The sequence below is a fragment of the Desulfoluna spongiiphila genome (genome assembly GCF_900101345.1).
GTDB classification, from domain to species: domain Bacteria; phylum Desulfobacterota; class Desulfobacteria; order Desulfobacterales; family Desulfolunaceae; genus Desulfoluna; species Desulfoluna spongiiphila.
The window spans coordinates 492,581-549,745 of the sequence record NZ_FMUX01000001.1 but is presented as its reverse complement, the minus strand read 5'-3'; the positions used below and the strand labels follow the sequence as shown (position 1 = coordinate 549,745).

At 60.1% G+C, this 57,165-nt stretch carries 50 protein-coding genes; 24 read left to right on the top strand and 26 right to left on the bottom strand.

Annotation, left to right across the window (positions count from 1 at the left end; all coding sequences use genetic code 11):
- Positions 1-57: 57 nt before the first annotated feature.
- The 3 genes from BLQ12_RS02340 to BLQ12_RS02330 all read right to left on the bottom strand — a co-directional run bounded on the left by BLQ12_RS02340 (position 58) and on the right by BLQ12_RS02330 (position 4,233).
- Positions 58-1,566, bottom strand: coding sequence for a BCCT family transporter (locus BLQ12_RS02340; protein WP_092207797.1), 1,509 nt, complete (start codon positions 1,564-1,566; stop codon positions 58-60).
- Positions 1,567-1,974: 408 nt separating this feature from the next.
- Positions 1,975-3,462 (bottom strand): sigma-54 interaction domain-containing protein, encoded by a 1,488-nt coding sequence (locus BLQ12_RS02335; RefSeq protein ID WP_092207795.1) that lies wholly within the window; start codon positions 3,460-3,462, stop codon positions 1,975-1,977.
- A gap of 162 nt (positions 3,463-3,624) precedes the next feature.
- Positions 3,625-4,233 (bottom strand): LysE/ArgO family amino acid transporter, encoded by a 609-nt coding sequence (locus BLQ12_RS02330; RefSeq protein WP_092207793.1) that lies wholly within the window; start codon positions 4,231-4,233, stop codon positions 3,625-3,627.
- A 240-nt stretch (positions 4,234-4,473) separates the two neighbouring features.
- Here BLQ12_RS02330 and BLQ12_RS02325 point away from each other — a divergent pair, with 240 nt between their 5' ends.
- Positions 4,474-5,385, top strand: coding sequence for a LysR family transcriptional regulator ArgP (locus tag BLQ12_RS02325; protein WP_092207791.1), 912 nt, complete (start codon positions 4,474-4,476; stop codon positions 5,383-5,385).
- A gap of 386 nt (positions 5,386-5,771) precedes the next feature.
- Positions 5,772-8,402, top strand: a complete 2,631-nt coding sequence (locus BLQ12_RS02320) for a response regulator (RefSeq protein WP_092207789.1) — start codon at positions 5,772-5,774, stop codon at positions 8,400-8,402.
- A gap of 210 nt (positions 8,403-8,612) precedes the next feature.
- Here the strand turns inward: BLQ12_RS02320 and BLQ12_RS02315 are convergent, their stop codons facing one another.
- Both BLQ12_RS02315 and BLQ12_RS02310 read right to left on the bottom strand, forming a co-directional pair.
- Positions 8,613-9,707 (bottom strand): NADH:flavin oxidoreductase, encoded by a 1,095-nt coding sequence (locus BLQ12_RS02315; RefSeq protein ID WP_092207787.1) that lies wholly within the window; start codon positions 9,705-9,707, stop codon positions 8,613-8,615.
- 109 nt (positions 9,708-9,816) lie between these two features.
- Complete coding sequence (locus BLQ12_RS02310) at positions 9,817-10,689, bottom strand: PhzF family phenazine biosynthesis protein (protein WP_092207785.1); 873 nt, start codon at positions 10,687-10,689, stop codon at positions 9,817-9,819.
- Between the two features lie 7 nt (positions 10,690-10,696).
- Between BLQ12_RS02310 and BLQ12_RS02305 the strand changes: the two genes are divergently transcribed.
- From BLQ12_RS02305 to BLQ12_RS02295, 3 genes are all read left to right on the top strand, one after another.
- Positions 10,697-11,083: a hypothetical protein gene (locus BLQ12_RS02305; protein ID WP_092207783.1), complete on the top strand. Its 387-nt coding sequence runs from the start codon at positions 10,697-10,699 to the stop codon at positions 11,081-11,083.
- Between the two features lie 250 nt (positions 11,084-11,333).
- On the top strand, positions 11,334-13,127 hold the full coding sequence (locus tag BLQ12_RS02300) for a VTT domain-containing protein (RefSeq protein WP_175469441.1): 1,794 nt from the start codon (positions 11,334-11,336) through the stop codon (positions 13,125-13,127).
- Between the two features lie 67 nt (positions 13,128-13,194).
- Positions 13,195-14,394, top strand: coding sequence for a lipoprotein intramolecular transacylase Lit (locus BLQ12_RS02295; protein WP_092207779.1), 1,200 nt, complete (start codon positions 13,195-13,197; stop codon positions 14,392-14,394).
- A gap of 52 nt (positions 14,395-14,446) precedes the next feature.
- On the opposite strand, the gene BLQ12_RS02290 is transcribed toward BLQ12_RS02295, so the two are convergent.
- The 5 genes from BLQ12_RS02290 to BLQ12_RS27260 all read right to left on the bottom strand — a co-directional run bounded on the left by BLQ12_RS02290 (position 14,447) and on the right by BLQ12_RS27260 (position 19,680).
- Positions 14,447-15,712, bottom strand: a complete 1,266-nt coding sequence (locus tag BLQ12_RS02290; RefSeq protein ID WP_175469440.1) for a pectin acetylesterase-family hydrolase — start codon at positions 15,710-15,712, stop codon at positions 14,447-14,449.
- Between the two features lie 264 nt (positions 15,713-15,976).
- A complete protein-coding gene (locus BLQ12_RS02285) occupies positions 15,977-16,735 on the bottom strand; it encodes a class I SAM-dependent methyltransferase (protein ID WP_092207775.1) in 759 nt (252 codons plus the stop codon).
- Between the two features lie 203 nt (positions 16,736-16,938).
- Positions 16,939-17,958 (bottom strand): cytochrome d ubiquinol oxidase subunit II, encoded by a 1,020-nt coding sequence (gene cydB, locus BLQ12_RS02280; RefSeq protein ID WP_092207773.1) that lies wholly within the window; start codon positions 17,956-17,958, stop codon positions 16,939-16,941.
- A gap of 59 nt (positions 17,959-18,017) precedes the next feature.
- Positions 18,018-19,340, bottom strand: a complete 1,323-nt coding sequence (locus BLQ12_RS02275; protein ID WP_092207771.1) for a cytochrome ubiquinol oxidase subunit I — start codon at positions 19,338-19,340, stop codon at positions 18,018-18,020.
- A 166-nt stretch (positions 19,341-19,506) separates the two neighbouring features.
- A complete protein-coding gene (locus BLQ12_RS27260; protein WP_175469439.1) occupies positions 19,507-19,680 on the bottom strand; it encodes a hypothetical protein in 174 nt (57 codons plus the stop codon).
- A 971-nt stretch (positions 19,681-20,651) separates the two neighbouring features.
- Here BLQ12_RS27260 and BLQ12_RS02270 point away from each other — a divergent pair.
- From BLQ12_RS02270 to BLQ12_RS02260, 3 genes are all read left to right on the top strand, one after another.
- Positions 20,652-21,128, top strand: coding sequence for a ferritin-like domain-containing protein (locus BLQ12_RS02270; RefSeq protein WP_092207769.1), 477 nt, complete (start codon positions 20,652-20,654; stop codon positions 21,126-21,128).
- A gap of 483 nt (positions 21,129-21,611) precedes the next feature.
- Positions 21,612-22,184 carry a cytochrome c3 family protein gene (locus tag BLQ12_RS02265; RefSeq protein ID WP_092207767.1) on the top strand — a complete coding sequence of 191 codons (573 nt, stop codon included), beginning with the start codon at positions 21,612-21,614 and terminating at the stop codon, positions 22,182-22,184.
- A 177-nt stretch (positions 22,185-22,361) separates the two neighbouring features.
- Positions 22,362-23,711: a multiheme c-type cytochrome gene (locus BLQ12_RS02260; protein ID WP_092207765.1), complete on the top strand. Its 1,350-nt coding sequence runs from the start codon at positions 22,362-22,364 to the stop codon at positions 23,709-23,711.
- 102 nt (positions 23,712-23,813) lie between these two features.
- Here BLQ12_RS02260 and BLQ12_RS02255 read toward each other — a convergent pair whose 3' ends face one another.
- Positions 23,814-24,500: a Crp/Fnr family transcriptional regulator gene (locus BLQ12_RS02255; RefSeq protein ID WP_092207763.1), complete on the bottom strand. Its 687-nt coding sequence runs from the start codon at positions 24,498-24,500 to the stop codon at positions 23,814-23,816.
- A gap of 262 nt (positions 24,501-24,762) precedes the next feature.
- Between BLQ12_RS02255 and hcp the strand changes: the two genes are divergently transcribed.
- From hcp to BLQ12_RS02195, 12 genes are all read left to right on the top strand, one after another.
- Positions 24,763-26,376 carry a hydroxylamine reductase gene (gene hcp / locus BLQ12_RS02250; protein WP_092207761.1) on the top strand — a complete coding sequence of 538 codons (1,614 nt, stop codon included), beginning with the start codon at positions 24,763-24,765 and terminating at the stop codon, positions 26,374-26,376.
- 123 nt (positions 26,377-26,499) lie between these two features.
- Positions 26,500-27,171, top strand: a complete 672-nt coding sequence (locus BLQ12_RS02245; RefSeq protein ID WP_092207759.1) for a hypothetical protein — start codon at positions 26,500-26,502, stop codon at positions 27,169-27,171.
- Between the two features lie 81 nt (positions 27,172-27,252).
- Positions 27,253-27,999 (top strand): ATP-binding protein, encoded by a 747-nt coding sequence (locus tag BLQ12_RS02240; RefSeq protein ID WP_092207757.1) that lies wholly within the window; start codon positions 27,253-27,255, stop codon positions 27,997-27,999.
- Positions 28,000-28,436: 437 nt separating this feature from the next.
- A complete protein-coding gene (gene cooS, locus BLQ12_RS02235; RefSeq protein ID WP_092207755.1) occupies positions 28,437-30,401 on the top strand; it encodes an anaerobic carbon-monoxide dehydrogenase catalytic subunit in 1,965 nt (654 codons plus the stop codon).
- Between the two features lie 159 nt (positions 30,402-30,560).
- The gene (locus tag BLQ12_RS02230) at positions 30,561-30,983 is read left to right on the top strand and encodes a hypothetical protein (protein ID WP_092207753.1); all 423 of its coding nucleotides are present in this window, start codon (positions 30,561-30,563) and stop codon (positions 30,981-30,983) included.
- A 26-nt stretch (positions 30,984-31,009) separates the two neighbouring features.
- A complete protein-coding gene (locus BLQ12_RS02225; protein ID WP_092207751.1) occupies positions 31,010-31,369 on the top strand; it encodes a cupin domain-containing protein in 360 nt (119 codons plus the stop codon).
- 28 nt (positions 31,370-31,397) lie between these two features.
- A complete protein-coding gene (locus tag BLQ12_RS02220; protein WP_092207749.1) occupies positions 31,398-32,231 on the top strand; it encodes a 4Fe-4S dicluster domain-containing protein in 834 nt (277 codons plus the stop codon).
- Between the two features lie 10 nt (positions 32,232-32,241).
- Positions 32,242-32,454, top strand: coding sequence for a heavy-metal-associated domain-containing protein (locus BLQ12_RS02215; protein ID WP_092207747.1), 213 nt, complete (start codon positions 32,242-32,244; stop codon positions 32,452-32,454).
- A 117-nt stretch (positions 32,455-32,571) separates the two neighbouring features.
- Positions 32,572-33,903 carry a sigma-54 interaction domain-containing protein gene (locus BLQ12_RS02210; protein WP_226860021.1) on the top strand — a complete coding sequence of 444 codons (1,332 nt, stop codon included), beginning with the start codon at positions 32,572-32,574 and terminating at the stop codon, positions 33,901-33,903.
- Between the two features lie 351 nt (positions 33,904-34,254).
- Positions 34,255-34,992: a DUF1638 domain-containing protein gene (locus tag BLQ12_RS02205; RefSeq protein ID WP_092207743.1), complete on the top strand. Its 738-nt coding sequence runs from the start codon at positions 34,255-34,257 to the stop codon at positions 34,990-34,992.
- Between the two features lie 282 nt (positions 34,993-35,274).
- Positions 35,275-37,755 (top strand): pyruvate formate lyase family protein, encoded by a 2,481-nt coding sequence (locus tag BLQ12_RS02200; protein WP_092207741.1) that lies wholly within the window; start codon positions 35,275-35,277, stop codon positions 37,753-37,755.
- A complete protein-coding gene (locus BLQ12_RS02195) occupies positions 37,742-38,176 on the top strand; it encodes a hypothetical protein (protein ID WP_092207739.1) in 435 nt (144 codons plus the stop codon). The genes BLQ12_RS02200 and BLQ12_RS02195 overlap by 14 nt, the downstream gene beginning before the upstream one ends.
- Positions 38,177-38,273: 97 nt before the next feature.
- Here BLQ12_RS02195 and BLQ12_RS02190 read toward each other — a convergent pair whose 3' ends face one another.
- Positions 38,274-40,712 (bottom strand): response regulator, encoded by a 2,439-nt coding sequence (locus tag BLQ12_RS02190; protein WP_092207737.1) that lies wholly within the window; start codon positions 40,710-40,712, stop codon positions 38,274-38,276.
- A gap of 463 nt (positions 40,713-41,175) precedes the next feature.
- Between BLQ12_RS02190 and BLQ12_RS02185 the strand changes: the two genes are divergently transcribed.
- Genes BLQ12_RS02185 through BLQ12_RS02175 form a run of 3 tightly spaced genes read left to right on the top strand, consistent with a single transcriptional unit; the run spans position 41,176 to position 44,898 of the window.
- The gene (locus tag BLQ12_RS02185; RefSeq protein WP_092207735.1) at positions 41,176-42,192 is read left to right on the top strand and encodes a thiamine ABC transporter substrate-binding protein; all 1,017 of its coding nucleotides are present in this window, start codon (positions 41,176-41,178) and stop codon (positions 42,190-42,192) included.
- Positions 42,189-43,865, top strand: a complete 1,677-nt coding sequence (locus BLQ12_RS02180; protein WP_092207733.1) for an ABC transporter permease — start codon at positions 42,189-42,191, stop codon at positions 43,863-43,865. The genes BLQ12_RS02185 and BLQ12_RS02180 overlap by 4 nt, the downstream gene beginning before the upstream one ends.
- Entirely contained in the window at positions 43,846-44,898 is a 1,053-nt protein-coding gene (locus tag BLQ12_RS02175) for an ABC transporter ATP-binding protein (protein ID WP_217640219.1), read from the top strand. The genes BLQ12_RS02180 and BLQ12_RS02175 overlap by 20 nt, the downstream gene beginning before the upstream one ends.
- Here BLQ12_RS02175 and BLQ12_RS02170 read toward each other — a convergent pair.
- The 5 genes from BLQ12_RS02170 to BLQ12_RS27250 form a co-directional block, all read right to left on the bottom strand.
- Entirely contained in the window at positions 44,873-45,286 is a 414-nt protein-coding gene (locus BLQ12_RS02170; RefSeq protein ID WP_092207729.1) for a bacteriohemerythrin, read from the bottom strand. The two genes, BLQ12_RS02175 and BLQ12_RS02170, sit on opposite strands and share 26 nt — an antisense overlap.
- A 92-nt stretch (positions 45,287-45,378) precedes the next feature.
- Positions 45,379-45,780 (bottom strand): bacteriohemerythrin, encoded by a 402-nt coding sequence (locus BLQ12_RS02165; protein ID WP_092207728.1) that lies wholly within the window; start codon positions 45,778-45,780, stop codon positions 45,379-45,381.
- A gap of 197 nt (positions 45,781-45,977) precedes the next feature.
- Positions 45,978-46,640, bottom strand: a complete 663-nt coding sequence (locus tag BLQ12_RS02160) for a superoxide dismutase (RefSeq protein ID WP_217640218.1) — start codon at positions 46,638-46,640, stop codon at positions 45,978-45,980.
- Positions 46,641-47,060: 420 nt separating this feature from the next.
- Positions 47,061-48,257: an MFS transporter gene (locus BLQ12_RS27255; protein WP_175469438.1), complete on the bottom strand. Its 1,197-nt coding sequence runs from the start codon at positions 48,255-48,257 to the stop codon at positions 47,061-47,063.
- Entirely contained in the window at positions 48,254-49,294 is a 1,041-nt protein-coding gene (locus BLQ12_RS27250) for a phosphagen kinase (protein WP_175469437.1), read from the bottom strand. The genes BLQ12_RS27255 and BLQ12_RS27250 overlap by 4 nt, the downstream gene beginning before the upstream one ends.
- Positions 49,295-49,511: 217 nt before the next feature.
- On the opposite strand from BLQ12_RS27250, the gene BLQ12_RS02145 reads away from it, so the two are divergent.
- On the top strand, positions 49,512-50,654 hold the full coding sequence (locus BLQ12_RS02145; protein WP_092207726.1) for a pyridoxal phosphate-dependent aminotransferase: 1,143 nt from the start codon (positions 49,512-49,514) through the stop codon (positions 50,652-50,654).
- A gap of 144 nt (positions 50,655-50,798) precedes the next feature.
- Here the strand turns inward: BLQ12_RS02145 and BLQ12_RS02140 are convergent, their stop codons facing one another.
- The 9 genes from BLQ12_RS02140 to BLQ12_RS02100 all read right to left on the bottom strand — a co-directional run bounded on the left by BLQ12_RS02140 (position 50,799) and on the right by BLQ12_RS02100 (position 56,653).
- Positions 50,799-51,326: a GNAT family N-acetyltransferase gene (locus BLQ12_RS02140; protein WP_175469436.1), complete on the bottom strand. Its 528-nt coding sequence runs from the start codon at positions 51,324-51,326 to the stop codon at positions 50,799-50,801.
- Positions 51,327-51,334: 8 nt separating this feature from the next.
- The gene (gene rsgA / locus BLQ12_RS02135) at positions 51,335-52,381 is read right to left on the bottom strand and encodes a ribosome small subunit-dependent GTPase A (RefSeq protein WP_254781953.1); all 1,047 of its coding nucleotides are present in this window, start codon (positions 52,379-52,381) and stop codon (positions 51,335-51,337) included.
- Positions 52,382-52,858: 477 nt separating this feature from the next.
- Positions 52,859-53,293, bottom strand: coding sequence for a VOC family protein (locus tag BLQ12_RS02130; protein WP_092207725.1), 435 nt, complete (start codon positions 53,291-53,293; stop codon positions 52,859-52,861).
- A gap of 9 nt (positions 53,294-53,302) precedes the next feature.
- On the bottom strand, positions 53,303-53,737 hold the full coding sequence (locus BLQ12_RS02125; RefSeq protein WP_092207724.1) for a GNAT family acetyltransferase: 435 nt from the start codon (positions 53,735-53,737) through the stop codon (positions 53,303-53,305).
- 54 nt (positions 53,738-53,791) lie between these two features.
- Positions 53,792-54,121 carry a hypothetical protein gene (locus BLQ12_RS02120; RefSeq protein ID WP_092207723.1) on the bottom strand — a complete coding sequence of 110 codons (330 nt, stop codon included), beginning with the start codon at positions 54,119-54,121 and terminating at the stop codon, positions 53,792-53,794.
- A gap of 14 nt (positions 54,122-54,135) precedes the next feature.
- Positions 54,136-54,492 carry a nuclear transport factor 2 family protein gene (locus BLQ12_RS02115; protein ID WP_092207722.1) on the bottom strand — a complete coding sequence of 119 codons (357 nt, stop codon included), beginning with the start codon at positions 54,490-54,492 and terminating at the stop codon, positions 54,136-54,138.
- 478 nt (positions 54,493-54,970) lie between these two features.
- Complete coding sequence (locus tag BLQ12_RS02110; RefSeq protein WP_092207721.1) at positions 54,971-55,240, bottom strand: hypothetical protein; 270 nt, start codon at positions 55,238-55,240, stop codon at positions 54,971-54,973.
- Between the two features lie 263 nt (positions 55,241-55,503).
- A complete protein-coding gene (locus tag BLQ12_RS02105; protein WP_217640217.1) occupies positions 55,504-56,127 on the bottom strand; it encodes an alpha/beta fold hydrolase in 624 nt (207 codons plus the stop codon).
- Positions 56,128-56,191: 64 nt separating this feature from the next.
- Positions 56,192-56,653, bottom strand: coding sequence for a GNAT family N-acetyltransferase (locus tag BLQ12_RS02100; RefSeq protein WP_092207719.1), 462 nt, complete (start codon positions 56,651-56,653; stop codon positions 56,192-56,194).
- Positions 56,654-57,165 lie beyond the last annotated feature (512 nt).

Below are 57,165 nucleotides of genomic sequence, written 5' to 3'. Positions count from 1 at the left end.
CCGGCGAGGGCCGGTGCGCCGGTTCCCCGGGGCGGGAGTCGGTGCCCCTTACATCGTTTATGCGTCGGGGTTCTCCTTTATGTGTCTGTTCAGCCCCCGGAAGGTTCCCCAGAGGCAGATAAGCAGGAGAAAGATCATGGGAAAGGCCGTGGCAATGGAGGCGGTCTGGATGGCCTTGAGCTTTCCTGTACCGGCCAGGACCGCGGCCACGGCGCCTAAGGCGATGCCCCAGAAGGCCCGCAGGTTGCGCCCCGGGTTCTCCTTGCCGGAGACGAAACAGGCCAGGGAAAGGGCGGCGGAGTTGGCGCTGGTGACGAAAAAGGTGGTGATGAGGAAAATAAGGAAGATGGCCAGGATGCCGGTTAAGGGCAGGTGCTGGGCGATGGCGAAGATGGCGCTTTCCACACCGTGCTCCTTAAGGATTGCAGTGACATCAAAGCTGATGCCCGAGCCCCCCACCACGCCGTACCAGAGGAAGTTCCCCAGGGTGGGAAGGATCAGGACGGCGGCGATGGTTTCCCGGATGGAGCGGCCCTTGGAGATGCGGGCGATGAAGACCGAGACAAAGGGTGCCCAGCTCATCCACCACGCCCAGTAAAAGACGGTCCAGCCTCCGAGCCAGTTGCCCTCGACCCCCGGGGCCGTGTAGAGGCTCATGGGCAGGAAGTGGAGGAGGTACTGCCCGAAGGAGTTGGCCGTGAGGTTGATGAGAAAGATGGTGGGCCCGAAGACGAGGATAAAGAACCAGACCCCGATGAAGACCCACATGTTGACGTCGCCGACGATCTTGATCCCTTTTTCCACCCCGGTATAAACGGCGATGGTGAAGATCACGGTGAGCACGGCGATGATGATGTAGATGGCGTTTGTGCCCAGCTCCAGGCCGTATTGGTACTTCAGGCCGCTGGAGAGCTGAAGGGCCACGAGGCCCGTGGTGGTGGCCAGCCCCCCCAGGGTGGCGAAGACGGCGAAGATGTCGATGACTTTTCCCCAGATGCCGTAGATGCGGTCACCGATGGCGTAGTAAAAGGCGCTGGAGAAATTTAAGGGGAGGTTTTTGGTGTAACAGGCGTGGGCCAGGGCGATGGTGAGGATGGCGTAGATGGCCCAGGCAGAGAGCCCCCAGTGGAAAAAGGAGTAGGTCATGGCGTTGGCGCCGGTTTCCGGGGTGAGGGCCTCACCGCCGAAGTACGGGGGAGGGCTCATGTAGTGGTAGGCCGGTTCCGCCGGGCCCCAGAACACGATGCCCGCGGCAATGGCCGATCCGAAGAGCATGGCGAACCAGGAAAAATTGGAAAACTCGGGTTTGTCCCCCGGGAGCCCGAGTTTCAGTCGGCCGTAGCTTCCCCCCATGAGGACGAGGCAGCCCACCACAAGCATGAACGCCGTCAGGAGGTAGAGCCACCCCCACTTCTGGGTGGTCCATCCGAAGACGGCGTTGATGGTGGTGTTCATGTTCTCCGGGAAGATGATCGACCACAGGATAAACAGCACGGTGACGGATGCCGAAACCCAGAAGATGATCGGATCGAAGGGCCTTGCGTTTTGCTGATCGGTCTGAAGCATGTGTAACCCCTTTATTAAACATGATGTTGCATTCGTGCCCGGGGGTCGGTGGCCCGGGACGGATTGGAAACCTCATTGCCGAGTTAAAGAGCAAATGATGTGCCAGAAAGGGATCTTTGCCGTAACATCCAAGGGTTAAAACGTGAGAACGTGCGTGATTGCGGTGGATGGTGCTGAACGCTGTTTGGCGTCAAGGGGCGGGGGAAGAGGCAGGTGGGGTGAAAGGATTTTTTCACTTTTTCGGTTTTGTCAAAAAAACTTTCTAATTTAGCAAAATAATTTTCACCTTACCCTGGGGGGTATATGCCCGGGATAAGGTGAGGTAACGCTCTTGACTTGTGTTGTCGGAAGGTGTTGCCGGAAAGGGCAGTTTGACTGAATTTTGAAACGGCGGCTTGCACGCCTCTGTCACGGGGCGGGTGGGTCTGAAAAGGCCTTGCGGTTGAGCTTGTGTTTTTTCATCTTGTAGTGAAGGAGCTGTCGGGAGATGCCCAGGATCTTCGACGCCCTGGAGACATTGCCGAAGGCGTCGGTCAGGGCGTGGGCGATGGTCTGCCGCTCGGTTGCTTTCTGGGATTCCGATAAATTGCTGGTGGTGGAGAGGGGTAAGGCGGCCGGCGTGAGCCGGTGAAAGGATCCCGCATTCGTCGATTCCCAGGCGCCCTCGTCGTTTCCCAGGACATTTAAGGTCTCAAAGGCGGAGGTGAAGTGCCGGAGGCCGATGATTTTGTTCTGGCCCGCGCTGTTCATGGCCCCTTCAATGAGGTGCTCCAGCTCCCGGACGTTGCCGGGCCAGCGGTACCCTTTAAAGAGGTCTAAGACCCTGGGGGAGACTCCTTTTACGTGGGTGCCGAAGGCGTGGTTGAGGGTGAGGATGAAATGGCTGATGAGGTTCTCCAGGTCATCGAGCCGGTTACGAAGGGGGGGGATCTGCACGATGACCACACCGAGGCGATAGAAGAGGTCGGTGCGAAGCTGGCCGTTTTTTACGGCCTCCCTTGGGGAGCCGTTCATGGCGCTGATCACCTTGAGCTCCACCTCCACCTCTTTGTGGGAGCCGATGCGCCGGAACTTTTTCTCCTGCAGGACCCTTAAGAGCTTGGCCTGCAGGGTGGTGGGCATGGCCAGGAGTTCGTCGAGAAAAAGGGTGCCCCCGTTGCCCATCTCCAGAAGGCCCGGTTTGTCCAGGGCCCCGGTGAAGGCTCCCTTGACGGTGCCGAAGAGGACCCCTTCCAGAAGGTTTTCGGGAATGGCCGCGCAGTTGAGGGCGGTGTAGGCTTTGTTTTTTCGGGCGCTGTGGTTGTGGATGGACTGGGCAAAGAGCTCTTTGCCCGTGCCGGTTTCACCGATGAGCATGATGGGCGAGGACGAGGAGGCCGCCTCCCGGGCGGTGACCATGGCCCGCTGGAGGTCGTAGCTGTCTCCGATGATGTCACCGAAGGTGTAGCGGGTGCCGTTTCCCTGGTTTTTGTTGAAACTGGGCACGGCGATCATGGGGGTGCTTTTCTGGAGGATGTTGTAGTCTTTGACAAAGCAGATGGCCCCGGTGACCCGGGTGCCTTCAAGGAGGGGGAAGATGGAGTGAATGGTGTGGGCTACCTTGCCTTTTCGGGTGCGGTAAAAAAAGGTGCGGTTCCGGATGGCACGCTTTTTTTCCATGCACTTGGCAATCATGCTGGTTTCGTCGGAAAGCTCGTAGACCTCGGTGACATGCTTGCCGATGATTTCCTCGGGGGTGGTCCCGTCGATCTGGGCCTGGGTGTCGTTGTAGTAAACGATGACCCCTTGATGATCGGTGATGATAATGCCTTCGTCAAGCTGGTCCAGGACGCTGAGAAAGTTGATGCGGGTGACATCGAACAGCGAGTCGGACCGTGACTTCCTGTGTTGACCCATGAGACAGACTCCACGTATGACTGGGGTTAATACGGTGTTGCCTGGGGCACCGCCCGGGTGGCACCGGCCGAGGGCAGTCGGCCGGCGGTGCCGTTGGGTTGAGCGGTGTCCGATAGGTGTACCTTGAACGATCTCACCGTGGATGTCAATCTTGACGGGGCGTTAGGCCATATTGATGAGCAGGGAAAATGCGATGCCCCACATGATAAGGCCCACCAGGGAGTCCAGAATGCGCCAGGCCGCCTGTTTTTTGAAGAAAGGGGCCAGCAGGTTTCCGCCCAGGCTCAGGAGAAAGAACCAGGCAAAGGAGGCCGTGGCCGCTCCCAGGCCGAACCAGGGGCGCTGCTCCAGGGGGTACTGGCCGCTGATTCCTCCCATGAGGACCAGGGTGTCCAGATAGACGTGGGGGTTGAGCAGGGTGACGGCCAGGGTGGCCAGTATCGCCGTTTTAAGGGGGGTGCGCCCCGCGTCCTCCGTTTCCAGGTTTCCCCCCCGAAGGGCTGATCGAAAAGCACAGGCTCCGTACCAGAAGAGAAAGGCGGCGCCTCCCCAGGCGGCGATTCGTGTGAGCAGGGGGTGGGAGGCCACGGCCGTGCCCACTCCGAGGATTCCCACGGTGATCAAAAGGGCGTCAAAGAAACTGCAGATGAGGGGGATGACCAGGTGGTGGTTTCGCCTGACCCCCTGGCTGAGTACAAAGGCATTCTGGGCGCCGATGGCGATGATGAGCCCCGCGCTGGTGCCGAAGCCTTTTAAAAATGGAAAGAGCATGGTGTCGTGTCCGTCGTGTATGAAAGTCAGTGCAGCCTGAAAGCTGCAGGCAAAGATGTCGGTGCGCCACAGGGTGGGCGGCGCCCGCCCCCATGGCGTCACCACTATGTAGTGGGATCCGATTGTAAAAGTAAAATTAATTATATATATACATCATAAGTAAATTTAATGCCTCGGAGGCCTCGATCCACCGCTGTGGGCCGGGAGGGCAGGTGGTCCTTAAGGAACTCGGAGGATTCCATGCACGATTACAAACTGATAGAGGCCATGGCCCGGGTGGTGCTGGAAGGGGGCTTTGAGAAGGCGGCCAGGGTGCTCAACATCTCCCAGTCCGCCGTGTCCCAGCGGGTGAAATTGCTGGAGGAGCAGGCAGGCCAGGTGCTCTTGAGCCGGACGGCTCCTCCGTCCCCCACACGGGCCGGGGAGATCTTTCTGGCCCACTACTTCAAGGTGGCCCACCTGGAAACAGACCTGGCCGGGACCCTTGCCCCTTCCGCGGATGAGGGGTTCCACACCCTGGCCGTGGGGGTCAACGCCGACAGCCTGGAGACCTGGCTTCTTCCCGGCTTGGCGGCGTTTCTCCGGGAAGAGCGGCTCCTCCTTGATTTCTGCGTGGATGATCAGGACGAGACCCTGCGGTTTCTGAAGAGCGGGGAGACGGTGGGGTGTATCACCTCCAGCCCGGAGCCCGTACAGGGGTGCAGGGTGGCGTACCTGGGCGCCATGGCCTACCGCATGGTGGCCTCCCCTGCCTTTGCAGAACGCTGGTTTTCCGGCGGGTTCGGGGCCGAGTCTGCGGTACGGGCCCCTGCAGTGCTTTTCAACCGGAAGGATGAACTCCATGAGCGGTTTTTGAGGACCTGGCTTACGGATCCCCCCGGGGCCTTTCCCCGGCATTTCATCCCATCCTCAGCAAGCGTTGTGATCACCATTGTGCAGGGGATGGGCTACGGCCTTGTGCCCATGCAGCAGGCATCGCCCCTGCTTGCCACGGGGGCGCTCACGGATGTGGCCCCGGGCATGGAGATTCTGGTTCCCTTGTACTGGCATGCCTGGAATGTGAAGTCCGCGCTTTTGGAACGCTTTTCCCGGCAGCTGGTGGAAGGCGCCCGGCGAACGCTTCTCCAACCCGTGCCCGGCGAATCGCGGTGAGGGCATCGCGACGGGGCGATTTTATAAAACATATGGTGGCGGCTCAAGACCTTGCCATGCACGGCATTTGAGCTGTGGCCCTATTCGCGACATCCTTTAGTGGTACGGGAAAGGTGGTTTTTTCGTCACCTGAGAATAAAGGTTTTGTCAACTGTGACGAAAAGTACTGTAAGGAAAGGCTTGGTGGGGACGTCAGGGTTCGGGGGAAACATTTCACACGGTTGCATCATGTGGGCCGCCTCTCGTTGTTTCGTATCAGCCTGAAATACATTGGGATTGCCCATCGCTCCATGGGCTTTGGGATCGCGCCACAGATGGGTGCGTGAGCCCCGCCCGACCCATGGGGGGCTTGCGGTGCTTTTACGAAACACGCAGGGGAAATGTGAATGATCAATTTCTCATCATCAACGATGCGCCGGCAGTGGTCACCATGTGTGGGGGCTGCACGCTGGTATGCCCTTTGTTACCTGTGCCTTGTTCCGGGCGTGCTTTGCCTTCTTTTTTCCCTTTCGGCCTTCGCTGCGGCCCCTTCGGCGTCGGATCCCCTCACCGCCGCGCAGCGCAAATGGCTCGATGCCCGCAAAGGGAAACTCTCCCTGGCCTTTGAGCCGGACTGGCCACCGGCCTCTTTTTTCAGCGACGAGGGGCTGGTGCAAGGCATCACCCCTGAATACATCTCTCTTATCGAGAAAAAACTGGGCTTTAAGTTCAAACGGGCGCATTACGACACCTGGGCCGACATCCTCCAGGCCGGGTACCGGGGGGAGGTGGATGTGATCCCCACCATGGCACGGCTCCCTGAGCGGGAGGTGCGCCTTCACTTTACACGCACCTATTTCCAGGTGCCCACCACCATTGTGACGGGCCCTGAAACGCCGGGAGTCCTGAGCCTTGAGGACATGGTGGGCAAGCGGGTGTGTGTGTTGAGGGGGAGCGCGGATTATGAGATCCTGTCCAAAAAGTACCCGGGCATTGAACTGGTCCCCGTGGATTTTACCCTGGACGGTCTCAACAGGGTCGACCGCCGGGAGGCCGACGGCATGGTGGCCGATGTGGCCTCCATCGCCTACCTTATGGAGAGGCACGGGCTGAACCGGCTCCAGAGCTCGGGGTACACCCACTACAGCTACGAGATCTGCATGGGCATCTCAAGGGCTCAGCCCATGCTGGTGGAGATTATGAACCGCGGCCTGACGCTGATCTCGCCGGAGGAGAAGCGGGAGATCTTCAAGAAGTGGCTCTATCTGAAAACCCGCCCCGTCTACAGGGATCCTGCTTTCCGGGCCTATGCCATCGTTTTGATGGTGTCGCTTCTGATGGCCGTCCTCGGTGGTTTTTTTATCTGGAACCGGAGCCTTCGGCACGCGGTGGACCGGGCCACCCGGGTGGGCCGCAGGGCGGAAGAGTCCCTTCGGGCCCAGGCCGCAGAGCTGGAAGGGGCACGCCAGCGGGTGGCCCGCGCCAACCTTGAGCTGACCCAGGTGTTCAACGCCTCTATCCCCATGCTGATCATCGACAGGCGGTTTCGCCTGCTGCGGATGAACAGCACCTTCAGCGAACTTTTCGGGGTGGATGCCTCCCTGATGGTGGGCAAGCACTGCTACGAGGTGATTCGCAGCGACATGTGCCGCACCGAGGACTGCCCCCTGACCCAGGCCCTCTCCGGAATTGTCCCCAAACGCAGCGAGAGCCTTTTTTCCACGGCGAGTCGCGAGGGCATCCCCTGCATGGTGGCCGTGAACCCGCTTACGGACAAAAACGGGCGGTTTCTGGGCATTGTGGACAGCTTTATCGACATCTCCCGCCTTTTTCAGGCCGAAGAGGAGAAGGAGCAGCTCAGGGCGCAGCTCCGGCACTCCCAGAAGATGGAGGCCTTAGGGACCCTTGCGGGGGGCATCGCCCACGATTTCAACAACATTCTTTCCCCCATCATCGGGTACGCGGAGATGACCCAGCTCTCCCTGCCGGCGGAGAGCCGGGAGGCGGAGAACATGACAGGGATCCTCAAGGCGTCCCAGCGGGCACGGGACCTGGTTCGCAGGATTTTGACCCTTTCGAGGCGCCATCAGTCCGAGCTGCAGCCGGTCCATGCCCAGGCCGTGGTAGAGGAAGCCATGACCCTGCTTCGATCCACCCTGCCCAGTACCATCCTGATCCGAGAGACACTCCATGCCAAGGGCCGCATGATCTTCGGGGATCCCACCCATGTGCACCAGGTCATCATGAACCTGGGGACCAACGCCTACCACGCCATGGAGGGGCAGGGCGGCGGGACCCTTGAGGTGGCCCTGGAAGCGGTGGCCATGGACGAGGGGGAGACGTCGTTTCCGGGGGACCCGGTGGGGGCCTGCCTGAGACTCCGGGTGCGGGACACGGGGGTGGGCATGGATGCCGCCAGCCGCGACAGGATCTTTGACCCCTATTTTACGACCAAAGGGGAGGGCAAGGGCACCGGCCTGGGGCTCTCTGTCGTCCACGGGATTGTCCGGGAGTGCGGGGGCACCATCACCGTGGAGAGCGAGCCCGGGATGGGCAGCACCTTTACCCTGTGGTTTCCCGAGGTGGAAGGGGAGGAGGTGGTGCCTGAGCCGGTGACGACCGGGGCACTTCCCAGGGGACGCGAGACGGTTCTGGTGGTGGACGATGACGAGGAACTCGCCTTTTTGTTGAAGCGAATGCTGCGGCGGGCCGGATACCGGGTCACGGTGTTTACCGAGAGCAAAAAGGCCCTGTCCCACTACCGGTCCAGTGTCGGAAACTACGATATCGTGGTGAGCGACATGACCATGCCGGGCATGACGGGCATGGCCCTGACCCGGGAGATCAAGGCCATGACCCCCGGCATCCCGGTGATCCTCTGCACCGGCTACAACGACCGCATGGCCCGCCAGGCAGCTGAAACCATCGGTGTTCGAACGTTTTTGATGAAACCCGTGGAGATGCACACCCTGCTCACAGCCGTGCGGCAGGAGCTGGATGCCGACGATGACACGTGGAAACCCTCCAAGTCGGGTTAAGCCCGATGCGCAGCGGGCGCAACGCAAAAGCTATGCCTCCGGCGGCAAGGTGAGCCACCTTGAAAGCACGTTGCGAATGCGTTTTCCCCTTCATTCCTCAGGGAAAATCACATTCGCCATTGATTCAGATTAAACTGAATCTGGTTTTTAAACCTGTTTATCAAACTTTTCAAAGGTTTGGCCCCCGGCAGGGCCGCCGGAGGCCTGTATTTATCCTTTTTTCCTTGCCATGCAGCGGATGCCGTCGCCCCGGCGTGCGGGGACAAAGCACCGGCAGCAGGAGTTGCAGGTGGCAGGGGCGGTATCTCCCTGTTCCCATCGGGCGATGAGGTTGGGTTCCCGGATGAGGGGACGCGAGAGGCTGATGAGGTCGGCCCGGCCCTCTTTGTGGAGGGTGTCGGCGGTCTCAAAGGATCGGATGCCGCCCACGAGCATCACGGGCACATGGACCGACTCCTTGATGGCTTTGCCGGCGTCACGGAAGTAGGCTTCCTTTTCAGGGGCGTCGATGCGGGGTCGTATGGGGGACAGCTCTCCGCTTTCCGGGGTGCCGCCGCTCACCTCGATGGCGTCGATGCCCTCGTGGGCCAGGCGAACGGCCACGGCACAGGCTTCGTCCAGGGTAAAGCCGCCCTTCACGTGATCGGCGCTGTTGAGCTTGATGAGGACGGGGTAATCGGGGCCCACGGCGTCGCGGATGGCGGTGGTGACCTCCAGGAGAAGGCGCATGCGGTGCTCCACGGAGCCGCCGTACCAGTCGCTGCGACGGTTTTCAAGGGGCGAGAGGGACTGGCTGAGGAGGTAGCCGTGGGCGCTGTGGATCTGTACCCCGTCGAAGCCGGCTGCCTTGGCCCTGAGGGCCGCCTCGGCAAAGGCGGTGACCACCACCTTGAAATCGCAGGGGCCCATCTCTTTTACCGGGGGCTCTTCGGAGCCGGTGATGGAGATGATGCGGGGGGGCTGACCCGACTCCTGGGTGTTGGCGCGCCTGCCGGCATGGGCCAGCTGGGCCACGATGTGCCCGCCCCGGGCGTGAACCGCTTCCACCATCTTGGTGAGCCCGGGCAGGAAGGCGTCGTCGTGGATGCCGAGCTGTAAAGGGCCTGCCTTGCCTTCGAGCTCCACAAAGGCATGGCCCGTGATGATCAGGCCCACACCGCCGTCGGCCAGGGCGGCCATGCAGTCGATGAGTCTTTGGGTGACGCATCCGTCGGGGCCGGCCATCCCTTCCCAGGTGGCGGACCGGACAAAGCGGTTGGAAAGGGTCATGCCGTTGATCGTCATGGGGTCAAAAAGGGGGTGCATTGTGATCTCCTGTCTGGTGTATCAGATATCAATAATCCTGCTCAAGCTATATCAAATGGTTGTGATCACGCCAATAAAAATGTGAAGGCCCTTTGCCCGGACTCGGGGATCAGCTCGAGGGCGGCAGAAGACGGTTTTTTTCCACGGGAGTGCCTCCGTACCCGCCCACGGTGACTCCGGTGGGCACCCCGTTGCCGCCTATAAGGATCACATCCATGCGGGACGGGCTTCCCATGGCGTGGCCCTGTTCGAACACATAGCGCTGTCGCCGGTGGCCGTTCACCCACAGGCAGGCCGCCAAAGCCCCGCTGGCGCTTCCGGTGGCAGATTCTTCATCGATGCCGTATCTCGGGGCAAAGTTCCGGCAGCAGGCGGTATGGGAGGGATCCCGCGGCTCCAAGCAGAAGAGGTGAAACCCCACGGTGTCTGTGGCGTTGTTGAAGGCGGCCATGGCGTCAAAGTCCGGGGTGACCGCTTCAAGGAGGTCCCGGGAGGGCAAAGGGACCATGATGTCCATGAGGCCTGTGGAGACGGGTTGCACCGGCAGGCCCGTTGCGGTGAGGTCCCGTACAGACAGGCCCAGGATGGGGGCCACCCGGACCGGATCCAGAATCGGGCCGAAGGCAGGGGCCTTCTGCTCCATCCACACCATCCCGGAGTCATCAAGGGTCACGCCAATGTCCCCTTCCCGGAGGCCCTGGCGATGGCGCCCCGGCTGCACAAGGCCCAGGTGGGCCATGACGGTCCATGCCGCCACGGTGGCGTGGCCACAGAGATCCACCTCCGCCACCGGGGTAAAATAGCGGATGGTGGGTGCGCCTTCGGAGAGGCCGGTGACAAAGGCGGTCTCCGAAAGCCCCACGTCACGGGCCACGGCCTGCATGGTGGCCTCGTCCATGCCCTCGGCGAAAACCACCACCCCGGCCCCGTTTCCGCCGTGTCCGGCCTCGGTATAGGCCTGCTGGAGAAAGAGTCGCATCATACCGATTTTGATAGCACGCCGGGGCAACGGGGAAAAGCAGAAACAAGGGGTGGGGGCAGGGCCAACGCATTTAGATTTGGCCTCCGGCGGCCCTGCCGGGAGCCAAACTTTTGAAAAGTTTGACAAACAGGTATTGAGTGCGATTTTAACCCACTCAAATGTGATCGTATTTCGATTGATTTTGCTTCGTGTGTATGCCTGCGCTTTTATGGCTCAGCCCCCCGGGGCTGAGCAAAAAAGCGCAGGCAACCGAAAAGTTTTTGCGGCGCTTTTTTCAAAAAGCGACCCGCCGGAGGCAGCCAAGTTAAAGATGCCTCCGGCGGCCCTGCCGGGGGCCAAACTTTTGCCTGATCTTATAACGACGGGTTTAATAGACAGATTCGGTTTAGTGTGAATCAATAGCGAATGTGATTTTCCCTGAGGAACGAAGGGGAAAGCGCATTCGCAACCTGCTTTCGAGGTGGCACACCTCGCCGCCGGAGGCATTGCTTTTGTGTTTTTCTGAGCCCTTGGTCGTAGAAGAAGCTTTTCTCAATGGCTGGCACCGATACCATTGATATTATCATTTTGACATCGGGGGGTGGCCACATCATTCTGCCCTTTACGCCCGAGTTCACATCACCATGACAGGAGAGACCATTCTCGTGAAAACAGGAAGCCTGCGATTCTTTTCAGCCCCTTCTCAGACCCTTCTTCCCCGGTGCACCGGCTGCGGCAAGTGCCTGTCCGGGTGCGCCTTTTTGAAAGAGCACGGAAGCCCCCTGCAGATTCGGGAGCTTTTAGAGACCCGGCCGGAGGAGGCTCTTCGCCTTGCGTTTCTCTGCTCTCTGTGCGGGCTCTGCACGGCGGTCTGCCCGGAAGGGGAGGATCCCGCGTCCTTTTTTCTCGCCTTACGGCAGGAGGCCGTCGGTGGCGGCAAGGCAGATCTTTCGCCCTACACCCGCCTCCTTGCCTACGAAGCCCGGGGGGTATCGCGAAGGTTCACCTGGAGCCATCTCCCGGAAGGGTGCGACACGGTTTTTTTCCCGGGGTGCGGCCTTTCCGGAACGCGCTCTGACAAGACCTTTCGCGTCTGGCAGTACCTGAGGGAGACGATTCCCCAAGCGGGTCTGGTTCTGGACTGCTGCACCAAGCCCTCCCATGACCTGGGGCGGCAGGGGGCCTTTGACGCCGCTTTCGGAGAGCTGCATCGCTGGCTCCTGGACCATGGGGTGCGCCGCGTGGTGGTGGCCTGCCCCAACTGCTTCAAGGTGTTTCACCAGTACGGCACGGGACTTGAGACCCGAAGCGTCTATGAGCTCATGGCCGACGACCCGGATCTTGCCCCTTCCCCCGTTACCGGGGCCCACAGGATGCATGATCCCTGTGCGGTGCGTTTTGAAGAGGGGATCCAGGGGGCCTCCCGGGCGCTGGCCCTTCGGAGTGGCGCTGTCCTGGTTGAGTCGGCACGCAGCGGTCGCAGGACCCTGTGCTGCGGTGAAGGCGGCGCCGTGGGAGCGGTCTGTCCAGGGTATGCAGAGTCCTGGCGTACGCGTATCCGAAAAGGGCAGGACACGGATCCCATGTTCACCTACTGTTCGGGGTGTGCTTCGCGCTTGGGCGGATCCGTCCGGGTCCACCATATCCTTGATCTCTACTTCAACGACGGAGGGGAGCTGCCCGGGGCCACGAAAAGCCCTGTGACCTATCTCAACCGATTGCGGCTCAAGGGGCGGGTGAAAAAGCTCTCGGAGCCTGCGGTGACCCGTGAACGTCATATTCCCATGGGGGATGGTACCCCAAAGAGGCGCCTGTGGCTCAAGGTCCTGATCCTGCTGGCTTTGATCGGTGCAGCCGCAGGACTCAAACTTTCCGGATTTACCGACTCCCTGTCCCCCGACGCGGTGAGGCAGTGGGTGGAGGGCTACGGCCTTGCCGCCCCGATTATTTTTGTGGCCCTTTACTGCATCGCCCCCTGCCTGCTTCTCCCGGCGAGTCCCCTGACCCTTGCCGCGGGCCTTCTCTTCGGACCGGCCCTGGGGCTGGCCTGCACCATGGTGGGGGCCACGGGTGGTGCGACCCTGGCCTTTCTCGTCTCCCGGTATCTTGCAGGGGACTGGGTGCGCGGAAAGGTGGCGGGAACCGGTTTGGAGCGCCTGGACCGGAAGGTGGCCGAGGAGGGGTGGAAGGCCGTGGCTTTTACCCGCCTGGTGCCGGTGTTTCCCTTTTTTCTCCTCAACTACGCCTTCGGGCTTACCCGGGTGCGCCTCTCCCATTATGTGGCGGCCACTTTTGTCTGCATGTTTCCCGCCACCCTTGCCTTTATCCTTTTCTCCAGCTCCCTTTTGGACCTTCTTCAGGGGCGGATCACCGCTCCCTTTGTGGGCGGGCTTCTCCTGCTGTGTGCCGTGGGGACGATTCCTCTGCTGGTGAAGCGATTCTGGAAAAAAGCCCCGTGATGCGGCCTCGACAAATCGGCCGGAAGGAGCTATGATACCGGAAGTTTAACTGGGCGAAAGGACGGGTATGACGCATGTTCGGGCTTTGCTTACCGGTGTCTCTCTGTTTTATCTTACCTTCTGGCTTCCGCTGGCGGCGGTTGTCTACACGCCGGTCTGGTATGATGCCTCCTGCGGCATCCACGGGCGCTGCGGGCAGCTGAAGGCGGGGCCGCCCGATGTCCTTATCCGGCAGCTTACCGCGTTTCTTTCCCACGGCGGGGAGCTGGCCCACCCGGCCTGGACGGCCAAGGAGCGGCAGCACCTGGCAGAGGCCCGGGACCGGCTCGATCTGGCCGCCGTCGTTGCGGCCGTATCCCTTGTGTGCCTTGCCTTTGCAGCGACGCCTTCCCTGCTCAAGGGCAGCGCCCTGGTCAACCTTGCCCTGTTTCCCTTGCTTACAGGGATCTTTCCGTTTTTTACCACCTTTTGGCGGGACCTGTTTCACCCGCTTCTTTTTTCCAATCATCTCTGGCTCAACACCCCTTTGGATGTCTCCTTTTACCTGATGCCCAGGCGTTTTTTTTTCTGGACCCTGGCGTTGGGTATCGGCGGTGCCGTGGCGGCCAACATTGTCGTGGCGGCGGTCACTTGGCCCATGGGCAGAAGGGGAACGAACCGGATCACAGAGACAGGAGGCAACATGGCGCGAATCGGCTGGGTGGCAGTGGGGTTGGTTGCGGGGGTTCTTCTTACCCTGGGGGCTCGGATGACCATGGACAAAGGGGGCGCTCCCCAGGGTGCGGAAGACCCCGTGGTTGCAGAAGAGAGGATGCCGGCACCGGAGCATGGGCAGGCCTCCCACAGCGTTGACGGTTCCCGGCAGCCCGTGCCCGAAGGGGCCGAAAAGCGCCCGCCCTTTGTCCCGGACATGGACCGCATGCGGGCAAGCCTTCCCGGGAACCTGGCCCTTCCGCCCGAAACCGAGGAGGAAAGGTGGCAGCGGGAAGAGGAGAAAAAGTCCCGAAACGAGCTGTTCGGGCGGATCAGCGCCAACATTGCATCCGTGGACGAGGTCCACAGCTACTATGATGAGCAGGCCCTGTTGACCCGGGATAGCATCGCCATGCTGGAGTGGATCTTAAAGGAGCACGAAGGGGAGATGGGGGAGCGGGACCTGGCGAAGCACCAGTTTCTTCTGGAGCAGTTTAAAAAGCGGCTGGATGCCATTCCGGATCGGCAGGCTGCGGCCCTTAAGCGGATCGACGAGAAGCAGGCCAATGGGTGAGGGCCGAAGGAGCTCATGCTCCTTCGGCGTGTGGTGTGACGGTTAAGGGGGGTTAGAGGGCGCCCATGAGGAGGTCAAGGAGGTTCCAGAGGGGATAGGGCCTGTTGAGCTCTTCCTCGCTGGGCTCTTCATAGAGCTGCATACCGTTCATGCCGGTGCCGCCGTTGATGAGGAGGTCGGCGTAGTCCCCTACGTCCATCCCCGTTCCGGTGATGCCGGTGTCGTCAAAGGAGAGGATGCAGGAGCAGTGGCTGTCGTTGAAGGGCCGGTAGTAGGGCACAAAGTAGCCGATGTTGCCGTTTTCGGCGTAGAGGTCGTCGTACATGCCCATGAGATAACCCTGGTCCGCGGCCCACATGGCGTGGATCTCTTCCTTGGGCGGGTAGTTGTAGAACCGCTCGTAGGAGTATCCCGAATAGTTGCCGTCCATGGTGAACTGGGTATGGGCCAGCTTGTCGTCGGGGTACTGACGAGACAGCGCCGTGCTTAAGCTGCCGTAGTCATCGGCGTCGAAATCCCCGGGGATGTCCTGGCCCAGGATGTCAATGACGCTGTCCACGTTCCAGGCGCTCCTGATTTTGGTGTGCAGGGGCAGGGAAAACTGGGGAGAGTCTTCCGCCGTGGAGTAGATGGGGCCGGAATCGTTGAGGAGGATGGCCTCGCCCACGCGGCTGCCGAGTCCCTTGCGGATGAAGTGGTAATTGAGGATGGAGCCGGCGCCTCCGGCGCTGCATCCGGTGACCATGAGTTTGGGAATGGAGTCAAAATGATCCTTGAAGGGGCCGTTGGTCATCCAGTTGAGGATCCCCTGGGTGTTGTTGTACCCGTTGTGGTGCCACTCAAGGCTTTCGTCTGAGTCCTCGGACTCGTAGGTGGCGGTGTTGTTACCGATGAAGATGTCCCCGGTGCAGTAGGGCACAAAGATAATGGTCCAGCCCTGGGTGTCCACCCGCTCCCAGGGGTGAGCCCGGAAGATGAACGGAGACATGATGGCGGGGATGGAGAACCCGTCCATGTACTCATCGGGGATGCCGTTGGGGTTGGCCGCTCCCCTGATACCGCTCTGGCCGGAACAGCTGGGGTAGTCCCAGCAGGCACCGCCGCCTTCGTAATAAATAAGCACATTGTTGCTGGTCAGGGACGGGTTGACAAAGAATTTGTAAGGGGACCCGTTCCCGCACACATACTCGACATCGCCTTCGGATTCAAGCTGCACAAGGTTCCACTGGTAATACTTGATGTCCTCGTCGCAGCCCCCGAAAAGAAAGGGGAGCAAAAGCACGACGACCAAAAAAGGAATAACGGACCATCTGCGCATGGCTTCATTCTCCTGGTTTTGGGTTGGTGGGGTGCACACGGTGGAAAGGTGGGGACATCTCTTTCCGGGAAGGCCGGCATGGGCAGTGACCGTTGGAGCCGGACGCGTCCGTGTTGCGTGTGCACGGTACGTCGTGGGCAGGGGAGATGCTCCGGCGGAGATGCGACGCCCTGGTGGGAGGGGAGGGGGCGAATCGTATTTCATACATTAAACGCCGTTCAGGTGAAAAAATCAACAATTGATTCATTTCGTTAGTCAGGCTTATCAGCCCGCTGCCGAGATGGTGAGGAAGCCGTCGTCGTACAGGGATTGCATGGGGGGATCAAGGTGGGGTGTCAGGCAGTCTGCCACGCTGACGAGGTGGATGGGGTGGCCGATGTCCTTTAGGGTGGCGGCCAGTTTTCGGTAGAGGGGGAGGGTGGCCGCCGAGGGCCTCACCGGGCGGTAGAGGTAGACGAGGGAGACCAGGGAGAGATCCGCGGCGAAGAGGTCCCCGTGGAGCCAGGTGATGCGGTGGTCGGGGATGCCCAGGGCCCTTTGGAAGAGGCGCCCTGCGTCCAGGTGGCCCCGGGAGAGTTCCACCTGCAGGGTGTGCCGGTGGGGGGCCAGGCAGTGCAGGAGAAGTCCCTGCAGGCCGTTTCCGGCGCCGAGGTCGGCCATGCGGGTTTCAGGGGTGATGAGTTCCTTTGCCATGAGAAGGGGCATGAGGCCGCCGGAGAGGCCGTGGAGTCCCTTTTGTTCTTCCAGTTGCTGTTTTTCGTCCTCGGTGTATCCCGCCCCGGCGGTGTGGAGGGTGCGGTAGAGCTCCAGCAGGGCGTACTCCTGCTCTTCCATGTCGCCCTGGTCCCGGGCGGCCGTGAGGTGATCCCGCCAGGTCTCGGCTTCGGGGGCAAGGCGCAGCACCTCGGGGTGGCGGGCCAGGGTGAGCAGGGCCTCTTCAATGGTCTTGACCCCCTGCACCGTGCAGATGGTGGATTGAAGGGCTGCCCGGATGGCGGTGAATCGGTCTGGCAAGGCGTCCATGGTCTCTCCTAAAGGTCAGGGGTGGCTGGAACGTGGCGCTCCTGTAAGGCGGATACATCGTGTCGCACCCAGGGTCATAGCACAGGGAAAGGCCCCTGCAACCAAAAAAGCCCTGCACGCGTGCAGGGCTTTTTTGATGGCTGTTTTGAAGGGGAGGGCCGCTGGCGGCCGGGCCCCGTCCCGAGGGGCGGGGCCTTTGGGCATCAGTGTGCGTAAAAATCCTCTTCCGACACCTTGTGGCTGAAGATGCTGTAGGCCCAGATCTGGTACGCGATGACCAGGGGGATAAAGATGAGCACAACACCCAGCATGATCTTAAGGGTCAGGGGGCTGGAGGAGGCGTTGAAGGCCGTGAGGCTGTTGGCCGCATCCAGGCTGGAGGGAAAGAGGTTGGGAAAGAGCCCGACAATGCCGTAGAAGGTGGCGCCGAAGATGGTGGTGCAGGAGGCGAACCACGCCTTGAACCAGGCCTCTTTGGCGATGAAGAACCGGATGGCCACAAGGGCTGCCACGGTGATGGCGATGATGACAAAGAGCGCGGGCTGGGCGAGGTAGTTGCCGTAAAGGTCCGTTGCGAACCAGCTGGCACCCAGGAAGGTGACGGCGGCCACGAGGAGCACCGGCCAGAGAATACGGGCGGTGCGGATGGTCCGCTGCTGGAGATCCCCTTCGGTACGGATGCAGAGCCACAGGGCCCCGTGCAGGGTGAAGAGGAGCACGAAGAGGACGCCGCCTGCCAGGCCGTAGGGATTTAAAAGGGTCATGAGGTTCCCCTCGTAGACGCCCTCGGCGTTGAAGGGAATCCCCTTGAAGATGTTGGCAAAGGCCACCCCGAAGAGCAGGGCGGGCACAAAGCTGCCGATGAAGATGGTGGTGTCCCAGACACGGGTCCAGATCGGGCTGACGATCTGATCCCGGAATTCAAAGGAGACGCCGCGGATGATCAGGGCAAACAGGATCAGCATCAGGGGCGTGTACAGGGAGGAAAACATCACGGCGTATACCGTGGGGAAAGCGGCAAAGGTGACGCCCCCTGCGGTGAGGAGCCACACCTCGTTGCCGTCCCAGAGGGGGCCGATGGCGGCCACCATGGTGCGTTTGTCCGTTTCGCTCTTGCCGAGGAAGGGGTAGAGGGTGCCCACCCCGAAGTCGAATCCGTCGGTGATGAAAAAGATGGCCCAGAGGAGACCCCAGAGAAAAAACCACGTTGACTGCAAAACCATGTATATGTCCTCCCTAATTCAATTCAGAAGATGTGTGCTGCTTGGGTTGCGATCTTAGCCTATGCTGCTGCTGTGTCCGAGGCAGGTGCGGGACCGGTCTTGGCATGCTTGATCATGAGCCAGAAGCCCACAAAGCCCAGGAGGCTGTAAACCACCACAAAACCGATGAGGCTTCCCAGGACCTGGGACGAGGCCACCGGGGAGGCTGCCTGGGAGGTTTTCATGAGGCCGTAGACAATCCAGGGCTGCCGCCCCACCTCGGTGAGGACCCAGCCTGCCTCAATGGTGAGCAGGGGCAGGGGGATGGCAAGGACCATGGCCGTCAGGAGCTTACGGCTCTCAAGGAGCCTGTTGCGCTTGACAAAGGCCCAGATGGTCAAAAAGATCAGGAGGGTGGCGCTTCCCACCATGGTCCGGAAGGCCAGGGAGGTGATGAGCACCGGGGGTCTTTCGTCTTTGGGGATATCGTTGAGACCGATGATTTCGGCATTGAAGTCGTGTTTGCCGAGGAAGCTGAGCAGGCCGGGGATGCGGCCGAACTCAATGAGGTTACGCTCGTTTTTTTCATCGGGGATGGCCAGGATGAAGGAGGGGGCCCGGGTGGTGGTCTCCCAGTGGGACTCCATGGCAGCCAGTTTGGCGGGCTGGGTGTTGGTGACGTTGACCCCGTGCATGTCGCCGGAGACGGCCACCACGATGGCTGAGAACACCCCGAATATCAGGGCGAGGCGAAAGGCCCGGGTGAAGAGCTCCACGTTCTGTTTTTTCAGCAGGTGCCAGGCGCTGATGCCCATGACCACGAAGGCGCTGTACATGTAAGCGGCCGACAGGGTGTGGGAGATCTCCAGGAAGGCGTATTTCTGGGTGATGACCGCCATGAAGTCGGTGAGTTCGGCGCGGCCGTTTCGGATGGTGTACCCCACGGGGTGCTGCATCCAGGCGTTGGCGATGAGGATCCACACCGAAGAGAGGGAGCCGGCAATGGCCACCAGCCACATGACGGTGGCGTGGGCCTTGGCGGAGAGTTTTTTCCAGCCGAAGATCCAGATGCCGATGAAGGTGGATTCCAGGAAAAAGGCGGCGGTTGCTTCAATGGCGAGCAGGGAGCCGAAGATATCCCCCACATACTCGGAGTAGCGGGACCAGTTGGTGCCGAACTGGAACTCCAGGGTGATGCCGGTGACCACCCCTAGGGCCACGTTGATGAGAAAGAGCTTTCCAAAAAACTTGGTCATGCGAAGCCAGGTCTCATCGCCTGTTTTCGCGTAGCGGGTCTCCATGATGGCCACCAGAACGGAGAGCCCGAGGGTCAATGGGACAAAAAGAAAATGGAACATTGTCGCAGCGGCGAACTGCAGACGGGAGAGCATTACTACATCCATGAATTCCTCCTTACAGCCGGGTCCAGGTCAGTATGTAAGATAAAAAAATAAATAAGCGTTGTATCATAATCCATCAACAGCGACGGCTCCGCCGTACCACTGTCCTCTTACGGGGACAGACGGAATGCGAAGCCATCACCGGGTCGGTCTGTCTGCGGGCACACCGTTAACGCGTGGCCTTTTTTACGTCCAGAATCTCTTTGCATGAGCGGCAGGTATGGGTCTTTTCCACTTCGTCGGAGAAGACCTCGTTGACGGTGCCGCATTTTTTGCAGGTCACTTCGATGGGTTGAATGCTCTTGAAGGGCTCATGCCCGGGACAATGTTGGGTGGTGTTCATGGGTGCCTCCTTTTAAAGTGGCTCTTGGACCATCGTTCATTGTGTGCCGGCGCAGCAGGGTCTTGGTCGGGGCCGCTGTGCCGCTGCATTCAATCAGGGTCGAAACGGGTTCGGAGAACCGGTTGCAAGAAGAAAAGCAAAACATATGCCAAAGGTGTGTGTGCATGAAAGGGACACGGGTACTCATCAGGGCTCAATCAAATAAACATACCGTTACGCGGTGCGGACCGGCGGGGGAAACCAGCAGGGGCCTGTCCGTTTGCCCGACAGGGGAATCATACGGCTTAATGGGGTCCGGTGCAAAGGGAAATTGATTTTTTTGCTGCGATCTCGAAGGGATGGGGCCGGACGGTAGGGGGGCGCCGAGGGGCGTTTGGAGACGGATCTGTCTCGTATTGCCGTGAGACAGGGGTCGCCCTGACGTGATGCGGGACGGCTTTCTTCGGTATTTCAGGAAGGTTGGCAGCTCTGCCCGGCCCTCCCTGGTCGCCTCGTAAGGCGAATCACCAGTCTCCGGAAAGTCCCGGAGGGGAGAAATGTCTCATTTTTCTAATGAATGGAACAGGTGGGGCGTTGTCTGATTCATCGACGGGGATCTGTGGGTTCCGATCCGGCGAAAGGCACCAAAGACAGGGGTGGCCTTGAAAAATAGTCCCCTGACTTGACTTGTCGGGGATAGGAATTATATATGTGTCTGAAACAGGACCAGCTAAATGACGGAATATTGGGCCCTTTGGATGCCTTGTTTCCCCAAGGTGATGGGGGAGGCATTTGAATGCCCTGACCGGGTGGCACGAATTTTGATTGGACACTGTGGTTGAGGGGCCGGTACCCGGCCGGAGCGTGATTCCAGAGCCGGGAGCCCATGTGAATGGAATAGACCAGATATGTAGCGGACGCACCATCGGGTTGTTAACGGATTAAGTGCTTCGTCCCTAACACGTTATCATTTTACCATAAGGAGAAAAGAGATGGGCCTGGGTTTTAATGCAGACGAAATTTTCGAAATGGCAGAGCAGATTGAACGCAACGGCGCCAAATACTACCGCGATGCTGCCGAGGCTGTAACCAACGCTGACGATAAAAGCTTTCTTGTCGAGCTGGCCGCCATGGAAGACGACCATGAAGTGACCTTTGCCGGCCTGCGCAAAGAGCTGAGCGAAGATGACAAAGCCGAGGTAACCTTCGATCCCGAAGGGGAAGCGGCCCAGTATCTCAAGGCCCTTGCCGACACCCGTGTGTTCTACGACAAGGCCATGGACCTCTCCTCCATGGCCGGCATCCTCAAGGGCGCCATCACTGCGGAGAAAGACTCCATCGTGTTTTACCTCGGCATGAAGGACATGGTCTCCGGCAGCCGCGGCAAAGCCCGCATCGACGACATCATCAAAGAAGAGATGAAGCACATCAAGCTTCTTTCCGGCCGTCTTCTTGCCAACGGCAAGTAAGCTGCCCGGGTGCGGGGAACGCTGATTTAGATCCTGGCGTGCCCCGCCGATCCCCCGACGTTGAGACACCTGCTTCCCCGGTACATCCGGTACAAGGGAGCAGGTGTTTTTTTTTGAGCCCCGGAGATCGTTTCCTGAAAAGGGCAGGCCGGACCTCTTCGGGGCGGCATGAGGAGAAGGAGAACTTCTCCTTGAAAAAAAATCGGAAAAAGTATAAATTTTCAAAATGATTATGAATCATGCCTCAACCGGCTTCCTTCACCTCCTCTTTCTCTTCCTGAGATAGACCGCCCCGATCGTTTGGTGTGTGTCTCCTTTGCTCTCGGTGCCGGTTTTCTTCTTCTGCCGGTGGTGTCGTCCCTTTGGCTCCCCCGGTGTTCTCAATGCGTCCGCCATTTATTTTGAACCCACGGAAAGACCGGTCGTGACGCCCTGTAACCCGGGCGGTTGCGTTGCCGGTGACATGCATGAAGGAGGCACGGTATGACCCGACCCGCGTGGCTCAAGGGAAAAACCCCTCTGAAAATCCTGGGATGGGGAGCAGGCTTCGGCATTGTCGCGACGGTGCTTCTTGTGCTTGCCTCAGGGTTTATGATCGAGTCCACCAACACCGATACGTTCTGTGTCCGGTGCCATTACATGAATCCCTTTCGAGACGCCTGGCGGGCGTCCGTGCATGGCGGCACCAACCCAAGGGGGGTGGTGGCCCAGTGTGTGGACTGCCACCTGCCCCATGACAGCTACATCCAATACCTTGTCGTCAAGGCCAAAACCGGTGCCAGCGACTATTACCACAACTTTTTCATCGATCCCTATACCTTTGACTGGGCCGCCAACGCCGAGGAACACCGGCAGTCCTTTACCTTCGACAGCGCCTGCCGGTCCTGCCACATGGACCTGACGCCGCCGGGCATGCGGCGGGGCGGCTTTCTGGCCCACCGCGCCAAGCTGCGCGGCGAAACCGAGAAAACCTGTACCCAGTGCCACCCCCATGTGGGGCACAAGGACATGCTGGATATGGCGGAACGCTATTTTTCCCAAGGCAAGGCCATGTAAGGCCACCGAATCAACGGTGGCCTTTTTTATATGTTTCCTCCGGCCCTTTCAGGGGCGGAGTGGCATCCCGTGTTGACCACAGGCCGGCACGCATTCAGACGTGACGACTGTGGCTGGCTCCCCATGGATTAGACAAGGCGCTTTTTATGCAAACCCAAGCAATGGGAGGAGGTGTTCATGTTGATTTCAGGCAGACGGGTTTTGTTGTGGGTGATGGCTTTTTTGACAGGGGCGGTGGCCCACGGGGCTGCGGAGACCAGCTACCCGGACCTGGGGGCCAAAGAGTTCAGGATCGTCCGGGGATACAGCCAGGAGGCCCTGGCCTGCATCGAATGCCATGCGGCCAAGACCCCCGGGGTGGTGGAGGGGTGGAAGCTTGGGAAGATGGCCCATGCCGGGGTCTCGTGCTACGACTGCCACACCGTTGCCAAGCGGTCCCCCATGGCGTCCCAGTGTGAGGGCATCAAAGGAACCGATACCTATATTTCTCCCATGGTGTCTTCAGGGACCTGCAGCCGCTGCCACCCCGTGGAGGTGGAACAGTTCCAGAAGAGCGGCCACGCCGAGCTGGCCGGGGCTCCGGTTATCGAAAACGAGAAGTTCCTGAAGCTTATGTACCACTACGAAGGGGCCGAGTTCCTGGGCAACCCCCTGGGGTCCTTTTCCAACCGGGCCGCCCGCTCCAGCGGCTGCCAGATGTGCCACGGCACCCAGGTGGAGGTGGGGCCCGACAAGAAGCCCATCAAGGAGACCTGGCCCGGTGGGGTGGGAACCCGTTACCCGGACGGCACCATCGGCAACTGCACGGTCTGCCATACCCGTCATAAATTTTCCATTGCCGAGGCCAGAAAGCCCGAGGCGTGCGCCAGCTGCCACCTGGGGCCGGATCATCCCAACATCGAGATCTATATCGAGAGCAAGCACGGGCAGATGTTCCTTGCCCACGGGGATGACTGGGAGTGGGACAGCGCCCCGGACACCTGGGAGCCCGGGGACTACACAGCCCCCACCTGCGCCACCTGCCACATGAGCGGTATCGGCGAGCTGGCCACCACCCACAACATCAACGAGCGGTTGAAGTGGGACCTGGTGCACCAGCGCAGCGAGATCCGAAGCGGGGTTCGAGGAGACGGGAAAAAGGGTGAGGAGCTCATGAAGAAGGTGTGCGCCAACTGCCACGGAGCCAGCCACATCAAGGCCCAGCGGGACACACTGGACAGCACCGTGGAACTCTACAACCTCTACTGGGACAAGGCCGTGGCCATGAAAGAGGGGCTGAAGGCCAAGGGGCTCTTAAAAGACGACCCCTGGAAAGACGGGTTCCAGGAGCTGATGTACTATCTCTGGCACCACACGGGCCGCAGGGCACGTCACGGCGCTGCCATGGGCGGGCCGGATTACGCCCACTGGCACGGGTTCTTCCAGATTTTCCAGGTCTACAAGGACATGGAGGATCTGTATGATTTCCGGATGAAGGCCAATAAAATTGAACCGTTGAGTCCTGTGATGAGCACCGGGCCCCTTTGATTCCGGGTCCAGCCGGTGAAACGAGGGCGGTGCCGCATGCGGGGCCGCCCTTTTCTTTGTGGCATGCAACTTGCGTATAGAAAACGTCAGGAAGGGCGAAGCCTATAGCTTGCCGTTCTCTGCCAGGGCTTCAATGCGGTCCATATCCAACAGGGTGATCTCCCGGCCGGAGACCCGGATCAGTCCCTCGGCGGCCATTTTGGCCTGGATCCGGGAGAGGGTCTCGGGGATGGTGCCCAGAAGGCTTGCCAGCTGGCCCTTGGAGATGGTGAGGGTCACCCGGTCCCGGTTGCTCTGCTCTTCGGCAAGGAAGAGCAGGTGGGAGGCGATGCGCCCCGGCACCTCTTTCAACGAGAGGTTTTCCACCTGGACGGTGAACTGCTTGAGGCGCATGGACAACACGGCCAGAAGCTTCATGGCAAGGGCGGGTTCCTTGGCGATGAGGCGAATGAAGGCGTCCCTGGGGAAAAAGAGCAGGACGCTTTTTGCCAGCGCGGCCGCACTGGCGGGAAAGGGGATGCCCGCAAAGACGGCCACTTCGCCGATGGGTTCCCCGGGCCCGAAGACGTGGAGGATCTGCTCCTTGCCTTCTGCCGAGGCTTTGAAGACCTTCACCTGGCCCTGGGCGACGATGTAGAAACCGTCTCCGGGATCCCCGTCGGAGAAGATGAGTTCGCCTTTCCGGTAGTTTTTTTGAAGGGCCAGGCCGGCCAGGAGGTCCAGATCATGAGGCTCCAGACCGCTGAACAGGGGCACCGACGCTAAAATGGCGGGGGTCTTTTGGGACATGGGGTCACATCTCTTTCGGGCTGATGGTTTCAGACATTTTTTATCGTTTTTGCATGCTCCTTGACCTAAGTCAAGGCGCGGGGCCAGGGCGATGGGGTAGGTATGAGTCACACACGGAGAAAGCACCCCGCAGGCTATGGGGTGGGCTCTCCGGCATAAAAACGTATATATGACCCTGACGCCTGGTGAAGGAACGTGCCGGCGGGCATGACTCGGGTCCGATAGACACACAACAACCAAAAAAAAGAGCGAGGAGACCAACATGTTTTGTTTTCAGTGTGAGCAAACGGCTAAGGGAACCGGGTGTACCAAGATAGGCGTCTGTGGAAAACAGCCTGAGGTTGCAGCCCTGCAGGACCTTTTGATCCATGCCCTCAAGGGCCTCTCCCTGTATGCGGTAAAGGCCGCCGAGATGGGCCACCGCGATGAGAAGATGGATCTTTTTACCTGTGAGGCCGTTTTTTCTACCCTGACCAACGTGGACTTTGACCCGGCCCGTTTTGTGGAGCTCATCGCCGAGTGCGAGGCATACACCAAGGCCCTCAAAGAGAAGACCGGCCTCAGCCTTGAAGGGGCCTCCTGCACCTGTGCCGGGAAGAGCCAGGCCGAGCTGGTTGCCCTGGGTGAGGGCGTGGGGATCAAGGCAGACCCCACCCTCGATGAAGACATCCTCTCCTTGCGTGAGCTTCTCGTTTACGGCCTCAAGGGGCTCGCTGCCTACGCGGACCACGCGGCCATCCTCGGCCAGAAAGATCCTGCGGTCTTTGCCTTTATTTACGAAGCCCTTGCAGCCACCCTGGACAGCACCCTGGGGGTCAACGACCTGGTGGGGCTCTGCCTCAAGTGCGGTGAGGTCAACATCCGCGCCATGGAGCTGCTGGACGCCGGAAACACCGGAACCTACGGTCATCCCGTTCCCACGGTGGTTCCCCTGGGCGCCAAGGCGGGCAAGGCGATCCTCGTCTCCGGCCACGACCTCAAAGACCTGGACCTCCTGCTCAAGCAGACCGAGGGCAAGGGCATCAACATCTACACCCACGGCGAGATGCTTCCCTGCCACGGGTACCCGGAGCTGAAGAAGTACGACCATTTTTACGGCCACTACGGCACGGCATGGCAGAACCAGGCCAAAGAGTTTGACGCCTTTCCCGGCTCCATTCTCATGACCACCAACTGCATCCAGAAGCCCAAAGAGACTTACAACGACCGTATCTTCACCACCGGCCTGGTGGGATGGCCCGGCGTCTCCCACATCGGCGACGACAAGGACTTCACCCCGGTGATCGAAAAGGCCCTGGCCTCCGAAGGCTTCCCGGCGGACACCGATAAGGACACCGTCATGGTCGGGTTTGCTCGAAACGCCGTCCTCGGCGTGGCCGACAAGATCATCGACGCCGTCAAGGGCGGGGCCATCCGCCACTTCTTCCTGGTGGGCGGATGCGACGGCGCCAAGCCCGGACGCAACTACTACACCGACATGGTGGAGCAGATTCCCCAGGACTGTGTGGTACTCACCCTGGCCTGCGGCAAGTTCCGCTTCTTTGACAAGAAACTCGGCGACATCGGCGGCATTCCCAGGCTCCTGGACGTGGGGCAGTGCAACGACGCCTACTCTGCCGTACGCATCGCCATGGCTCTCGCCGATGCCTTTGACTGCGGGGTGAACGACCTGCCCCTCTCCTTTATCCTCTCCTGGTACGAGCAGAAGGCCTGCGTCATCCTGCTCTCCCTGCTTCACCTGGGGATCAAGGACATCAAACTGGGGCCCTCCCTGCCGGCCTTTATTTCGCCCAATGTCCTCAACGTTCTGGTGGAAAATTTCAACATCGCCCCCACCGGCACCGTTGAAGATGACCTGAAGGCCGCCCTGGGATAAGGGACGAAGGAAGATCACGAGAGTTGATCGGCAAACGTTGACAGGCGCCCCGCACCGAATGAGGGGTGGGGCGCCTTGACAAGGCAACGGGTGGGAACCCGTCCGAACCAAAGGGGGTGTGCCATGAAATGTCCGGGCCAAGATACCCAGTACTGGGGATATGGGGCCATCTTTGAGGCCGACTGCCCCGATTGCGGAGCCACGGTGGAGTTTTTCAAGGACGACACCATGCGCACCTGCAAGGGGTGCGGAAAACGGCTGGTGAATCCGAAGCTCGATTTCGGGTGCGCCTCCTACTGCCAGTTTGCCGATGCGTGCCTTGGGTCTCTGCCGCCTGAATTGCTGGCGGAGAAGCGGAACCTGATCAAAGACCGGGTGGCCGTGGAGGTGAAAAAACGCTGTGGAAAAGACTTTGCAAAGATCGGCCGGGCCGCACGCCTGGCCGGTCACGCCGAACAGATTGCGACCCGGGAGGCGGGGGCGGATCTCGCCGTGCTCCTCTGCGGGGCGTACCTGACAGCGCTCTCCCGGCAAGAGGCCGGGGAGGTTTTTGCAGCCATCGCCGCTCCGGAAGGGCTCGTCACCGAGGTGACGTCCCTGCTTGAGGGGCTCTCCTCCGGGGAGGAGGGGGATGTGAACCGGGCGATCCTTCAGGATGCCTGCCACATCGCCGATGAAGAGGACCGCTGCGGGGGGGAGCCCCTGGGTGAGGCGGCCTTTATGGAAGGGCTGGCCCTTCGGTTGAAAACCGCCGGGGCCGCACACGAGGCTCGCCGAGTCCTTGTTCGCCCGTGACGACGGACCATATTGACGTATCATTGCCGGAACGGCCGCGCTATGCGAGACCCAAGGCTTGCTTATATAAGGGGAATGACCATGAAAATCATGAGAAAAATAATCGAAATCGATGAGGAAAAATGCACCGGATGCGGGCTCTGTGTACCGGCCTGTGCCGAAGGGGCCATTGAGATCATCGACGGCAAGGCCAAGGTGATCAAGGACCTGCTCTGCGACGGGCTGGGGGCCTGCATCGGGGACTGCCCCGAAGACGCCCTGCACATTGTGACCCGTGAGGCCGAAGCCTTTGACGAGGAAGCCGTGCATGCCCACCTGGCCTCCCGGGAAGGCAAGGAAAAAGGCGCGCCGCAGCCCGGGCCCGGACCCGGCGGGGGATGCCCCTCGGCCGCCCTCATGAATTTTTCCGCCCCGTCGGCCTGCCAAAGCGCCAACGTACCCAAGGATCAGGTGTCCGGTGTCTCAGCTTTGTCCCACTGGCCGGTACAGATTCGTCTCATTCCGCCCACGGCACCCTTTCTCAAGGGGGCGGATCTCCTGGTGACCGCCGACTGCGTGCCGGTCTCTTACCCGGATCTGCACACCACGTACCTCAAAGGGCGCAAGGTGATGCTGGGCTGCCCGAAATTCGACGACGCCCAGAGCTACATTGAAAAGTTCCGAGACATTTTTTCCGTGGCGGGTGTCAAGAGCGTCACCATACTCATCATGGAAGTCCCCTGCTGTTCGGGGCTTCCCACCATCGTGAAAAAGGGCCTGGAGTTGTCCGGCGCCGACGTTCCCGTCGAGGTGGTTGTGGTGGCTCTTGACGGAACCATCAAAGGATAGGGGCCGGCACCTTATCGACATATTGTGTAAATGATCCCGGTGGGGTATTCTGAAACATACCCCATCGGCACGAATCATGCAGTCACTTCAGTAAGATCTCCGTATCGGTGACACGGGTGAGGCCATGGAGCCTCTCCTGTTTATCCGCTCGATCTGGTTTGTAGTTCGAATGAGACATGATGTCAGGGACTCGGAAACGATGAACGTGGACATACGGAGGTTGTGGCCGTCTTGGCGATGACAGATGACAACGGTCAGTGATACTGGCTGCATGAGACTGCAACAGCCTTCCCGTTCAATCCTTGTTGATTTCCATGTCCCCCCGAATCCATCGGCCTGCAGAAGCAGGCTCAACACCAAGATCCGGTGGCCGTGCCTCCCCCGTCCAGGTCCCATCCCCGCTCTCTGAAACGGCCGGCCGCCCAGGGGAGAGAGTTATGGAAAAATTGGACAAGACGGTTAAGAAGGCCGTCGCCATTAAAGATGTGACTCAATGTGAAGCCACAGGGCGCATGCTTGAGAAGGCGCGAAGGGACGGTGTCGTTGTGGCCTTTGACCGGGCCGCAGGGATGAAGCCCTGCCCCATCGGAGCGGAATCGGCCTGCTGCAAGATGTGTTACATGGGGCCGTGTCGCCTGAACGCAAGGGATCCCTACGGCAAGGTGGGGGTGTGCGGCGCCACCATCGACACCATCCAGTCCCGGAACCTGGCCCGCATGGTGGCCTCCGGCTCTGCCGCCCACAACGACCACGGCATGGCCGTTCTTGAACTCTTCAAGGGCGTGGCCAACGGCACCATCACCGATTACACCATCAAGGATCCTTACAAGCTTGAGGCCCTCTGCCTCGAACTGGGTCTTGAGATCGAGGGCATGACCATCCAGGAGAAGGCCCTGGCCCTGGCCGACGAGCTGGAGAAGACCTACACCCAGACCGAAGGGGAGATCCCCTTTGTCAAGCGCGTGCCTGCAAAGACCCTTGAAACCTGGCGAAAGCTCGATATCGTGCCCCGGGGTGCCATGATCGAGGTGATGGGCATCATGAGCCGGACCCACATGGGGTGCGACCAGCATTACGAAAACATCACCAAGGCCATCAGCAAGGCAGCCCTGGCCGACGGCTGGGGCGGCTCCATGGTGGCCACGGAGCTCGGGGACATCATGTTCGGGACCCCCTCTCCGGTCCAGGCCGACGTGAACTTCGGGGTGCTCAAGGAGGACCACGTCAACGTCATCGTCCACGGCCACGAGCCGAACCTTTTTGAGTCCATGCTGGTGTCGGTGAGCGACCCCTCCCTGGTGCAGATCGCCCGGGACAAGGGAGCCAAGGGCATCAACCTGGTGGGCATGTGCTGTTCCGGCGCGGAGATGATGTCCCGCCACGGCGTGCCCCATGCCGGGAACTTCATGAGCACCGAGCCCGTCCTGGTAACCGGTGCCGTGGATGCCATGGCCGTGGATATCCAGTGCATCCAGCAGGGGCTGGCCAAGACCGCCGAATTTTACAAGACCCATCTCATCACCACCAACCCCCGCTGCCACATCGAAGGGGCCCGTCATATCGAATTTGAGGAGCACACCCCCAGGGAGTGCACCGACGAGATCGTGACCCTTGCCATCGCCCGGTTTGCCGACCGCGGGGTGGACGTGGAGATCCCTCAGATCATCAACAAGGGGATCCACGGGTTCTCCCACGAGTACATCAACTACATGCTGGGCGGCAGTTTCCGCAGCAGCTATGCCCCCTTGAACGACAACATCATCAACGGCCGCATCCGAGGGGTGGCAGGTGTCGTGGGGTGCGTGAATCCGCGTGTGAAACAGGACTGGGTCCATGTGGAGCTGGTCAAGGAGCTCATCAAAAACGACGTGCTGGTGATCCAGACCGGGTGCTCCCAGATCGCCCTGGCCAAGGCGGGCCTCACCGTCCCCGAAGCGGCGGTCCTTGCAGGGCCGGGCCTCCGGGAGGTGTGCGAGGCGGTGGGCATGCCGCCGGTCCTCGGCCTGGGGTCCTGCGTGGACAACACCCGGATCCTCATCGCCGCCACCGCCATGGTGAACCAGGGCGGCCTGGGGGACTCCATCGCGGATCTGCCGGTGGCCGGTGCGGCCCCGGAGTGGATGAGCGAGAAGGCGGTGGCCATCGGCCAGTACTTTGTGGCCTCCGGCGTGTTCACGGTCTTTGGGGTGGGGTTTCCCACGGTCAAGGAGACCAAGTTCCATGATCACCTCTTCGGCGGCCTTGAAGACCAGGGCCTGGGCAAGTGGGGGGTGACCAAAGACCCCTACGAGATGGCGGCCATGATGCTGGCCCATATCGACAAGAAACGAAAAGAACTGGGCATCGACAAGTCCCGGGAGCGCGTGCTGACGGACATGGCTTCCCGGCGGGAATTGGCCTGATGAGCCTCGGGGTGCAAGGGCGGCCCGAGCCCCTTTGTGCCCCGCGGTTGAGGTGTTGCAAACGGGTTGTCCGGCATCAGCCAGGCAACCCGCCGTATGATGAGAATTTGCCGACACGGGTTGCAAGGGCCCGCGGCACAACCCATGCAGGATAAAGACATGATTTTATATGACGGCATCTACTCCTGGTCGGGGAAGACAAGCACGGGAAAACGGCCGGTAAGCTGGTGGCCCGGATCTTACAGGGTGAAGATTGTCGACCTTTCCGATACCACGCCGGACGGGGTGTTTCATATCAAGCCGGTGATTTGCCTCTTTGCCGATACGGGCAAGGGGTTCAACGTGCGAAATCACTTTCAGTACTTTGCGCAATCCATCTGTCAGGAGTTCGGGTTGCGTTTGAACAAGGTGCTCTGGGTGGAGTACTATCCCGAAGGGCCCACCATGGATGTGGCCACCTTGAACGAGGGGGCCATGGTGGGCAAGGAGAGACTCTACACGGTTCATTGGCGACCCATCCATGAGGACGAAGCCCAGTTGATCGGGCCACATAAGGGGACAACAGGCGGGGCGTTTGCCTGAGTGTACCAGACGAAGGAGTTGAATGTATGAGCGACGAACTGATGAAAAATATCGAGGTGTCCTGTGCCGTGGTCATGAAAGACCTGGTCTCCTATGCGCCGAATCAGGTGGTGAGCCGGACCCTTGCCACCACCCCCGGGGTGGTCATCACCCTGTTTGCCTTTGACGAGGGCGAGGAGATCAGTGCCCACACAGCCCCCGGAGATGCCCTGGTGCAGGTGCTGGACGGCCGGGTGAAGATCAACATCGACGGCACCCTCCTGGAAGCGGGAGCCGGGGAGTCGGTGGTGATGCCCAGGGACGTGCCCCATGCCCTTGAGGCCCTGACCCCGTTCAAGATGCTGCTTACCGTGGTGAAAAAACCGAAAACCATCGGCGCGCTGTGATGCTGCCGCGAAATGAAATGGACTCCGTATGAAGTGGACTAAAGAGGCTGAAACAGCGATCAGGAAAGTTCCGTTTTTTGTCAGGAAGCGGGTGAAGGCCCGCGTGGAGGATGAGGCAAGGGAGTCAGGCGCCGGGGAGGTGACCCTTGAGGAGGTCAACCGGACCCGGGCGCGTTTTTTGAATAAAATGGAAGACGAGGTGGCCGGGTTCCAGGTGGAGGCCTGTTTCGGCGACGGGGGCTGCCCCAGGCAGGCCTGCGGAAGCAAAAGCCTCCAGGAGAAGGTCAGGACCTATCTTGAGGCCCAGGACATCCGGGGGTTTCTTGAAGAGCGGGTGCGGGGCAAGCTCAAATTTCACCATGAGCTGCGTGTGGCCTTTGCCGACTGCCCCAACGCCTGTTCCCAACCCCAGATCCGGGATATCTGCATCATCGGCGCCATGGTGCCGGACGTGACGGAGACCCCGTGCACCCAGTGCGGTGCCTGCGTGACCGCCTGCGCGGAAGGGGCCGTGGCCCTTTCCGAATCCGGGCCTGCCCTTGACATGAGCGCCTGCCTGGTCTGCGGCCGGTGCGTCAAGGTCTGCAAGCCGGGGACCCTGGCCGGGTTTCGCAAGGGTTTCCGGGTTCTTCTGGGGGGGCGGCTGGGTCGCCATCCGCGCCTTGCCATGGAGCTGCCTGGGATTTACGATGAAGAGGCAGCCTTTGAAATTGTCCGTCACTGCGTAGCCTTCTACAAGGCCCGCAGCACAGGCGGAGAACGATTTTCCAAGCTTTTTACCGAGGCTGACTTTCATGAGGTGGTGGTGCGTTTTCGTGACAGGTCGTTGATCGCTGCCGGGGGCTCACGGGCCGCCGGGTGAGGAGGAGAAGATGGCTGAAAGGTGTGAATTGAAAGTGGCCGGCATGAACTGCATGCATTGTGCCGGCGCGGTGACCCGGGCCGTGGAAGCCGTGTCCGGAACCGACAACGTGATGGTGAGCCTCGAAGGGGCCAGCGTCACCTTCGAGGTGGCGGACGACGGCGTGGTGGAGAGGGTGAGACGGGCCATCACCGCGGCGGGGTACTCGGTCACCTCGGTCTGAGGGGACCGGGAGAAAAGGCATGGGCCCACGGCAGGCAGGATGGCGCGGGCCCTTTGCGATGGCAATTGACTTTCCTATCATAATATTCTAACTAAGCTCATTATGAGTGGATTGTCATTGAACAACATAGTCGGCAACGTCAAGAACCTTGAGCGCATCCTCGATAACCTCAGGGACGGGATCGTTGCCCATGATTTCCAGCGCAGGATTTTTTACTTCAACAGTGAAGCCGAGCGCATCACCGGATTCTCCCGGGAAAACGTCATCGGCAGGGATTGCCACGACGCCCTGGGCGGGCCCCTGTGCGGTGCCCGTTGCTCCTTCTGCGGCGAATCCGTGGACCTGGCCGAAACCACCTCCTATCAAACCAACATCGTGACCCGCACGGGGGAGACCCGCAACGTGGAGATGACCGTCTCCATGATGAAGGACGACGCAGAGGAGCCCTTTGGGGTGCTGGCCGTCTTCCGGGACCTCACCGATCTCATTGAGCTGCGAAGGCGTGCCGGTGAGATGGTGAGCTTTTCCAATATCATCGGGCGGGACGTCAAGATGCTCGATGTGTTCCAGCAGGTGCGGGACGTGGCCGAGTACGATTTCCCCGTGCACCTTTTCGGAGAGACCGGCACGGGCAAGGAGCTGGTGGCAGCGGCCATTCACAACGAAAGCCAGCGAGGCGGCGGCCCCTTTGTCCCCATCAACTGCGGGGCCCTTCCTGAAAATCTTATTGAGAGCGAACTCTTCGGCCATGTAAAGGGTGCGTTTTCCGGCGCGGTCCGGGATAAGAAGGGACGCTTTGAGCTGGCCGAGGGCGGCACGGTGTTTCTGGACGAGGTGGCCGAACTCTCCCTTGAGATGCAGGTGAAGCTCCTGCGTTTTCTCCAGGAGGGGACCTTTGAAAAGGTGGGGGGGGAAAAGACCCTGAGCACCAACGTCCGGATTATCAGTGCCACCAACAAGGACCTCAAAAAAGAGGTGAAGGCCGGACGGTTCCGTGAAGACCTCTTCTACCGCCTCAATGTGATTCCCATTATCCTGCCCCCTTTGCGGGAACGGCGCAACGACATCCCCCTTCTCGTGGATCATTTTCTCGACAAATGCACCACGCGCCACGGGCGTAAATCCCCTGATTTTTCCAAAGAGGCCATGAGCCGCATGGTGGCGTATACCTGGCCCGGAAACGTCCGTGAGCTTGAAAACGCCGTCCAGTTCTCCATTGTCCGGTGCAAGGGAAAATCCATAGTGCCCTCGGACCTTCCCATGGAACTCGGTGTGGTGCGCGAAGAGTCGGTGAAACGCGGCCCCACCCGGAAGCTGGAGGATGCCTCCGTTCGGGAGGCCCTGGTCAAGACCGGCGGGAACAAGGCCAAGGCGGCCCGTATTCTGGGTGTCGGCCGGGCGACCCTCTACCGCTTTTTAGACGACAACCCGTCCCTGTCCGACGAGTAAACACCCCACAGACCGTGTGGCGATTTTTTAAGGCGTGCCTTCCTTGAGGGGCACGCCTTTTTTGTTTGCAGCACGGGTGGCGGGCTGGCAGACTGGGGGGACAGGGTTAAAAAAAAAGGTAACTGTTCAGCTTATGCCTCCGGCGACCCTGCCGGTGGCCAAGTTTTTGAAACGTTTGATAAACAGGCTTTAAGAACAAATTCAGGCTAACCTGAATCAAAGGCGACTGTGGTTTTCCCTTAGGAACGAAGGGAAAACCGCAGTCGCACCCTGCTCTCAAGGTGGCACACCTAGCCGCCGGGGGGTGTTTTTTAGGATCTGAATGGTTCCAAAGAACCCGGGAGGCCGGATATGGATACCCCTGCGCCCCGCAGACAGGCGTTTATCGGATGCAGCGTGATGACGGAGGAGGCCACGCACCTGGCCGCCCGGTGTCGGCATCACACCACCTTGTCCTTCATCGAGATGGGGCTGCACGACACCCCGAAGCTCCTTCACACCGCCATTCAGGAGGCTGTGGACCGGGTGGACGAGAGCCATGAAGTCATTCTCCTGGGCTACGGCCTTTGCAGCAAAGGGCTTGCGGAGATCCGGGCCGGATCGATTCCCCTGGTGATTCCCAGGGCCCATGACTGCGTGACCCTGTTCCTTGGGTCTGCCGAGAGGTACCGCCGCCACTTTGCCCAGCGCCCCGACACCTACTGGTATATGCCGGGCAGCGTGGATGGGGGCGAGGTCCGGGGACCGGATCGCCATGCCAGGCTGATCCGGGACTACACGGAAAAATACGGGGAGAAAAAGGCAAAGCGCCTGGCCGAGCTGGACCGACAGTCCGTGGCCCATTACAAGCGGGCCGCTTTTGTTGAGCTGGGGATGACAGACAGCACGGAAGCCCGCCAGAAGACAAAGGATGCGGCCCGCTGGCAGGGCTGGGAGTATGACGAGATCACAGGGGACAAACGGCTCCTGACAGATCTTCTGGAAGGCCCCTGGGACGAGGGGCGGTTCCTTGTGGTGAAGCCCGGCCAGATCATTGTCCCTGTCTATGATGACGAAACCATCCTTGCGGCCAGGGACCCGGAGGCTTAGCAAAGGGGGGCGGTGAATCCGTTGCACGTCCAGATGATTCGATTTTTCTGGAATATTAAAAAAAATAAATGCATTGCCCATACCTCCCCGGGGGGATGCGGTCCGGGGCAGCGAGGGCTTTTTCCGCTTTTTTTCGCCGTTGATAAATGGCTCGATATGATTTAAATATAGTCTGTTATTTTCCCCGATGGCCCCTGCCTTCAGCGTGTGACCCGCCTTTAACGAAAACCAACGACCGACCCCAATGTGCCGGGCGATGAGCCGCTCGGACCAGGAGGTGTTATGGCGGAGAGAGTGACTCTGACGGACCCGGCATTGTCCCATGTTTTCCTGGACACCCTGCCCCGGGTTCGCGCCCTTCGGGAGGCGCATTTCAACACAGGCACCGAGGTGTGCATCGAACGCGCCCGATGGGTGACCGATTACATGAAAAACCTAAGGCCCGAAGGGGAGCCCATGATCATCTCCCGGGCCCGGGCCGTGAACCATTACCTGGGAAACCGGGACCCCCTTTTTTTAGACGACAACCTCCTGGCCGGATCCACCACCTCCAAACCCCTGGGGGCTCCCCTTTACCCCGAGCTTTTAGGGCTCACCCTCTGGCCGGAGCTGGAGACCATCAGCCACCGCAAGGTCAACCCCCAGACACTCTCCAAAGAAGACGCCCACATCTGTAATTTCGAGATTTTTCCCTACTGGATGGACCGCACCGTCCTTGAAGTAACCCGGAAAAAATACGGCAACCCCTTGTCCCTCAGGCTGATGGAGAAGATCGTCTTTTACATCAACGGCAAGGCCGGGTGCATTTCCCATTGCGTGCCCCATTTTGAGACGGCCCTTGCCAAGGGGCTCTCCTTTGTCATCGCCGATGCCGCCCAGCGGGAGAAGAGAGCCTCGGATGCCATGGCCCGGGACTTTTACCGGGCCGTTCAGATCGCCATGGCGGGTATCGTGGCTTACGCCGTGCGCCTCTCCGAGGCGGCCCGGACCCTAGCAGCCACCGAGGCCGATCCCCTTCGCCGGGCACATTATCTGGAGATGGCCGAGGTGTGCTCCCGGGTTCCGGCCAAGCCGGCACGGACCTTTCGGGAGGCGGTGAACAGCCTCTGGCTCTGCCAGGTGGGGATCCACGGAGAGAACATCAATATGGCCATGAGCCCCGGGCGGCTGGACCAGGTCCTCTACCCCTGGTACCGGCGGGACGTGGATGAAGGGCGGCTCACCCCTGAAGGGGCCCTGGAGCTGGGGTGCTGCCTCTGGCTCAAGCTCGCCGACAACACCAACCTTGTGCCGGAGACGGCCGAGAGGCTCTGGGGTGGCTCCGGGTCCACACCGGCCGTGACCCTGGGGGGGATAAGCCCGGAAGGCGACGACGCGGTCAACGATCTGACCTACATTCTTCTGAAGGTGACCGAGCTGATGCGGCTGAGGGACCCCAGCGTCAATGCCAGGTACCATGTGGAAAAGAACAGCAGGGCGTACAGGGACCGTGTGTCCGAGGTGATCGAAAGCACCGGGGCCATTCCTGCGTTTCACAACGACGTGGCCGATATCGAGACCTTGAGGAACCAGGGGGTGACCGAGCCGGACGCCCGGGATTACGCCATCGTGGGGTGCGTGGAGCTGGCCAGCGCAGGCAGGGATTTCGTGGCCTCGTCCTCCATCATGTTCAATCTGGAAGCGGCCCTTGAGATGACGTTTCTCAATGGAAAACGGACCCTCACCGGAGATGCTCAGATCGGCCCGGTGACCGGGAACCCCGCCGGGTTTACCTCCTTTGAGGCGTTCTGGGAGGCCTTTAAGACGCAGTTGAAGTGGCTTTTGGAGCAGGCCATCGAACTCAACGAGTGTTTTGGTCGCGTGCACCAGGAGATCCTGCCCAGCCCCCTTCTCTCCGGCCTGTTCAAGGGCCCCATGGAGAAGGGCATGGACCTGGTGTTCGGCGGGGCGCGTTACAACTCCTCCGGGGGGACCCACGTGGCCTTTCCCGATGTGTGCGACAGCTTGAATGCCGTCGAGTACGGGGTCTTCCGGGAAAAGCGCGTGACCATGGTCGAGATGATGGATGCCGTGGCCCACAATTTCGAGAAGCCGGGCCAGGAAGTGGTGAGGCTCTGGCTCGCCAACCGCACCCCTCGGTTCGGCACCGATGCCCCGGTGGCCGTGAAAAATGCCAGGAATCTCGTGCAGTTTATTTACGATGTCTATCAGGAGCACATCAACTACCGGGGGGGCCGCTACCGGCCTGCCTATTGGACCATGACCACCCACGCGGGCCAGGGTAAGCTGGCCGGGGCCATGCCCCACGGACGCAAGGCCCGGGAGCCCTTTTCCAGCGGGATCACCCCGGCATCCCAGGCCGCGCCGAGCCTCACAGAGGCCTTTCGCAACGTGGCCTGCCTTTCGGGCCGGTGTATTCCCGGCGGGGAGGCGTTGAACATTAAATACACGCCCCGTGCTCCGGGGGAAGACCGGGGGGCGTACATTGACCGGTTCGGCAGCATGGTGGACGCCTACTTCAGGGAAGGGGGGCTCCAGGTGCAGTTCAACGTCCAGACCTATGAATGGCTTATGGCGGTGAAGGCGAACCCCGCCCTGGACCCGGAGATGATCGTCCGGGTTTCCGGGTACTCCGCCTACTTCCGCGACCTGTCCGAGGCCATGCAGGATGAGCTCATTACGCGAACCCAGTACGACCTGGCAAGCGGCCGGGCCGTCCCCCTGCCCTTTACGGCCAAGGAGAGACCCGATGAATTTTTTTAAGCGACGGCTCATCGAACACCGGGTGAAAGGGGCCGTAGGTCTGATCAACTCCCGGGCCATGGACCTTTTCCTTGAAACCCTTTTGAGCCTTATGCGGTTTGCCTTTATCCTGGATCGGGACTTTCGGCGGAACATCGAGGGGTTTCAAGGCCGCTATGCCTTTACCAGCCGCGACGGAAGGATCGCCGCCTCGGCCCTTTTCGACGGCTCCCGGATGAAGGTGAAAAACCGGGCCGTGGACGAGGCCGACGTCACCATTGTCTTCAAAGACGGAAAGGCCCTGCGCCGGTTTCTCTTCAGCGAAAACCCCGACATCATCAAAGCCATCCTGGACAACGAGATCTCCTACACCGGCAATCTCAACTACCTGGCCAAGTTCGCCTACATGGCAAAGCACCTCCAGCTGAATTTTGCCTCTTGAACCCCGGTTTTTCCCCCACAGCGCCCCGGTCATGTGATCGATCAGGGCGCTTTTTTTGTGACCGCCGCAGTCCGACTGAAGAGGCCTCCGGCGGCCCTTAGTTATCCTCCGAAGGGCTCTCGTCTTTCGGGGAGAGGTAGGTGTCCATGAGGGAAAAAAGGGCGGCCTTTTTAAAGGGTTTTCCCAGGAAATCATCGCATCCGGCCTTCAGGGCTTTCTGGCGGTCCATGCCGTGGGTGCAGGCCGTCAGGGCGATGACGGGGGTGACGGCGCCTTCGGCGGTGGCCTTGATCTGTTTGGTGGCCTCGATGCCGTCCATCACCGGCATTTTCAGGTCCATGAAGATCAGGTGGGGGCGGATGCTGTGGAATCGTTTGACGGCTTCCCGGCCGTCGGAGGCGCAGATCACCTCAAAGCCCGAGGAGGCCAGGAGGCGCTCCAGAAAGAGGCGGTTGGTGGCGTTGTCATCCACCACCAGGATGCGCCGGGTCTCTTCTACGGGTGCACAGCCCCCGGTGGCGCGGCGGACCGAAGGGGCGCAGGGAGACGCCACCTGCCGGGTACGCAGGGAGAAGAGGAAGAGGGACCCCTTGCCCGGTGTGCTCGTGACGGTGATGTCCCCTGCCATGAGCCGGGCCAGCTGGCGGCAGATGGTGAGGCCGAGGCCGCTGCCCGGTTCGTTGTGGTCCATGCGCTTTCCCTGGGCAAAGGGGGCGAAAATTTCGTCGATGTCTTCGGCCGGGATGCCGAGGCCGGTGTCTTCAATGTAAAAATACAGGTCCAGAAGGCCGTCTTCCCCGGGGTGCGGGCGGTGGTTGACGTAGAGGTGGATGTAGCCTGTTTTTGTGAATTTCAGGGCGTTGCCCAAAAGGTTCATCAGCACCTGGCGGAGCCGGAGCCGGTCTCCGACGATGGTTTCGGGGAGGCCTTCCTGCCAGGTGCAGTGAAAGGAGATCTTTTTTTCATCGGCCCGGTGGGTCACGACCTGCAGGATGGAGGCCAGGGAGTTTTTCAGGTGAAAGGGGGTGTTGACCACGGTGACGCCCCCGGCCTCTATTTTGGTGAACTCCAGCACATCGTTGATGAGATCCAGGAGGTGTTCCCCGTTTTTCAGGATAATCTCAAGGCTCTCCACATGGCGGCCGGGGAGGTTTTTCTCCTGTTTGATGAGCCCGGAAAACCCGAGGATGGCATTGAGGGGGGTGCGCAGCTCGTGGCTCATGTGGGCAAGGAAGGTGCTCTTGGCCCGGTTGGCCGCTTCGGCCTCCTCCTTGGCCTTTTTGAACTGGGCGGTGCGCTCATGGACCTTCTGTTCCAAAAGGGTCCGGGACTGCTCCAGGGCGCGGGCTATTTTTCTGCGACCCGACAGGTGGATAAGGAGCAGGCAGACCCCCGTGGAGATGAGCAGGGTGTAGGCGCCCACCAGCCACACCAGGGTTTTGTAGGCGGCATAAAAGGAGAAGGGTCGGTTGACCAGGGTGCTCCCCTCGGGCAGGAGGCCCTCGGAAATTCCGAAGCGCTCCATCTGACGGTGGTCGAAGAGGTTGAGGTTGGCTCCGCTCTTGACGACGGGGATGGCAAAGGGCGGCGTTCCTGAAAGGACTCTTCTGGCCAGGAGCACGGCCTGTTCCCCCTGGCTGGTCCCGTTGATGAGGTTGCCCCCCAGCATCCCGTGGCCGAGGTAGAGGTCCAGGAGGCCGTAGACAGGAACGGCTGACGCCTGTGAGATGCGCTTCATGCTTTCCTGTTCGGGGAAAAACCGGTTGGTGGCGTCCCGAAAATAGACCCCCATAAGAAGAATGGCCGTGGACGGCAACGCGGCCAGGCGCCTTTCCAGGTTTTCCATGGAGAGGTCCGGCAGGTAGGTGATGGCAAGGCGGTCTTCATAGGGCCTCAGCTGCTCCCGGATGGTTCGGGTCCAGGCAAGGCCCGTGGGGAGGTGGTCATTCAGGACGTAGACATGGGTGGCCCGGGGGTGGATGGTCAAAGCGATATCAAGGGTGCGGGGGGCGTCAAAGGCTTCGGCCACCCCGGTGAAGAGGGGCAGTGCCTCGATCTGTTCATCCTGAAAGAAGTTAACCCCGCAAAAGATCACGGGCGTCCGTGGAAAAAGAACCTTGTGGCGGGCACGCATGAACTCAAAGGCGTTGTTGTCGCAGGCGATGACAAGATCGACGGGAAGGGTGGAGAACTTGTGGCGGAACAGGTCCATGAGCTGGGCTTCGTAGCCGTCGTCGTAGGGCGTCCGCTTGGTGTCCATGTGCTCCACGTGAAGGTCCACGGGATAGGGTGCCCCGTTGAATCCGTTTTTGACGGCCTGATAGATCTCCTCTTCCCACACCAGGCTCTGGTGGTAGGAGAAGAGAAGCAGCACCCTGCGGGGGGCAAGGGCAGGATCGGGCTCTTCATCGGAGAGCACGGGGGCCGTGGGCCAGATCAGGAGAAAGAGCGCCACCCCCCAAACCACGGAGCGGAGCCTTCCGGGCCTTTTGCGGCCTTGGCGATGCCTGGCGATGGGTATGGGGGCTGGGGTCATAACGGGTGTCCCTTAATGTTACGGACTTGCAACGGGTGCAGGGTACGATGGCGTAAGGGCGGCGCAGGGAAAAGGGGGCGGGGCAACGGGTAAAGGCGATGTCAGGGGGGAGGATCAGATCCTTTATGTATACCATATTTCATTCGGGGAAGGGACGCGGAAAAGTGAAATCCAAGCCACCTGCGGATTCCTGCGCCCATGGGAGGGTGGCACCGGCAGCAAAGGCCGGGTCCGGCGGTGGGTTGTCCCCCCTGGGCATTTCCCCAGAAAGCCGTTGACACAGGCGGCGATCACCGACTACTTAAGAGCCAGCCACCGAAAAAACCTGGCCATCCGGAGAAAGGCCTCGAAAATAAAAGTGAAGCGGTCATGGCATCAGGGGACGTGTTGCGATGGCCTGCAGGGTGTTCTTGCAACGTTTTTGCAAACCTTTTCTGAATTCAAAGAGAAAAAGAGGTTAACCATGATGAAACGAGTGATGCTGGCCGTGTTGTGCCTTTGCCTTGTGACACTGCCCGCCTATGCCGCGAGTGAAAAAAACAACGAAAAGCTGGTGATTTATACCTACGACTCCTTTGCCTCGGAGTGGGGTCTGGCCCCCAAGGTGATTCCCTCCTTTGAAAAGATGACCGGCATCAAGGTGGAGCTGGTCTCCGTGGGCAGCTCCGGCCAGGTGCTCCAGCGCGCCATGCTGGAGAAGGACCACCCCAAGGCCGACGTGGTTATCGGCATCGACAACAACCTCCTGGCCAAGGCGAAAAAGGCCGGGGTTCTCTCTGCCTACCGATCCAAAGGGATCAATCGGGTGCCCGAGTCCCTTCGCTTCGACCCCGAGTTCCAGGTCACCCCTTATGACTACGGCTATTTCGCCATGATCTACGACAGCGAGGTGGTCAAGACTCCGCCGAAAAGCCTTGAGGACCTGACCTCCGAGCGCTTCAAAAAGTCCGTCATCCTCATGGACCCCCGCACCTCAGGACCCGGCCTGGGCTTTCTCCTCTGGACCGTGTCGGCCTACGGCGACGATTTTGCCACGTACTGGAAGCGCCTGACCCCCAGCATCCTTACCATCACGGACAGCTGGAGCTCCGGGTACGGGCTCTTTACCAACGGCGAAGCCCCGGTTGTGCTGAGCTACAGCAGCAGCCCCGTCTACCATGTGGCCTTTGAGAAGACCGATCGCTACAAGGCCGCCGCCTTTAAAGAGGGGCACTACATGCAGATCGAAGGGGCCGGGATCCTCAAAGGGGCCCCCCATCGCAAGGCCGCCGAAGCCTTCATCGATTTCATGCTCTCCGAGACCTTCCAGAAGGAGATCGCCCTGACCAACATCATGTTTCCTGCCAACAGCGCCACGGTCCTTCCCGAGAGCTTTTCCCATGCGGTAAAGCCGGAGAAAAACCTCCAGCTGTCGCCCGTTGAGATCATGAACGAGGGCGAAGGGTGGATCGCAACCTGGGTGGACACCGTCTCGAAATGACCCGTACCTCGCACAGAGGGTGGGGGGCACGGCTTTTGTGGCTCGTGCCCCTTGTCCCGACCCTGATTCTTTTTTATCTCCCCCTGTCGGTGATCTTGGCGGAGGCCCTCAAAGGGGGGGAGGGGCCCTCGCCCTTTGTGCGTCTCTTTTCAAGCCCCTACACCTTCCGGGTCATCGGGTTTACCCTCTGGCAGGCCCTGGTCAGCACGGTGGTTTCCCTGATTTTGGGGCTCCCCGGTGCCTGGCTGCTGGGCCGGGTCTCCTTTCGCGGCAAGCGGCTGTTAAAGGCCCTCACCGCCATTCCCTTTGTGCTCCCCTCCATCCTCGTGGTGCTGGCCTTTGTGATCTTTTACGGCAACAGCGGGGTGCTCAACCGGTTTGTCATGGGTGCCTTTGATTTAAAACGGCCCCCGTTTACCATTCTCTACTCCTTTTCCGCCATCATCCTGGCCCACGCCTTTTACAACTTTCCCCTGGCAGCCAGGCTCATCGGCTCATTCTGGGAGCGCCACAACGACGGGCCTGCCCTGGCGGCGCGCACCCTGGGGGCCGGGCCCTTTCGCACGTTTTTTACCGTGACCCTGCCCGGGCTCCTGCCCGCGATTTTTTCCGCTGCGGGACTCATTTATCTTTTTTGTTTCATGAGTTTTGCCGTGGTCCTGGTGCTGGGGGGCGGTCCCAGGTACACCACCATTGAGGTGGAGATCTACCGCGCCGCCCGCATCAGCCTGGACCTGGATATGGCGGCGGCCCTGGCTGTGGTGGGGGCCGCACTGACCCTTGTCCTTCTGTTTCTCACCGTGAAGATGCAGCACCGGGCCAGCCATGCCGTAAGGGGGCAGGCCGCACGGCGGGGTACCACGCGCCTGTCGGGTCCGGTTCGTTTTGTGTGGGGCCTTTATATCCTCATGGTGGTCCTTGTGGTGGCCTCGCCCCTGCTGGCCCTTGTGGGGCGCTCTTTTCTGGCCCGTACCACCCGGTCCGGCCCCCTGGTGTGGACCTTGAAGTGGTATGCCATGCTGTTTACCGAAACCGGGCCTTCCCTCTCCCTTGCCGCCGTGAAGAACAGCCTCACCTTTGCCATGCTCACCGTCTGCGGGGCGTTGCCCCTGGGCCTTGCCGCAGCCTGGGTCACCACGCGGAGCAAGGGCGCTCTGGGGCGGCTCACCGAAACGGCCATGATGCTCCCCATGGGGGTCTCCTCCGTGGTTCTGGGGCTGGGGTATTTCAAGTGCCTCGCCCTTTTTTTTCCCGATTACAGCGGAAGCCGCGCCGCCGTGGTGGCGGCCCACGTGGTGGTGACCTATCCCTTTGTGCTTCGGGCCGTCTCCGCGTCCCTCAAACGGATCAGCCCCTCGCTGCCCCAGGCTGCCCGTACCCTGGGGGCCGGTCCTTTCCGTACCTTTTTCACCGTGGAGCTGCCCCTGATCCGGTCCGGCCTGGTCGGAGGCGCCTGTTTTGCCTTTGCCCTGTCCATGGGTGAGATCAACGCCACCCTGATCCTGGCACAGGCCGACACCGTGACCATACCCCTTGCCCTGTACCGACTCATCGGGGCGTATCGCTATTTTGCCGCCTGTGCCCTGGGCGCCCTTCTCATGGGCCTGTGTGTGGCCTGTTTTTTATTGCTTGAATGGATGGGAGGAGAGAGCCTTGACCCTGAACGTGACTGACCTTTTTCGGACCTACGGTGACTTTCAGCTGCGTGTGGATGTAACGGTCGCCAAAGGGGAATTCCTGTCGGTGATCGGCCCGTCCGGGTGCGGAAAATCCACCCTTTTGCGCATGGTGGCGGGGCTTGAGGCCGCCGATGGCGGGAGCATTGCCTTAAACGGGCAGGAGATTTCCGTCATGGCCCCTGAGAAACGGGGCATCGGTATGGTGTTTCAGGATTATGCCCTGTTCCCCCACATGCGGGTGGCCGAGAACGTGGCGTACGGCCTGAAGCTGAGGAAGATGGGGAAAGGCAACCGGGAGGCAAGGGTGAGGGAGCTTTTGGAGCTGGTTCGCTTAACGGACAAGGCCGACGATTTTCCCGCCACCCTCTCAGGCGGGGAGCAGCAGCGGGTGGCCCTGGCCCGGGCCATCGCTCCGAATCCGTCGGTGCTGTTGCTGGACGAACCCCTGTCGGCCCTGGATGCCAGGCTTCGCATCGATCTGCGTCGCCAGATCCGGGAGGTCCACGATCGCCTTTCCCTGACCACCCTTTACGTGACCCACGACCAGGAGGAAGCCCTCACCCTGTCCGACCGCATTGCGGTCATGCGGCAGGGGCGCATCCTGCAGACCGGGTCCCCCAGGGCGCTGTACGAGACTCCCGGGCACCTTTTCACCGGCACCTTTCTGGGGCTCTCCAACACCCTTGAGGGGCGTCTTGAGGCGGGATGGTTTGTGACAGAAGAGGGGCAGAAGGTGTCCACGGCGAGGGGGGAGGATGGGCCGGGTGTCCTTTTTTTCCGGCCGCACCATGTGGTGCTGCACGGAGAGCCTGCACCGGGCAGGCTCCCCTTTTCAGTGACGCGGGTGGAATATTGCGGTGGCTGGTCCCTGGTCCATGGGACAACAGGTCCCCACGGGGTGGTTGTCTTTGACTCGGCTGAGACCCGGTGGGCGGCGGGGCAGCAGGGGCACCTTGAGGTGGTCTCCGGTCAGGCGCAGTTTTTCCCAGGGGAGACCGGGGTTACGGAATGTACCCCTCGTTTCTGAGGTAGGTGGCAAATTTTTTGTCGGAGCCGGCCACGTGGGTGGTCCACCAGACCCTCAGGAAGGAGAGCATTTTGTCCGAGAGGTCTTCGACGCCCTTTTCGTAATCCGTGGCAAATTCTTTGATGCGCTCCGTGAACTTCAGGTGCTCTTTGCTGTGGACCATGGCCAGGGGGTAGCTGGTTTCCGCCATGTGGTGGTCTTCGGTGCGGAAGTGGGTCTGGGCAAAGGCCACCAGGACCCGGATGAGGTCCATGAGCTCTTCGCGGCGTCCCTGGTTGCGTTTATGGATGATCAGGCGGTTGATGAGCAGGAACAGATTTCGGTGCTGATCATCGATCTCGTCAATGTGGACCAGCATGTCGTCGGTCCAGTTCAACATGGATACCATGATAGTCTCCCGTGTTAATGTGTTGCGGTGTGTCTGCGTGCGGGACCGTGCCGGTGGGCAGTGTCTCCGCGCTTCGCCTTGGGGACGTCCCGTCAGTCCGAGTGGATGTGGCGGGCGTATGCGGGGTCTGAGCGAGAGACATGCTCGCGCCACCAGTGGGTGAGGAATTCGAGCATGTCGTGGATGAGGCCCTGCTTGTTGGTTTTGTAGTCGCTTATAAACAGGTCCACCTGCTCCATATAGGCCATGTGTGCCTTGTTGTGCTCCACGAACCGGGGGAATTTGTGTCTGATCATGAGTTTTTCTTCGGTGAGAAAGTGCCGGTCGGAGTAGTCCATGAGTTGCCCGATCCGCATCAGGATTTCACCCGGTCCGCCCTGCTCCTCATGGACCTTGATGATATCGTTGATAATGGCGAAAAGGGCTTGATGCTGTTCGTCAATCTCAGGGATATTCACGGAAATCGCTTCGGTCCATACCAGGGGCTCGGTCATGGGCTTTCCTCTCCGGTGAGGGTGACAGTCAGGGCAATGACAAAAATAAAATATACACGTATCGGCGTGTGAAATAACACTCCATGAGCCTTACCGTTCGGTGAATTCACGGCATCTCTCAAACGGCCAACACCTCATGGTGTACTGTTATTTTCCTGCCGAACCCTCAGATTTTTCCCGAACACCGGGGCAGCGTTTCAAAGCTCCCCGGTGCCATATCTTTTTTCCACGGCCTTCCAATGGGCCAGTCCGTCAAAGACCCCTTCCACATATGCCTTTCGCCTGTTCTGCACATCGAGGTAATAGGCGTGTTCCCACAGGTCGATGGTGAAAAGCGGGGTGAGGCCCCTTGCAACCGGGGTGTCCGCATTGGCCGTGGTCAGGATGCGCAGGGTTTCCTTGTCCCTGACCAGCCACACCCATCCGCTGCCGAAGTGGGAGAGGGATGCCTCGATAAATTCATCCCGAAACGCCTTCCATCCACCGAACTCTGTGTTGATGGCCTGTGCCAGCGCTCCGGTGGGCCGTGCCGTGCCCTCAGGGGTCAGGCACTCCCAGAAGAACGCATGGTTCCAGGCCTGGGCCGTGTTGTTGAACAGGTCCTTGTACTTTTTCTTTTCCCGGGTGGCGGAGAGGATTTCTTCAACGGATTTTCCCTTGAACCGGCTGTCGTCAATAAGCTGGTTGGCTTTGGCCACATAACCGGCGTGGTGTTTGCCGTGATGCAGCTCAATGGTCTGCTGGGAGATGACCGGCTCCAGGGCGTCTGAAGGCCAGGGCAGGGGGGGCAGGGTGAGGGTGGGGCCTTTGGGCTCGGGACTGCACGCGGCGAAGAGGGCAAGCAGGGTCGCGAAAATCAAGGCGACACAAACCCGGCGTGGGATGATCCAATGACAAGATGGCAAATGCATCGGCATGGCATGGCCTCATGTGTAAGGATTCGTAAGGGGGAAACGGTGCGGAGATGTCTCAGGGAATTGTGAAAAAGGATTGATATGTCTCTATTTATACCTGAGTTGCGGCGGGTTCGCAACTCCCCAGTGGCGGGGAAGCAGGGTGAACTCATTGGGGGGGCGGTACAAAACCAAAAGCATGCCTCCGGCGGCAAGGTGTGCCACCTTGAAAGCACGTTGCGAATGCGCTTTCCCCTTCGTTCCTCAGGGAAAATCACATTCGCTATTGATTTAGATTAAGGGGGATCTGTTTTCTGGGGTCTGTTTGATCTATTTTTCAAAGGTTTATCTCCCGACAGGGCCGTCGTAGGCAAAAAACAGATGCGCTCAGCCCCTTTTCGCCGGAGGCCGCGTTTTTTGCCCATGGGGCAGGCTCAGCCAGGTGAAATGGATAAGGCCCGCGGCCATGATGAGACCGCCCATGGGAAAAGCGTAGCGAAGTTCGAACAGGTCCATGGTGAGCCCTGCGATGAGGGAGCCCAGGAGCATGCCCAGGCTGTGGGCCATGGTGAGAAGGCTCATGACCGAGCCGATGCCCCGGATCTCGCGGCCCCGTTCCACGGCCAGTGCCGAGAGGGCGGGAAGGGAGGTGCCCCCGCCGATGCCGAAGACAATCACCGCCGCAAGGAGGCTGTAAAAGCCCGTGGCCTGGTGGCAGAGCACCATGGAGCCCACGATGAACACCCCGCCGACGGCCACCAGGAGTTTCCGGTTCATCCGGTCCGCCACCACCCCCATGGGGATGTGAAGCAGGCCCCCGGCCAGGACCATCACCATGACCAGGGTACCGGTTTCGGCGCTTCCCAGGCCGAAGGTGACGTCCACATAAAGGGGCAGGAAGCACCAGATCATCCCCACGCAGGTGGTGTACACCATGCGGAAGGAGACAAGGGCGAGGATGAGCCGGTCCTTGAGAAGCCCCATGACGGCGATGCTTTCGTTTCGGGAGGTTGAGCTTTTCTCCTCGGCCACCGGGGGCAGGAAGGCTAAGGCCATGACGAAGGCGGCCACGGCCAGGACCCCCATGCCGAGGAAGGCGGCGTCAAGGCCGTAGAGTCGGTTGATGAAACCGCCCATGAAAGGGCCCATGCTCAGGCTGAGGAACATGGCCATGCTGAAGAGCCCCATGTAGTATCCCTCTTTGCCCTTGGGGGTGATGTCCCCCACATAGGCCTGGGCCACGGGCATGATCATGCCCGAGGCGATGCCCTGGAGGAACCGGAGGCCGATGAGGGACCCCACGGAGCTGGAGAGCATAAAGCCTAAGGAGACCAGGGCGTAAAAGAGGAGCCCCGGAAGGATAAAGGGCTTTCGTCCGATGCGGTCCGAGGTTTTGCCGAACCAGGGAAGGACCAGGGTCCGGGAGATGGAGAAGGCCCCGAAGATCATGCTGATGTACAGGCCGCTGGCCCCCAGCTCATGGGCGTAGACGGGAAGCAGGGGGATGACGATACCCACCCCGGTCACCGCCGAAAAGATCGACATGAACAGGGTGATGAAAATCCGTCGTTCTTTGGGGTTCATGGAGCGGTTGCCTCGTCATCCATCCGGGCAAGGCGGGTGATGCCGTTGATGAGGTGGGCCAGTGCCGCGGCTTCGGTGACCCCGAGGCGCATGCGGTTGCTGATGTCGTAGACGCCGCCCCGGCCTTCGGAGTGCTCCCCGTGGACGCCCCGGACCTGGAGCCCCAGGGCATGGGCCGCGTCGTGAAGGGCGTCTTCGTCTTTTGCCAGGTTCGCCAGGTTCATGTGCACGCTGGCCCGCATGGCCGTGCCCAGGTTGGTGGGACAGCTTGTGAGGGATCCCAGGCGCGGATGGGTGAGGAATTCAAGGCGGGAGGAGAGGGCGGTCACACCGTCTGCAAGGCGCCGGAACACCGATGCCACGTCACCCCCTTCTTGAAGGGAGATGATCCGGAGCTGGTCCTCCTCGTTTACCCAGACGCTGAAGGTTTCGTCGTGGGAGAGAAAGAGGCCCCGGGCTTCGGGCCAGTCCCGCATGAGCCCTGCCGACGCAAGGAACCGGTCTTCGTTTTTGAACAGCAGGTGGCGTGCAATGAGGTCGTCGCGGACCGCCTGGTCCATGTCCGGCAGGGCGTGATAGGTCCCTTTCAGGTGTTCGGGCAGACGGGCCAGGGCGGCCTTGATCGTAACTTCCACCTCTCGGCGCTGGGACGGGGAGATGGCCGGGCCCAGGGGGAACCCCGCCAGGTTGCGGCCCACCCGCACCCTGGTGGAGAGAATTTTATCCGTTGCCGAGCCGCTGAGATCGGGCAGATCGGCCAGGGAGTAATCCGGGGCGGGGTGGGGGCCGGACGTGCCGTGATAATCCCAGACCACGGGGGTCAGCAGCGGGGAAAAAAGGTCGTAGGACTCCGCATCCCCGGCATAGACCCCGACGGAGCTCTCCTGTTGTTCCACACCGGATCGGATAAGGTCGGCGGCGGTGTACCCCGACCCTGTCTTCAGATCCTTAACCTCGTCCCACACCTGAGGTGTGAGGTGCCTGCAGAGAAGCGACGCGCATTCTGGCGTGAATGCGGGAAACCCTGAATTGCCCATGAAATCCTCACCGTTTCAATCCATATCAGTGCCTTTGCACAAAGTTACCCTATATACCACAGTCGGTGACAAAAAGCATGCCGGGCATGGGGTCGCGGCGGCGACGGGCACCCATAATGATAGAAGAAGGGGCCAAAATGTGGTACAAAAAGAGGTTTAGAGACCATGTGGGGCGAGCCCCCTTTGACCATATGACGCCAGTTGAGCAGGAGGAGTGATGATCGCCAGAAGAGCCGAGGAGATGACCTCGTTTATCGTGATGGATGTACTGGAACGGGCCAAGGAGATGGAGCGCGACGGCGTGGACATCATCCACCTGGAGGTGGGGGAACCCGATTTCGACACCCCGGACTGCGTGAAGGCTGCGGCCTGCAAGGCCATCAACGAGGGACACACCCATTACACCCACAGCCTGGGCATGATGGAACTCCGGGAGGCCATCTGCGAGTATTACCAGGAGACCTACGGGGTGACCGTTTCCCCCCACCGGGTGATGGTTACCCAGGGGACCTCCCAGGCCATTTTCTCCGTCTTCTCCGCCATGCTGGAGGCCGGCGACGAGGTGATCCTCTCAGACCCCGGGTACGCCTGTTATCCCAACTTCATCAAGTTCGTCGGGGGCGTGCCCGTGGCTGTCCCCGTCACCGAAGCCGACGGGTTTGAGCTTCGGGTGGCCGAGATCGAAAAGCGCATGACGGACCGTACCAGGGCCATCTTTTTGAACTCACCGTCCAACCCCACGGGCAACCTCCTCTCCACGGACCGCATGGAGCGTATCGCAAAGCTCGGCCCTGCCATTGTCTCGGACGAGATTTACCACGGCCTGGTTTACGAAGGGGAAGAGCACACCATGCTGGAGTTCTCGGACAACGCCTTTGTCCTGAACGGGTTTTCGAAACTCTACGCCATGACCGGCATGCGCCTGGGCTACGTCATCGCCCCGGAGGCCTTCATGCGTCCCCTGCAGAAGATCCAGCAGAATTTTTTCATCTCGGTGAACGCCTCGGCCCAGGTGGCGGGCATCGCCGCCCTGAAAGAGGCCAAGGCCGATACCCTGCGCATGAAGGAGATCTACAACAAAAGGCGCCTCTACATGATCGAGCGCCTGAGGGCCATGGGCCTTGGGATTACGGTCCCCCCCACGGGCGCCTTCTACGTCTTTGCCAACGTCAAGCACATCTCCATGGACTCCTACAAGCTGGCCTTCGACATCCTGGAAAAAGCCCACGTGGGGGTTACCCCCGGCATTGATTTCGGTAAAAACGCCGAGGGCTACCTGCGGTTCTCCTACGCCAACTCCATTGAAAACATCGAGCGGGCCATGGATCGGCTGGAAAAATATTTAAAGGCGAAGGGGTAAAAGGCTAAGGGCAAGGGGCGAAGGGCGAAAAGGCTAAAGGCTGGTTTCAGTTTAACGATCAAGCCCCCCTTTTGCGTACAGCCCCAACGGGGCTGAGCGGCAAAAGGGGGGCAAGCGGAACGCTTTTTTTGGGTTTTTATCCCGTCACATCCCCGCAAAGGCCGGATGATAGGCCAGGGTTGCGCCGGTGTATGGGGCCAGGCCGCTGTTTTTCAGGGCAAGGGCCATGAAGGCGTCCTCCGGGACCTCGAACCGGGTACGGATGTCCCAGGCCGCAGCCGGTCGGAACCCGAACCTGGGGTAGTAGGTCGGGTGGCCGATGACCACCAGGCCCTGGCACCCCGCCTCAAGGCAGTGTGTGAGCCCGGCGCTGACGAGCAGGCTGCCGATGCCCTGCCTCTGCAGGTGCGGTGCCACGGCAAGGGTGGACAGGGACATCAGCCCCGTGGCATCCCCACCTTCCCGGGTCATGGGACTGAAGAGGATGTGGCCGGTGACCGTGTTATCGGTCTCCGCCACCAGGGAGATGGTCTCAGGGCAGCTCCTCAAGGCTGCCACGAGCTCAGCCTCAGCCTCTCGCTTAAAGGCCGCGGCGTTGATGTCGTGGACTGACCCGAAGTGGTTTTCTGTTTCCGGGACAATGACGGTCTCTACTATTTCTGCAGGTTTCATCGTTTCATCTACCCCCTTTTTTTCATCTGTTTCATCTCTTGCGCCACCCATTGCCAGCGCTCCTTCTCAATGCGATCTGCGCTCTTGGTCTGCCTGTCGGCCAGGTACCCCAGCTCGCGTTTCTGTTTGAGGTAGCTCTCCAGCCGACCCTCTTCAAGCTCTCCTGTGCGGCAGGCTTCCTTCACCCGGCACCCGGGCTCTTCCGTGTGGGTGCAATCCGAGAACCGGCACTCTTCGGCCCAGGCCTCGATCTCCGGGAACGCGCTGTCCGTTCCGTCGTCCACATCCCAGAAGGCGATTTCACGAATGCCGGGGTTGTCGATGAGGGCCCCCCCTGTGGGGAGGCGGATGAGGTCACGGGTGGTGGTGGTGTGGACCCCTTTGCCCACATGGCTGCTGACCTCCCGGGTGGCCTGGACGGCTTTACCCACCAGGCAGTTCACCAGGGTGGATTTTCCCGCCCCGGACGAGCCCAGGAGGGCCACGGTCTGGTCGGGCCCGAGGTAGGGGGCAAGGGCTGCTATGCCGTCTTCACGAACCGAGGAGATGGGAAGAACCGGCACGCCGAAGGATATCTCTTCCACTTCTTGCACAAAGGGTTCGGGAGACTCGTGGAGGTCGGCCTTGCTCAGGATCACCACCGGGGTGCACCCGCAGTTGTAGACGAGGGTCAGGTACCTTTCGATGCGCCGAAGGTTAAAATCCCTGTCCAGGCCGCAGACGATGAAGACCCAGTCCAGGTTGGCGGCAATGATCTGGGTGCGGACGGGGGTGCTCTCTTTTTTGCCCTGTCGCCCGGAGGCACCCCTGGACAGGGCGTTTTTCCGGGGCAGCACCGAAGTGATCCTGCCGTCGGTGAGGCGGACCCAGTCCCCTGTGGCCGGGAAGAGGCCGTTTTCATCGGCTTGCCTGTAGAGCTTTCCCGATGCCGTGGTCAAAGATTCGGTCTGCCCGTCGCTGACGAGGAAAAAATTCTTCCGGACACCCGTGACCCTGACGGCTTTTTCTGCGGATTCATGGTTGGTTTCAGTCTGTTGATGGTTGTTGATATCCAATGGTTGTCCCTCCTGGGGGGATCTGTACCTGTGGGTAAGGCACAGCAAATAAAGATCATGGTCGGGAAGGGCGCACAACCGTCCTGCTGGCGGGGTGCTTGCCGTTCCTCGTTGCGTAATGTGCTTGATTTTTATTTGGATACCGTTGCCGGTCCGGAGGGTACACGTCTGGTGAGGGCGTGCAACGAAAGGTGGGGCCTACGCAAACGCATGGGGGCAGGTCAAGGTGCCGGAGCCCTGTGGGGCGTTATAAGCGGCATCTGTGACCGGGCGTTGTCTCGATGATCCGGGGGACTTGTGACCCGGAGACGTCGATGTGAGTCCTGTTCCTGTCGTTACCGGGCGGCAACGGTGGAAACAAGCTCCTGGAATGTTCCGAACATAAAAAAAACTCCTTTCGGTGCAAGGCACCGTTGTGGCCGGTGTCTCGGAAAGGCATAAATTTATACCCGGGAAGGGCACGTGTCAAGGAGACGATCAGGCGTCGGGGATCTCAAGGGAGACATTGCCCTTGTCGTCTAAGTGCCAGAACGGGTTGTGGGCAACCTCCCACAGGTGGTCGTCCGGGTCGGCAAAATAGCCGGAGTAGCCACCCCAGAACACCTCCTGGGCCGGTTTGACGATGCGCGCCCCTGCCTGGGCGGCCCGCCCCAGGACCTCGTCCACCTCGCCCCTGGAACGGGCGCAGTACGCAAGGGTCACACCGGAAAACCCGGTGCCGCGAGCCGGAATCTGGGCGTCTTCGGCCAGGGCCTCCCAGGGGTAGAGGGCAAAAATCATCCCGTTGAGCTGAAAGAACCGGATCTGCTCGTCCGCAGACCCCAGGGGCCAGCCCAATCCTTTTTCGTAAAACCGTTGCGACCGGTCCAGGTCCGCAACGCCGAGTGTTACGACGCTCAGTCGTTGATCCATAAAATCTCCTTATCTTTTTGCCGGGTCCCCATCGGGTATCAACCGTTTGCCGATGCAGACCACCGGGTCTTTCGTATAGCCGCAGCCTTCGTAAAAGGAGATCACCGGCTGGTTGGTGGTGCGGACCATGAGGTTGATCTTCGGGCACCCCAGCTCCAGAAGGCGCGTTTCAACCTCCCGGAGAAGGGCCTCTCCGAATCCTTTTTTCTGATGGCGCGGCAACACGGCCAGGTAATTGACGGAGCCGCGATGGCCATCGTATCCCCCCATGGCAGACGCCATGATGCGGCCTTCCAATTCGCCCACGAGAAACAGGTCGGCCTCGACGGACAGTTTTCGTTCAATGTCTTTTTGCGGGTCATTCCAGGGCACGGTGAGACCGCATTCCTGCCAGAGGGCGATCACCTGTTGTGCGTCTGAACTCGTAAAGCAACGTATGTTCATGTTGTATCCTTTACCACAGGAGTTCCTTGCGGGGCACGGGGCTCCTGGTCCTGCTTACTCCGGATTGCGCTGCAGGAGTTTGATTTCAAAATGATAGGTCCCGGTTGCCGGGTCGTGGCTCACCAGCCTGCAGGAGGAGACATCCACCCATTTTTCGATGGCCAGGATCGTTTTGGCATGGAACCGGGTGTCGGAGTTAAAATCGATGCCATAGATCAGCTCGGTATACGGGAACCCCTCCTCCACGTCCGCCCTGCCCACAAACCGAATCTCGGTCCGTGACAGGGTGGGGGTGTGCCCGGTTTCGCTTTGCTCCATGTCGATGACATGCGCCATGAACAGATGTTTGTACCTGTCAAAGGCCTTTATGGGATCCTCGGACATGGCGATACCTCCGTTTAGTGGGGAATCGGCAGGTTGTGTGCTTTCAAAAAGCGCAGTTTGTCCCAATACCCGCGTTGAAACACGATTTTGTCTTCCACGACATGGAAGAAGCCGCAGCCCCTTAATCCGATGGGGTCATTCCACTCCAGAATGGCCCACTCTCCGTCCTGGAAGATATTCTCGACGATGCAGACCATCTCAGAGGCCGCAAACTCCCTGGCAAACATTTCGGTGATGGCTGCTTTGCCCGATACAGGCTCGTTTGCTACCTGATGATTGACCGCATCCTCTGCGTAAAATTCTGAAATAAGTCGGGCGTCCCCTTTGTTGAAGGCCTCGACCCACGCTTTGACGATCTCTCCAGGTTGCATACATCTCCTTGTGGCCCAGGGAGCCCAGGTATGTTGGGGATGCCTGGCGCGAAGTTTGTGAAACAATCAAATGGGCCAGAACCCATGACGATGACTTGAATTTTACTGCCCTTTGCGGCGTTTGGCAAGGCAGGGAGCCCGTAAACACAGGGCAAACGCATTTAACTGTTCGTTGCCTCCGGCGGGTCGCTTTTTGAAAAAAGCTCCGCAAAAACGTTTCGGTTGCCTGCGCTTTTAGTGCTCAGCGGAAATACGAGCACATTTGAATGAACCAAAATCGCATTCAATACCTGTTTATCAAACTTTTTAAAAGTTTGGCCCCCGGCAGGGCCGCCGGAGGCAAAATCTAAATGCGTTGGCCCTGCCCGTAAACAGGAGACATTTCGGGGAATGGAGAGGGTATCTCAGGAGGAAGGATACAAACGTGCCGGGGGACAGGCATGGTCTGCCTCTCCCCCGGATTTTGCTGCGGCAGGATTTATCGCGTTTTGTAGGGGCACTTTTTGTTCTCTCTGGCCTTGGCCGTGAACCACCCGTCTTCCCACTCCATCTTCTGGCCGATGAGGTCGCAATCGTCCTTGGTTCCTCCGGGGCCGTCGCCTTCCAGCCCGTGGCCTTTTTTCTGGGCGTCATAACCATGGTACCAGCAGTCGCAGCGTGATGCGTCTTCTTTTACGGCAAGGGAAAAAACAGGCAATGCAACCAAAATGGCAATGAGCATAACGACTTTCATGAGATGGCGTTTCATGTGCAGCCCTCCTGTTTTAAGAACCGTGGGTCGGGTTCGGGGTACAAGTGCGTGTGGCGTGTTGTTTGTGGTGTAAATAAGGCAGGTTGTTGTTGATAACGTAAACTTCACATACGTGGGAGTAAAGGTCAAGTGCTTATTTTGTCAGGGGTTTTCTTTCTGATGACTAAGGAGGCGGAATAAAAAGTAGCTGCCGAGCCGATGGCCCCGGGAAGGGCCGTCGGAGGCAATGTAGATCATGCCGGTTGGCGGTGGTTCCGCCATCAGGCCGTTTCGCGTGAAAAGGAGCGGTTGATGAAGTCCAGAAGTGCTTCAACCACAGCCTCCTCGTGCCCGTCGAAAATCTCTGCGCCGTGGCCGTCGCCGGAGTAGAAGAGAAGCTTTTTGGGCTCACAAAACAGGGAAAGCATCTTTCGGTTGTCCTCGGCCCCGTCATCCTCTTCGGAGTTGATCAACAGCTTGGGAACGGAGATCTCCCTTAACTCATCGTCGGTGTAGAAGACCGATCCTTCATGCTCAATGGGGGCGGAAAGGGCTGCGACGGCAACGATCCTGTCGTCATGCACGCGTCGGGAGGCGACCTTCAGGGACGCCACGCCGCCCCTGCTTGCCCCGATAAGAATGATGCGCTCGGCGCCCATGCCAGCCACACATGAAACGACCTCTTCAAGGATTTCGGACTGGTCAATGGAAAAGCCCGGGTAGTCGTAGGTTACAACCATGCAGGGCCCCGGGACCAGGGCCTTGACCACAGGGTTCCACTCCTGTTGGTCGTTGGTGTCCATGTTGGAGAAAATGACGGCCGATTTTCCAGTGCCGTACAGGGTCCCCGGAATGGATGGTATGTCTGAAGACGTCCGGGTGATGGGGATGGTGATCGGTTTCATGTTGTCCGCCTGTGTTGATGGGTTGTTTGTAATCAGGGAAAATGTGTGTCTGGGAAGGAGAGGGTCAATCCACCGCACAGACCATGGGCACAAAGACAATGCCGCTTTTTTCCTGTTGCGGGCCTGTCCCTTGAAATCCCAATTTTTCATAGGCCGCCCGTGCATAGGTCGAGGAGTTCACGGTGACATGTGTCAGGCCGGGCTGCATGCTTCTGCACGCCTCCATGGCGAGACGGAAAAGCTCTTTGGCGATTCCCTGGCCTCTGCGGCTGACAAAGAGCAATGAGACATGGCTGCACGTGATCATTTCGATGACGCCCACCATCTCCTCCCCCTGCTCTGCCACGACGACAACCTGCCCGGAGTCCGCCCGCTGTGCAAGGGCTTCGGGGTTGGCATACTTGAAAAACTCACGGATGCCTTCGGGACCGTAACCCGGGGCAACGAGCTCATTGAATACCTTTTCCACAAGGGCGCAGACTCTGGTCTCCTCCCCTTTTTCCATCATTTTGTAACGTACATCCATAATCTCAGGTGTCCTGTTTCTGAAGCATTTGGCGGATGCCTTTTAAGGCCGAAGGCCCGTAAGGGACGGCGCAAAAATAAAACACACGAAAAAGCGATGCCATCGGCGGCGGGGTGCCCCACCTTGAAAACGGGTTGCCGCAGCATTTTTTGCATAATTACGTATGGGCAAGAGTAGGCATGTTTGCGCGCTTTGGCAAGTGTTCACCGGTCGGGGGGAAGAGGAACAGGTAACAGGTGATAGGCAATAGGCAATAGGGGATAGGTAATAGGGGATGGGTAATGGGGGAGCTTGTTTTTGAGACCACTCTTTCGATGATCTCCAGCCTGTGCATTCCAATATACCATCGTCGGGCATCCAGAGACGTCTGTTTGCGGCAGGCTTTCGCGGGGTGTTGCCGGTTCGGTTTTGGTGCGTGGAACGCACCCTACGGGCTTCGGTGCTTCGAACGTTTCTGATTTAACGACGATATCTGTGGCCTCACGTTCAGGTGGTGTTAACGACACCCTGCT

Excerpts from the sequence above, each read along its gene's own strand:
- BLQ12_RS02335 (WP_092207795.1), bottom strand. The coding sequence starts at position 3,462 with ATGGGTCAACACAGGAAGTCACGGTCCGACTCGCTGTTCGATGTCACC.
- BLQ12_RS02190 (WP_092207737.1), bottom strand. The coding sequence starts at position 40,712 with ATGACCCCAGCCCCCATACCCATCGCCAGGCATCGCCAAGGCCGCAAA.
- BLQ12_RS02340 (WP_092207797.1), bottom strand. The coding sequence starts at position 1,566 with ATGCTTCAGACCGATCAGCAAAACGCAAGGCCCTTCGATCCGATCATC.
- cooS (WP_092207755.1), top strand. The coding sequence starts at position 28,437 with ATGGAAAAATTGGACAAGACGGTTAAGAAGGCCGTCGCCATTAAAGAT.
- BLQ12_RS02320 (WP_092207789.1), top strand. The coding sequence starts at position 5,772 with ATGATCAATTTCTCATCATCAACGATGCGCCGGCAGTGGTCACCATGT.
- BLQ12_RS02275 (WP_092207771.1), bottom strand. The coding sequence starts at position 19,340 with ATGGATGTAGTAATGCTCTCCCGTCTGCAGTTCGCCGCTGCGACAATG.
- BLQ12_RS02110 (WP_092207721.1), bottom strand. The coding sequence starts at position 55,240 with ATGAAACGCCATCTCATGAAAGTCGTTATGCTCATTGCCATTTTGGTT.
- BLQ12_RS02255 (WP_092207763.1), bottom strand. The coding sequence starts at position 24,500 with ATGTCCCAAAAGACCCCCGCCATTTTAGCGTCGGTGCCCCTGTTCAGC.
- BLQ12_RS02260 (WP_092207765.1), top strand. The coding sequence starts at position 22,362 with ATGTTGATTTCAGGCAGACGGGTTTTGTTGTGGGTGATGGCTTTTTTG.
- BLQ12_RS02310 (WP_092207785.1), bottom strand. The coding sequence starts at position 10,689 with ATGATGCGACTCTTTCTCCAGCAGGCCTATACCGAGGCCGGACACGGC.
- BLQ12_RS02165 (WP_092207728.1), bottom strand. The coding sequence starts at position 45,780 with ATGACCGAGCCCCTGGTATGGACCGAAGCGATTTCCGTGAATATCCCT.
- BLQ12_RS02325 (WP_092207791.1), top strand. The coding sequence starts at position 4,474 with ATGCACGATTACAAACTGATAGAGGCCATGGCCCGGGTGGTGCTGGAA.
- BLQ12_RS02105 (WP_217640217.1), bottom strand. The coding sequence starts at position 56,127 with ATGAAACCGATCACCATCCCCATCACCCGGACGTCTTCAGACATACCA.
- BLQ12_RS02180 (WP_092207733.1), top strand. The coding sequence starts at position 42,189 with ATGACCCGTACCTCGCACAGAGGGTGGGGGGCACGGCTTTTGTGGCTC.
- BLQ12_RS02315 (WP_092207787.1), bottom strand. The coding sequence starts at position 9,707 with ATGCACCCCCTTTTTGACCCCATGACGATCAACGGCATGACCCTTTCC.
- BLQ12_RS02120 (WP_092207723.1), bottom strand. The coding sequence starts at position 54,121 with ATGTCCGAGGATCCCATAAAGGCCTTTGACAGGTACAAACATCTGTTC.
- BLQ12_RS02225 (WP_092207751.1), top strand. The coding sequence starts at position 31,010 with ATGAGCGACGAACTGATGAAAAATATCGAGGTGTCCTGTGCCGTGGTC.
- BLQ12_RS27260 (WP_175469439.1), bottom strand. The coding sequence starts at position 19,680 with ATGAACACCACCCAACATTGTCCCGGGCATGAGCCCTTCAAGAGCATT.
- BLQ12_RS02130 (WP_092207725.1), bottom strand. The coding sequence starts at position 53,293 with ATGGATCAACGACTGAGCGTCGTAACACTCGGCGTTGCGGACCTGGAC.
- BLQ12_RS02330 (WP_092207793.1), bottom strand. The coding sequence starts at position 4,233 with ATGCTCTTTCCATTTTTAAAAGGCTTCGGCACCAGCGCGGGGCTCATC.
- BLQ12_RS02205 (WP_092207743.1), top strand. The coding sequence starts at position 34,255 with ATGGATACCCCTGCGCCCCGCAGACAGGCGTTTATCGGATGCAGCGTG.
- BLQ12_RS27250 (WP_175469437.1), bottom strand. The coding sequence starts at position 49,294 with ATGGGCAATTCAGGGTTTCCCGCATTCACGCCAGAATGCGCGTCGCTT.
- BLQ12_RS02185 (WP_092207735.1), top strand. The coding sequence starts at position 41,176 with ATGATGAAACGAGTGATGCTGGCCGTGTTGTGCCTTTGCCTTGTGACA.
- BLQ12_RS02230 (WP_092207753.1), top strand. The coding sequence starts at position 30,561 with ATGATTTTATATGACGGCATCTACTCCTGGTCGGGGAAGACAAGCACG.
- BLQ12_RS02145 (WP_092207726.1), top strand. The coding sequence starts at position 49,512 with ATGATCGCCAGAAGAGCCGAGGAGATGACCTCGTTTATCGTGATGGAT.
- BLQ12_RS02200 (WP_092207741.1), top strand. The coding sequence starts at position 35,275 with ATGGCGGAGAGAGTGACTCTGACGGACCCGGCATTGTCCCATGTTTTC.
- BLQ12_RS02285 (WP_092207775.1), bottom strand. The coding sequence starts at position 16,735 with ATGGACGCCTTGCCAGACCGATTCACCGCCATCCGGGCAGCCCTTCAA.
- BLQ12_RS02265 (WP_092207767.1), top strand. The coding sequence starts at position 21,612 with ATGACCCGACCCGCGTGGCTCAAGGGAAAAACCCCTCTGAAAATCCTG.
- BLQ12_RS02125 (WP_092207724.1), bottom strand. The coding sequence starts at position 53,737 with ATGAACATACGTTGCTTTACGAGTTCAGACGCACAACAGGTGATCGCC.
- BLQ12_RS02195 (WP_092207739.1), top strand. The coding sequence starts at position 37,742 with ATGAATTTTTTTAAGCGACGGCTCATCGAACACCGGGTGAAAGGGGCC.
- BLQ12_RS27255 (WP_175469438.1), bottom strand. The coding sequence starts at position 48,257 with ATGAACCCCAAAGAACGACGGATTTTCATCACCCTGTTCATGTCGATC.
- hcp (WP_092207761.1), top strand. The coding sequence starts at position 24,763 with ATGTTTTGTTTTCAGTGTGAGCAAACGGCTAAGGGAACCGGGTGTACC.
- BLQ12_RS02215 (WP_092207747.1), top strand. The coding sequence starts at position 32,242 with ATGGCTGAAAGGTGTGAATTGAAAGTGGCCGGCATGAACTGCATGCAT.
- BLQ12_RS02170 (WP_092207729.1), bottom strand. The coding sequence starts at position 45,286 with ATGGTATCCATGTTGAACTGGACCGACGACATGCTGGTCCACATTGAC.
- BLQ12_RS02240 (WP_092207757.1), top strand. The coding sequence starts at position 27,253 with ATGAAAATCATGAGAAAAATAATCGAAATCGATGAGGAAAAATGCACC.
- cydB (WP_092207773.1), bottom strand. The coding sequence starts at position 17,958 with ATGGTTTTGCAGTCAACGTGGTTTTTTCTCTGGGGTCTCCTCTGGGCC.
- BLQ12_RS02270 (WP_092207769.1), top strand. The coding sequence starts at position 20,652 with ATGGGCCTGGGTTTTAATGCAGACGAAATTTTCGAAATGGCAGAGCAG.
- BLQ12_RS02100 (WP_092207719.1), bottom strand. The coding sequence starts at position 56,653 with ATGGATGTACGTTACAAAATGATGGAAAAAGGGGAGGAGACCAGAGTC.
- BLQ12_RS02140 (WP_175469436.1), bottom strand. The coding sequence starts at position 51,326 with ATGAAACCTGCAGAAATAGTAGAGACCGTCATTGTCCCGGAAACAGAA.
- BLQ12_RS02245 (WP_092207759.1), top strand. The coding sequence starts at position 26,500 with ATGAAATGTCCGGGCCAAGATACCCAGTACTGGGGATATGGGGCCATC.
- BLQ12_RS02295 (WP_092207779.1), top strand. The coding sequence starts at position 13,195 with ATGACGCATGTTCGGGCTTTGCTTACCGGTGTCTCTCTGTTTTATCTT.
- BLQ12_RS02220 (WP_092207749.1), top strand. The coding sequence starts at position 31,398 with ATGAAGTGGACTAAAGAGGCTGAAACAGCGATCAGGAAAGTTCCGTTT.
- BLQ12_RS02115 (WP_092207722.1), bottom strand. The coding sequence starts at position 54,492 with ATGCAACCTGGAGAGATCGTCAAAGCGTGGGTCGAGGCCTTCAACAAA.
- BLQ12_RS02290 (WP_175469440.1), bottom strand. The coding sequence starts at position 15,712 with ATGCGCAGATGGTCCGTTATTCCTTTTTTGGTCGTCGTGCTTTTGCTC.